This window comes from Enterobacter sp. Ag1 (assembly GCA_000277545.1).
Lineage (GTDB): Bacteria > Pseudomonadota > Gammaproteobacteria > Enterobacterales > Enterobacteriaceae > Cedecea.
On sequence record AKXM01000013.1, the window covers coordinates 55,521 to 112,878 of the forward strand.

Below are 57,358 nucleotides of genomic sequence, written 5' to 3' on the forward strand. Positions count from 1 at the left end.
GCCGCTATCAAGCTGGCGAAGAAACACACTGGCCGCAGCGGCGTAATCAGCTTCTCCGGCGGCTACCACGGGATGACCCACGGCGCGCTGTCCGTGACCGGCAACCTGTCTCCGAAAGCGGCCATCAACGGCCTGATGCCGGAAGTACAGTTCCTGCCATACCCGCACGAATACCGCTGCCCGCTGGGCATTGGCGGCGACGCGGGCGTGAAAGCGCTGACCTATTACTTCGACAACCTGATCAACGACGTTGAAAGCGGCGTGCGCAAACCTGCGGCCGTGATCCTCGAAGCGGTTCAGGGCGAAGGCGGCGTGAACCCGGCTCCTGCAGAGTGGCTGCAGCGCATCCGCAAAGTGACCAAAGAGCACGGCATCGTGCTGATCATCGATGAAGTTCAGGCTGGCTTTGCCCGTACCGGCAAGCTGTTCGCCTACGAACACGCTGGCATTGAGCCAGACATCATCGTGATGTCCAAAGCCGTTGGTGGCGGTCTGCCGCTGGCCGTATTGGGCCTGAGAAAAGAGATCGATGCCTGGGAACCTGGTCACCACACCGGCACCTTCCGCGGCAACCAGCTGGCAATGGCCACCGGCCTGACCACCCTGAAGTACCTGAAAGACAACAAAGTCGCAGACAAAGTTGCCGCTCAGGGCGAATGGCTGAAAGGCAAACTGTACGATCTGCAGAAACGCTACCCGGCTATCGGCCACGTTCGCGGCCTGGGCCTGATGCTCGGCATTGAGATCGTGAAGCCAGAAGAAGCACAGGATCACATGGGTTGCTACCCGGCTGACGGCGCGCTGTCTGCTCTGATTCAGAAAAAATGCTTCGAAGCGGGCCTGATTCTGGAGCGCGGTGGCCGTAACGGCTGCGTGCTGCGCCTGCTGCCGTCCCTGCTGATCAGCGACGACGAGCTGGAAATCTTCCTGAGTAAATTTGAAAAAGCCTTGTTAGCCGCTGGCGCAAAAGCTGTCTGATTGGAGTAATAAATATGTCCCGATCTAACCCGATTCTGGCCTCCTCTGCCCAGAGCATTGAGGAGTACCAGCAGGCGATCGCCCAGACCAGCCAGGCCGTAGTGGAATGGCTGCAGCAGCCCCAGATGTACCAGGGCAAAACCGTCGCCGAGCTGAAAGAACGCATTCAGCTCGACTTCAATCCTCAGGGCCTGGGCAACCAGGTCGCGATTGAACGCGCGATTGAGTATTTCTTAAAAGACAGCCTGCTGGTGCATCACCCGCAGTGCGTGGCGCACCTGCACTGCCCAAGCCTGGTGGTTAGCCAGGCCGCAGAAGTGCTGATCAACGCCACCAACCAGAGCATGGACTCCTGGGACCAAAGCCCGTCGGCGACCATCATTGAGATGAAGCTGATCGAATGGCTGCGCGCTCAGGTCGGTTATCAGCCTGGCGACGCGGGCGTGTTCACCAGCGGCGGAACCCAGAGCAACCTGATGGGCCTGATGCTGGCGCGTGACGCTTACTTTGCGCGCCAGGGCCACTCTGTCCAGCAGGATGGTCTGACCGGTGATATCCGCAAAATCAGAGTACTGTGCTCTGAAAATGCCCACTTCTCCGTGCAGAAAAACATGGCGCTGATGGGCATGGGCTACCAGTCAGTCACGCTGGTGAAAACCGATGAGTTTGCCCGCATGGACGTTACCGACCTGGCGGCTAAAATCGCCCAGGCGCAAGCGAACGGCGAGCAGATCATGGCTATCGTCGCCACTGCCGGTACGACCGATGCAGGCGCTATCGACCCGCTGAGCGACATCGCGAAGCTGGCCGCAGAGCACCAGATTTGGGTACACGTTGATGCAGCCTGGGGCGGCGCACTGCTGCTGTCCGAGAAGTATCGTGATTACCTGAACGGCCTGGAGCTGGTGGATTCCGTTACCCTGGACTTCCACAAGCAGTTCTTCCAGACCATCAGCTGCGGCGCGTTCCTGCTGAAAGATGCTCGCCACTACGAGCTGATGCGCTACCAGGCGGCCTACCTGAACTCCGAGTTCGACGAAGAGCAAGGCGTACCGAACCTGGTGTCCAAGTCGCTGCAGACCACCCGCCGCTTTGACGCTCTGAAGCTGTGGATGGGCCTCGAAGCGCTGGGCCAGAAACAGTACGCTGAAATCATCGATCATGGTGTGACCATGGCGAAGAATGTGGCGACCTATGTGGCTGACCACGCTTCTCTGGAGCTGGTGATGCAGCCTCAGCTGGCGAGCGTGCTGTTCCGCTTCCGTCCGGCAAGCCTGGCTGGCCGCAGCGATGCGGAAATCGCGCTGCTGAACCAGAAAATCGGTGATGCGCTGCTGGAGTCTGGCCGCGCGAACGTTGGCGTGACCGAGCATAACGGCGTGACCTGCCTGAAGCTGACCCTGCTGAACCCAACCGTCACCCTGGAGGATGTCAAAGTCCTGCTGGCGCTGGTGGAGAAAACCGCAGAGCCGCTGCTTAACGCTTAATGTTAGCGTAATGAATAAAAGCCGGTCGCGATCCCTCGCCGCCGGCTTTTTTATTGCTTTGAGTTCTCCAGCCTGAGCTGGCGGCGAATAAATTTCGCCACTTCTTCCACCAGCTCTCTGTCTTCAGGCGTTCCCATAAATCCACCGTGCGGCATCGCCTCAAAGACGTGCAGCTCGGCTTCAACGTTCGCTTTTCTCAACACCCGGTGCAACCTCACCGCATTCGACAGGAATAAATCCCGCGTGCCGCTTTGAATCAATGTTGCCGGGAAACCACGGGTAAAATCGCCAAACAGCGGCGAAAGATAAGGATGCGTTAACTCAGCCCCCGCGGCATAAAGCAGGTTGTTTTCCCTCAACGATCCCGGCAGTACCACATCCACAAGCTGATTCACCTGGAAGCTGTCGCCGGACTCGGTCAGATCTGCCTCCGGGGACAGCAGCACTAAGGCACCTGGCAACGGCAAGCCTTCATCACGCGCCCGCAGCACCATCGCAGCGGCGAGATTCCCACCAGCCGAACGCCCGGCAATCACGATATTTTCCGGGGCATATTGCTCGAGCAGGTAACGGTATATGGCCAGGCAATCATCCAGCGCAGCCGGATAAGGATGCTCGGGCGGCATTCGGTAATCGACGCTGTAGCAACGAAGCCCATACTGCACAGCCTGGGTGCTGGCACTGGCCTTGCAGGCTTCACCCCCGCCAAAGGTAAACGCCCCGCCGTGGAGATCCACCAGAACGTGATGTTCTGAAGCCAGCGCGCCTGGCGTGGCAACATGCACCGTAGCCTGCTCAATCTGCAGTGTTTGTGGGTCCGGCTCATCGCTCGCTGGCCGGGATTTCATGGCTTCGGCATACCAGGCCGCCGAAGTGGCCTGAATCTGCTTCCAGGCTTCACCATCGGTGTGGGATGGCATCGAAAATTGCGCGTTGTGGGGCACACCGTTCTCGTCAACCTGGCGACGCAGAGCGGCCTGTGCCTCCTCACTGATGGAATCAGGGAACGGGATAATGTGCTCGGGGCGCAGAACGCCATCAATTTTGTCTGTCATTACCTGACCTGTGATTAGTGTCTGTCGCCAGCTTTCGCTGGATAGAGAGTAGCGTGCGCCGCCTGACCCAGCCGCTGGCCGGACGAATGAGCATCCAATAGAGAGCGAACAGGGCTTTCACGCGCGGCGTTGGGCAATAGACAAAGGTTTCGGTACGTAATACCGCCGAGCCGTTGTTCTCAGGCGTGACATCAAAGCGCAAGATCAGCTTAGCCGCGCGTGAGTCGGCAAAATGCTTGAAGGCTTCGGCATCTTTCAGAGACTCGACGTCAAGCAACGGTCGCCAGAAACGCCCGGCCAAACCAAAAGAGACTTCCTGGCTGCTTTGATGCAGCACAGTGAAAGAGCCAAACCCGAAGGTATCGGCTGGTTCCGCGCTCTCTGACTTAAACAACGCCCGGCGCAGGCGGCGAGGGAGCTGGCGCAAACGGAGTAGCCGACGGATAACCGGATCGTCTTCCATATTCAGCGCCAGAACGGCCTGAATAATGGCTTCAGGCGAACCTTCAATAGGCGGGGAGAGATGCTTTTCATAAAAGCTAAATGAAGGCAGCCATGGCGTGGCGTCCGCCTGACACCGACACGCTCTCTCACTGACAAAACCTAAAAATGCCACGGTATCTTCCTTATCCGAGGGCCGCCTGCCCGGCAGATTTCATGCCGCCATAATAGAAAAAAACCCTGCGAGGCAGGGTTTTATTTGTTCGTCACATACAGGGTTACACCCTGAGGGGATCAGAACGGGATATCGTCGTCGAAATCCATTGGCGGTTCGTTAGATGGCGCTGGTGCGCTCTGCTGCTGCGGACGAGACTGCGCGCCGCCGCTGAACTGGTTGCCGCCCTGTGGTTGCTGAGGCTGACCCCAACCGCCCTGCTGCTGGCCGCCGTTGCCGCCCGCCGGAGCGCCGCCGCCCTGACGGCCGCCGAGCATCTGCATGGTGCCGCCCACGTTAACCACAACTTCGGTAGTGTATTTTTCTACGCCAGCCTGGTCGGTCCATTTACGGGTTTGCAGTGCGCCTTCGATGTAAACCTGAGAGCCTTTACGCAGGTATTCACCAGCCACTTCGGCCAGTTTGCCGAACAGCACCACGCGGTGCCACTCAGTTTTTTCTTTGGTTTCGCCGGTTTGCTTATCACGCCAGGACTCTGACGTGGCCAGTGTAATGTTGGCGACAGCGCCCCCATTTGGCATGTAGCGTACTTCCGGGTCCTGACCCAGATTCCCAACGAGAATCACCTTGTTTACGCCTCTGCTGGCCATGTTCGTGTCTCCTGAAACGTTTTTAAATAGTCTAAACCGGGGATTCTACACTATGCCACCCACAATGTTTATAGCTGCGAGGGACATTCCAGAATGTCGGCTAAGTATAGCTCGTTTCATTAAAACACTGGATATTCATTCAGGTTTTATTGTGTCATAATTAGCCGTTTCTGGCCGTCGGTTGTACCTCTATACATACCAGGCGCATGCAGTCATTATTCCGGGAAAGGTGAATGGATAAGATCGAAGTTCGGGGCGCCCGCACCCACAATCTCAAAAATATCAACCTCGTCATCCCGCGCGACAAACTGATTGTTGTCACCGGGCTTTCGGGTTCAGGCAAATCCTCGCTGGCATTCGACACCCTGTACGCGGAAGGGCAGCGTCGCTACGTTGAGTCCCTTTCGGCTTACGCGCGTCAGTTCCTGTCGCTAATGGAGAAGCCGGACGTCGACCATATCGAAGGGTTGTCTCCTGCGATTTCTATTGAACAGAAATCCACGTCCCATAACCCGCGTTCCACCGTCGGCACCATCACGGAAATCCATGACTACCTGCGTCTGCTTTACGCCCGCGTAGGCGAACCGCGCTGCCCGGATCACGACATCCCGCTCGCGGCCCAAACCGTCAGCCAGATGGTGGATAACGTGCTTGCGCAGCCGGAAGGCAAGCGCCTGATGCTGCTCGCGCCGATCATTAAAGATCGCAAAGGCGAACACGCCAAAACGCTGGAAAACCTGGCCAGCCAGGGCTATATCCGGGCGCGCATCGACGGCGAAGTCTGCGACCTGTCCGATCCGCCAAAATTAGAGCTACAGAAAAAGCACACCATTGAAGTGGTCGTCGACCGCTTTAAGGTACGTGAAGACATCGCCCAGCGCCTGGCCGAGTCGTTTGAAACCGCGCTGGAGCTGTCCGGCGGGTCTGCCGTTGTCGCCGACATGGACGATGAAAAAGCGGAAGAGCTGCTGTTCTCCGCTAACTTTGCCTGCCCGGTCTGCGGCTACAGCATGCGCGAGCTGGAACCGCGCCTGTTCTCCTTTAACAACCCGGCCGGTGCCTGCCCGACCTGCGACGGCCTGGGCGTACAGCAATATTTCGATCCCGATCGCGTGGTGCAAAACGGCGAGCTGTCGCTGGCCGGTGGCGCTATCCGTGGCTGGGATCGCCGTAACTTCTATTACTTCACCATGCTGCGCTCGCTGGCCGATCACTATAAGTTCGACGTGGAAGCCCCGTGGAACGAGCTGAGCGACGCGGTGAAGAAAGTTGTGCTGCACGGCTCGGGCAAAGAAACAATCGAATTCAAGTACATGAACGACCGCGGGGACACCTCCGTGCGCCGCCATCCGTTCGAAGGCGTGCTGCACAACATGGAGCGTCGCTACAAAGAAACCGAATCTTCCGCCGTGCGCGAAGAGCTGGCGAAATTCATCAGCAACCGCCCCTGCACCAGCTGCGAAGGCACGCGCCTGCGTCGTGAAGCGCGCCATGTATTTGTAGAAAATACCGCGCTGCCAACGATTTCTGATATGAGCATCGGCCATGCGATGGAATTCTTCCAGAACATGAAGCTCAGCGGCCAGCGTGCGCAAATCGCGGAAAAAGTACTGAAAGAGATCGGCGATCGCCTGAAGTTCCTGGTGAACGTCGGCCTGAACTACCTTTCTCTCTCCCGTTCGGCAGAAACGCTGTCCGGTGGTGAAGCCCAACGTATTCGTCTGGCAAGCCAGATTGGCGCCGGGCTGGTTGGCGTGATGTACGTGCTGGATGAGCCGTCCATCGGCCTGCACCAGCGCGATAACGAGCGCCTGCTGGAAACGCTGATTCACCTGCGTAACCTCGGCAACACGGTGATTGTGGTTGAGCATGACGAAGACGCCATTCGCGCCGCCGACCATATTATCGATATTGGTCCAGGCGCGGGCGTGCACGGCGGCCAGGTGGTCGCGGAAGGCACCATGAAGGATATTATTGCGGTGCCGGAATCCCTGACCGGGCAGTTCCTCAGCGGCAAACGCGAGATTGCGGTGCCGAAACAGCGCGTTGCTGCCGATCCGTCAAAAGTGCTCAAGCTCTCCGGCGCGAAGGGGAACAACCTGAAGGACGTCACGCTGACGCTGCCGGTGGGGCTGTTTACCTGTATTACCGGGGTATCCGGCTCCGGCAAGTCGACGCTGATTAACGACACGCTGTTCCCGATTGCCCAACGTCAGCTAAACGGGGCGACAATCGCCGAACCGGCACCGTACCGTGAAGTTCAGGGCCTGGAACACTTCGATAAGGTCATCGACATTGACCAAAGCCCGATTGGCCGCACACCTCGTTCCAACCCGGCGACCTACACCGGCGTGTTCACCCCCGTGCGCGAGCTGTTTGCTGGCGTACCGGAAGCGCGCTCGCGCGGCTATACGCCGGGGCGCTTTAGCTTCAACGTTCGCGGCGGGCGCTGCGAAGCCTGCCAGGGCGACGGCGTAATCAAAGTCGAAATGCACTTTCTGCCGGATATCTACGTGCCGTGCGACCAGTGCAAAGGCAAACGCTATAACCGTGAAACGCTGGAGATTAAGTACAAAGGCAAAAGCATTCACGAAGTGCTGGATATGACCATTGAAGATGCCCGCGAATTCTTCGACGCCGTTCCGGCGCTGGCGCGTAAGCTGCAAACGCTGATCGACGTGGGCCTGTCCTACATTCGGCTTGGCCAGTCGGCGACCACGCTGTCAGGCGGTGAAGCACAGCGCGTTAAGCTGGCGCGTGAGCTGTCTAAGCGCGGCACCGGCCAGACGCTGTATATCCTCGATGAGCCGACCACCGGCCTGCACTTTGCGGATATCCAGCAACTGCTGGAAGTGCTGCATCAGCTCAGGGATCAGGGCAATACCATTGTGGTGATTGAACACAATCTCGACGTGATTAAAACCGCAGACTGGATTGTGGACTTAGGGCCGGAAGGCGGCAGCGGCGGCGGCGAGATTTTGGTCTCCGGCACGCCGGAAACCGTCGCCACCTGCGAAGCTTCTCATACCGCGCGTTTCCTCAAGCCACTGCTGAAGTAGTCAAACCGACAATTGCTGCCTGACCTGCTCAGGCAGCAATGCCACCGCCTGCTGATACGAAGCATCCACCAGATAATAAATTTGCGAACCGGGCAGCGAGCCGTCGAGGTAAAGCGTGCTCCAGTGCGCCTTATTCAAATGGGCGCTGGGGAAAACGTCCTGATGCTGCTGACGCAGAAGCTCTGCCAGATCGGGTGTGGCTTTGAGGGAGACTGCCGGGCGCTGGTTCTCCGCATGCACCATGGCAAACAGCACATCGCCAACTTTGATTTGCGTGGCCTTCCAGTCGCTGTGCACGCTCTGCTCTGCGCCGGGTTTTTTCATGCAGTACTCTAAAAGATCCGAATGGGTCATCTTCATTTCCTCGTCCTGAACGTTTACCGGAAGCATTCGCGGCAGCATTAAGTGTGCGCCAAAAGCGGATAACAGACGAGGGAATTGATTAAAAAAACGGCAGGCAATTTATGTTAGCTGCCGCTTTTCTGGCCGGGATCAGTACTCGGAGTTGACGATAACCTCTTCGCCAAACGAGCCTGCTTTCGGCAACGGCTGGTAGCTGGAGTTGGAGGCTCGCAGGATACGAATGCCGCGCGCGCCGACGTCCTGGGCCGCGGTGATGTCGTTGTCTGAATCTCCGTAGAAGATTTTGATTTTCTTCTCTTTCAGCCACTGCGTTTTGGTGTTCTGGCCTTCTTTATCGCCGGCAAAGATCACCGGATTGACGCTCGGCTCCGGGATCAGGAAGTCGTTTTGCAGGGTTTTGGTGACGGTTTCGGTTTTGGTCTGGCTGCGTCCGGTCACAAAGTACACGCTGTCGCCGCGCTTGAGGTGCATGGTGATCAGGCTTTTTGCCACCTCTTTAGGCATGCTGAAGTCATCCCAGCCGTTGTTCATCTTTTCCCAAAAAGCCGGGTTTTTCAGGTAGTCCTGCTTACCCGGCGAGAACTCTTTTTGCCCGCGATAAAAGCCCGGGCTGGAAAACAGCACGGTATCGTCGATATCAAACCCGACGGCGATAGGCGCGCGGCCAAGCAGGCTATTTTCAATTTGTGCCACGGAAACCCAGTGGATTGGCACCTGTTGCGCCAGCTGCGCCACGGTGACGCCAGGATTCAGCGGAGCGGGGGCGGATTCGGTTGCCAAAGCGGCATGATTGAAGCCTGCCAGCAGGCAGACGGCACTGAGTGCCAGGGCGATCTTACGCATTGTTTTCCCTTTATTTTCTGTTTTTAATCGTTGTTAAAATGAGCAGCCTTGCCATAAAGCCTTCCGACCATACCTGCCGGGGACCGATCGACAAAGATTTTTTTCAGTTTTATGTCAGAGAAAATAGGCAGGGTCACAGAATAGAGCAGGAATTTCCTCTCCCAAACGGGAGAGGAAAAAGAGAACATGCGGTAACCAAATAAAGTTAGCGAGTACTTACATCACTGCAGCGAACGCCTGCGCCACGCGCTGAACGTTGCTGTGATTAAGCCCGGCAACGCAGATACGACCGCTGGTGAGCAGGTAAATGCCAAACTCATCACGCAGGCGGTCGGCCTGAGCCGCGCTTAGCCCGGTGTAGCTAAACATGCCGCGCTGTTTCACCAGGTAGTCAAAGTTGCGCCCCGGCACCGCTTTAGTCAGCACTTCCACCAGCACCTGGCGCATTTCCAGAATACGCACGCGCATGGTTTCCACTTCCGCAATCCAGCTTGCTTTCAGCTTCTCGTCATTCAGAACGGTCGCCACAACCTGCGCCCCAAAGTTCGGCGGGCTGGAGTAGTTGCGGCGCACGGTAGCTTTGAGCTGACCCAGCACTCGCCCTGCGGCATCACTGTCTTCGCAAACTACGGAAAGCCCGCCCACGCGTTCGCCATAGAGAGAGAAGATTTTAGAGAAGGAATTGCTGACCAGCATCGGCTGCCCGGAGGAGGCGATGGCGCGGATGGCATAGGCATCCTGCCCCATGCCCGCGCCAAAGCCCTGATAGGCGATGTCGAGGAACGGGATCAGGTTGCGTGCTTTAAGAATTTCCGTGACGGCATCCCACTGGCTGTCGGTGAGATCCGAGCCGGTTGGGTTGTGGCAGCAAGGGTGCAGCAGCACGATGCTAAGTTCAGGCAGCGTATTCAGTTTTTCCAGCAGCGCCTCAAAGCGCACGCCGTTGGTTGCGCTGTCGAACCACGGGTAAGTATTCACGGTGAAACCCGCGCCTTCAAAGATGGCGACGTGGTTTTCCCAGGTTGGATCGCTGACCCATACCTGTGAATCAGGGAAATAGGTTTTCAGGAAGTCAGCGCCAATTTTTAAGGCACCGGACCCCCCAAGCGTTTGCACAGTGGCAATGCGACCTTCCACCAGCGCCGGGTGGTTAGCACCAAACAGCAGCGGCGCGATGGCGCTGCGATAGCTGTTCAGGCCTTCCATCGGTAAATAGAGAGAGGCGCCGTGAGCCTGCGCATTCAGGCGAGCTTCTGCTTCTGCCACGGCCTGTAACTGCGGGATCACCCCATCTTCATTGTAATAGAGGCCGATGCTGAGGTTGACCTTGTCGCTGCGCGGATCGACTTTAAAGCGTTCCATGAGGGAAAGGATCGGGTCGCCAGCATAGGCGTCAACTTTTTGAAACACGGTGAGGTTCTCCTGGTTTACAGTTCGCGGATTTCCACTGTAAACCAGGCGAGGACACTCAGTCCAGATACTTCATTGTTACCCTTGAAGTCAGGCGAGTGATAAGTTCGTAAGCACTTACATTCGAATATTCGGCGATGCGTTCGACCGGCAAACCTTCACCCCACAGCACTGCACTATCGCCCGGTTTATCGGCGGCATCCGGGCCTAAATCGACGCAAATCATGTCCATGGCAACGCGCCCCACAATGGGCACTTCGCGACCATTGATCAGCACCGGCGTGCCGGACGGCGCGCTGCGCGGGTAGCCGTCACCGTAGCCCATAGCCACCACGCCAAGGCAGGTGTCGCGCTCGGCAGTCCAGGTCCCACCGTAGCCGACCGGCTCCCCGGCTTTATGGCCGCGAACCGCGATCAGGCTTGAGGTTAAAGACATCACCGGCTGGAAACCAAAGTCTTCACCCCACGGCTTTTGTTCCAGCGGCGAAACGCCGTACAGGATGATGCCGGGGCGAACCCAGTCCATATGCGAGTCGGGCCACAGCAGAATGCCGCCCGAGGCGGCGATAGAGCGCTGCCCCGGCTTGCCTGCAGTGAAAGAATTAAAGATATCGAGCTGGCGCGGGGTGGCGTCGGACTCCGGCTCATCGGCACGGGCAAAGTGGCTCACCACGTTTACCGGCTGGCTGACGTTTTTGCAGGCGGCCAGGCGCTGATAGAAAGCTTCGGCCTCTTCCGGGCGCACGCCGAGGCGGTGCATCCCGGTGTCCAGCTTCATCCAGACGGTGATGGGCTGGCTGAGATCGGCCTGCTCTAGCGCTTCCAGCTGTTGAATGCTGTGGATCGCCGTCTGGAAGTTCTGGGCGGCAATCGTCGGCAAGTCTTCAGCATTGAAGAACCCTTCCAGCAGCAGAACGGGTTTAGTGATGCCCCCTTCCCGCAGGCGCAGGGCTTCTTCGAGGCGGGCCACGCCGAAGGCATCGGCGTTTTCTAAGGTGCGGGCGGTCTCCAGCAGACCATGCCCATAGGCGTTTGCTTTCACGACTGCCACCAGGCGACTGTTCGGAGCCAGTTCGCGGAGGCGTTGCAGGTTGTGTCGCAGAGCGCGGCGGTTAATGACGACGGTTGCCGCTTGCATGTTCGTTCCTTGCTCAGTGTTTGGATTAAATGCTACCCATCCTCTAAATCATTCAGGTCACAGCAAGGCGGCGGAATAACTCAGCCCAATGAGCTAACTAAAGTAAGTGGTTCGGGTGAGAGTGCAGCCCACGCCGCTGTGGCTTGAAGGATGACGAGGATTTTTATTCTTCGTCGTACTGCGGCCCGGCATAGTTATCGAAGCGTGACCACTGGCCGTTAAAGGTCAGGCGTACGGTACCGATCGGGCCGTTACGCTGCTTACCGATGATGATTTCCGCGATACCTTTCAGGTCGCTGTTTTCGTGGTAAACCTCGTCGCGATAGATAAACATGATCAAGTCGGCATCCTGCTCGATGGAGCCAGATTCACGCAGGTCGGAGTTGACCGGGCGTTTGTCGGCGCGCTGTTCCAGGGAGCGGTTAAGCTGCGACAGCGCCACCACCGGAACCTGAAGTTCTTTTGCCAGCGCCTTGAGCGAGCGGGAAATCTCGGCGATCTCCAGCGTACGGTTGTCGGACAGCGACGGCACGCGCATCAGCTGCAGGTAGTCAATCATGATCATGCTTAAACCTTCATGCTCACGGTAGATACGGCGGGCACGGGAGCGCACTTCGGTTGGTGTCAGGCCAGAAGAGTCATCGATGTACATGTTGCGCTTCTCGAGCAAAATGCCCATGGTGCTGGAGATACGCGCCCAGTCCTCATCGTCCAGCTGGCCGGTACGGATTCGGGTCTGGTCCACGCGCGACAGCGACGCCAGCATACGCATCATGATCTGCTCGCCGGGCATTTCGAGGCTGAAAATCAGTACCGGTTTGTCCTGCAGCATGGCGGCGTTTTCGCACAGGTTCATCGCAAAAGTGGTTTTACCCATCGACGGACGAGCGGCCACGATAATCAGGTCAGAGCGCTGGAGGCCCGCTGTTTTCTTGTTCAGATCCTGGTAGCCGGTATCCACCCCCGTGACGCCGTCGTGCGGCGTCTGGTAGAGGGACTCAATTCGGGAAACCGTGGCTTCCAGAATCTGGTCGATGCTTTTCGGGCCTTCATCTTTGTTAGCACGGTTTTCGGCAATCTGGAAAACGCGGGATTCTGCCAGATCCAGCAAATCTTCACTGGTACGCCCCTGCGGGTCGTAGCCGGCATCGGCAATTTCATTGGCGACCGCAATCATTTCGCGCACAACCGCACGTTCGCGCACGATATCCGCGTAAGCGCTGATGTTCGCCGCACTTGGCGTGTTTTTAGAGAGTTCCGCGAGATAAGCAAAACCACCGACGCTCTCGAGCTGCCCCTGGAGCTCCAGGGATTCAGAAAGCGTAATCAGGTCGATGGGTTTGCTCATTTCGAGCAGGCGCTGCATTTCGGTAAAGATCATGCGGTGCGGACGGCTGAAGAAGTCGTTAGCGACCACGCGCTCGGCGACGTTGTCCCAGCGTTCGTTATCCAGCATTAAACCGCCCAACACCGACTGCTCCGCCTCAAGCGAGTGCGGCGGCATCTTCAGCCCTTCTACCTGACGGTCGCGGGGTTCTTTCGGTTTGTTGAAGGGTTTATTTCCTGCCATAGTGAGGGAGCTACCAAATTCATAGTGAGAGACCGGGAAGTATAACCATTCTTGTCACTCTTCGACACAAGGAGTTTCCATGGCAACGCGCATCGAATTTAGCCAACACGGCGGGCCTGAAGTATTGAAAGCCGTTGAGTTTACGCCGAAAGATCCGGCGGAGAACGAAGTTCAGGTTGAGAATAAAGCGATAGGTATTAACTACATTGATACCTATATCCGCAGCGGGCTCTATCCGCCACCGGCGCTCCCGAGCGGGCTGGGTACCGAAGCGGCTGGCGTTGTCAGCAAGGTCGGCAGCAAAGTCACTCACCTGAAGGTTGGCGATCGCGTTGTTTACGCGCAGTCTGGCCTGGGCGCATACAGCAGCGTTCACAATGCGCCAGCCGATAAAGTCGCTAAAATCCCGGATGCTATCTCTTTCGAACAGGCAGCAGCTTCTTTCCTGAAAGGCCTGACCGTGTTTTACCTGCTGCGTAAAACCTACGAAATTAAAGCCAATGAAACCTTCCTGTTCCACGCGGCGGCGGGCGGCGTGGGCTTAATTGCCTGCCAGTGGGCGAAAGCGCTGGGCGCCAAACTGATTGGTACCGTCGGTTCAGCACAAAAGGCCGATCGCGCTTTGCAGGCCGGGGCGTGGCAAACCATCAACTATCAGCACGAAAATATCTCTGAGCGCGTCAAAGAGCTGACCGGCGGCAAGAAAGTGGCAGTCGTGTATGACTCCGTCGGGAAAGAGACCTGGGAAGCGTCGCTGGATTGCCTGCAGCGCCGTGGGCTGATGGTGAGCTTTGGTAACTCTTCCGGGCCGGTGACCGGCGTGAACCTGGGCATTCTGAACCAGAAGGGATCGCTGTACGTGACTCGCCCTTCTCTGAACGGCTATCTCACCACCCGCGCCGAGTTCGATGAAGCCTGCCACGAGTTGTTTTCGCTGATCGCCAGCGGCGCGATTAAGGTGGATGTCGCGGAAAACCAGAAATTTGCGCTGAAGGATGCGGTGCTTGCACACCAGACGCTGGAGAGCCGTGCCACGCAGGGTTCAAGCCTGTTAATTCCGTAAACCACTCAAAATTCAGAAAGAATTAGGGCTTCCCGGAGGAAGCCCTTTCTTTTTTGTTCGTGCTGTATGTAGGGTACAGCGCGATGAATTCTTGTTACTGCGAAAGGATAGTCGCAGATTTAATAAGTAAAAGAAATGACGCCACCGGGATTAAGTTCAGGCTTGTGATCGGCTCCGCAATACCTGAATTCTCCCGGTGGCCTTAAGGCTAAAGCTGGCGCTTATCAGCAACCAAAGACAGCGCGTGTTCAACCACTTTAATGCCTGCCCCGGCTTTATGAGCGTTTTCGCTTAAGTAACGGCGCCACTGACGCGCGCCCGGTATTCCCTGGAATAAACCAAGCATATGCCGAGTTACATGGCCCAGGTAGGTGCCGTTTGCCAGTTCGCGTTCAATGTATGGATACATCGCTCGCACCACGGCAACGGGATCGCTGTCCGCAACATCTGCCCCGAAAATTTCGCGGTCAACCGTCGTCAGCAAGCCCGGGTTTTGGTAAGCCTCGCGCCCGACCATCACGCCATCGAGATGCTCGAGGTGGGTTTTCGCTTCTTCCAGCGTCTTAATCCCGCCGTTAATCGCCATGGTGAGCTGCGGGAAATCACGCTTGAGCTGGTACACGCGCGGGTAATCCAGCGGTGGAATTTCACGGTTTTCTTTTGGGCTCAGGCCAGAGAGCCAGGCTTTACGCGCGTGGATGATAAACATCTCGCATTCGCCCTTGCCTGCCACCGTGCCAATGAAATCGCAGAGAAATTCGTAGCTGTCCTGATCATCAATGCCGATGCGGGTTTTTACCGTCACCGGAATAGAAACCACATCGCGCATTGCTTTAATACAATCGGCAACCAGCTGTGCTTCACCCATCAGGCAAGCACCAAAACGCCCGTTCTGCACCCGGTCAGACGGGCAGCCCACGTTCAGGTTAATTTCATCGTAGCCGCGCGCTTCGGCGAGTTTCGCACAGTGTGCCAGCGCCTGAGGATCACTGCCGCCAAGCTGCAGCGCAATCGGATGTTCTTCTTCGCTATAGGCCAGATAGTCCCCTTTACCGTGGATGATCGCCCCGGTGGTCACCATTTCGGTGTACAGCAGCGTGTGGCGGGACAGCTGACGCAGGAAATAGCGGCAGTGGCGATCGGTCCAGTCGAGCATCGGCGCAATGGAGAAACGGTGCGGCTGGAAAGGAGTCTGGTTACTTTGTGAGGACATACGTTTACGCAGGCTACGATTAAAAAAGGGTCGCTACTATAGCATAAAGCAGCGCCGGGGCATCAGGCTGCCCCGGCATTCAGCATCAGAAGGCCACGCTCAACTGCGCCCCCGCGCCCCAGGTTTGGTCTTCGCCGTACAGGCCCATCAAATCGATATTGACGTGTTTGCCTGCCGCGAACCCTACCCCGCCGGTAAAGACGTTGCTGTCATTGCTTTTCACATCCGCACGATAGCCGGCACGCAGCGCCAGCCAGGAAAGCGGCCTCACCTCAGCGCCAATACCCACGTACTGGGAATTGGCTTCGCTTTTAAAGCCTTTGGTTTCGGTCAGATCGCCGTCCGCGCTCAGGGTCACCAGCTCGTTATGCCAGGCTACCCCGGCGGTCACCAGCGGGCTGATTTGCCAGGTATCTTTGTAGTTCCGTACTTCGCCGGTACGCCCGTTAGTGATGCGAATATCTTTCGTGTCGATATCGCGGGACACCAGGTTCTGGCCGCTCAGGCCGACTGTCCAGTTCTCGCCAAAATCGGCCGCCAAGCCTGCGTCAAGGTTGAATCCAGTGTCATCGTTGCGGTACTGACTGTTCTTCCAGTCGCCGCTGCGATAGTCGTAAATGGACGTGGTGTAGTTATACAGCCAGGTCTTCTGCAGCTTAGGCGTGACGCCAACTGACACCGGCACGCCGCCAACGTCAAACTTGTGGGCAAGAGCAATCCCATAATCAGAAACAATGGCCGCGCGACCGGAAGCGGTTGAGTTCAGGTTACGGGTAATCTGACCGGAACCATTTTGCAGCGCATCAAACGCCACCTCTCCCGCTACCGCGCTGGAGTTTTGGATACTTCGCAGGTAATTGATGTCGTTCTGATCGATATCAGAGCTGACTTTCGCTCGGGCGTAAGCTTTAGTGACGAAAGCCACGGAGAGAGTGTCATTTGGGATGCTAACCGCAATCCCCGCGGCGGCTTTGGCCCTTGCCGTATCGCCCCGCAAATCTTCGAGTTCCCCAGCTAAATCCCCTGCTGCGCTGCGAAACTGATTTAACGTTCCGTTCGGATTAAAAAGAATATCCCGCAGCGTTAACGACCCAATAGATTGTTTATAGTTATCAACTTTGTCGCTGATGCCGTCGATGCGATCCTGAAGGTTGTCTTTATCCGTTATTTGCGCCCCGACAGACGGTAAAATAACGGTAATATTGTCGTCTGGTTTGGACCGGGCTAATAGCGCCGGGTTGATTAATACGCCGCTGCCATAATTAGCCGAGGCCACGCCGGTGCCCCCCATCGCATCGTTTCGCGCTTCGGACCAGGTCCCTGCCGCCCCGGCCTGATGGGCAATAAAGAAGGTTGCGGCGAGTGTCGCCACCGAAGATTTTATTTTATTCATTCACAGCACGCCTGTCTGATTGTCAGATGAAGTAATTCGCCCCTGACAGTTATGACTGAACAGAGGCAGACTATTGCTGTGAATAGCGCGATAAAAAGATGGATATTTGAACCATCAGGATCCCAGATATATCCTTAGGGTTAACGTCTTATTGTTTCCATGCTAATTAATTTATAGTTTACCCTTCGGCTTTCGTGAAGGAAGACCGTTGTGCGGGCCAAAGAATTGAGGCGGATGATCTATCCAACGATCCTGCCGCTGCACGGCATAAGACTGATTTAGCGGGTAATAAATTTTATTTTCGGCTTTATTGGCTTCACCTACGACTAATAGCCGCACATCCTGTTCGGTATTATTAATAAAGGTATGGCAAATGCCGGTTCCGGCAGGAAATCCCACGCTATCGCCCGGCTCGAGCGCCCAAAGATGACCGTTGATCCACACTTCGGGGTGCCCTTCGAGCACATACGCAAACTCTTCTTCGCTGCTTTCCGCGTGGGGATAAGAGGTTCTGCGGCCCGGAGGAATACGCTCATGGTGAATTCCAAGGCGGGTTAAACCGAAATTACGGGCCAGAGGAGCGCCAATAGAAAACAGCTCCGCGCTGTCCGGGTAAGTTGCGTCATCCTCGCCTTCCAGCTCGCGCCAGTGACGAATACAATCAGGTTTTTGCATCACTTCCTCCTGGGTAGATAGGGTCAGTATGTACCAGGATTCGGCGTTTTATCCGCATTATGGTAAAGTATTGCGTCAATGACCGGGAGAGGCTGATGGATACCACAACTTCGCAAAACGTGTTAGCTCAGGCTGAAAAGCTCTGCCTGCAACGCAATGTACGCCTGACGCCACAGCGTCTCGAGGTTTTGCGCCTGATGGCCGAGCAAACCGGGGCCATCAGCGCTTATGATCTGCTGGATCTCCTGCGCGTTAGCGAGCCACAGGCTAAGCCTCCAACGGTTTATCGCGCGCTGGATTTTCTGCTGGAGCAGGGTTTTGTGCACCGCGTGGAATCCAACAACAGTTACGTGCTGTGTAATTTTATCGATCATCCAACCCACTCTTCCGCCATGTTTATCTGCGACAGATGTGGGGCCGTGAAAGAGCAGGCCGCTCAGGGTGTGGAAGATATTATGCAGAAACTGGCGTCCAAAATGGGGTTTGCCCTGCGCCATAACGTGATTGAAGCCCACGGATTGTGCGCTGATTGCTCGGAAGTTGAAGCCTGTAGCCACCACGGCGCCTGCGATCACGATCATTCAGTGCAGCCGAAGAAAAAGCGTTAAGAGGGAGTGGTACATCCCTGTACCCGGGCAGGATTGGTCTTACTTACTGATTAGCACATTTGAGGGTCCGCCAGATTACCAGCGGTAATTGCTCCCGGACTCCCAGTCCTTCACTTCTTTCTCTGCCTGGTCTTTGGCGTAGCCATAGCGTTCCTGGATTTTACCCACCAGCTGGTCACGCTTCCCTTCGATGACGGTCATATCGTCATCGGTCAGCTTACCCCATTTCTCTTTGATCGTGCCTTTGAACTGCTTCCAGTTACCGCCGATTTCGTCCTTATTCATCATCATCTCCTCATCGTTCGGTTTAGATTTTCGCATCCGGGCTGCAGGATGCTGACTTTCTGGAAAACATCCACTGTCTGCTGGATGTAAAGGTAATTGTAGACAAGGATTCCGAGTTATATTTAAAACTCAGAATCTTTAACCATTCTTAAAAGCGATGGAACGCTGATTCCTCGTCTTAGAAACGAGAAATCAGCACGACAGGAGCAGGGTTAACGAAGGCCAGGAGGTTCGATCAATGGCCGCCCGATGCAGCGAACCAGGTGTTATTACGCCAGTGGCGCCGCCAGATGACGCCCAGCGACAGGCCACGCAAGGCCAGAAACACCGCCAGAGACAGCCACAGGGCGTGGTTACCCCACAAAGGCAGCGTAAGCATCGTCACGCCAAAGCCCAGCGCCGCAACCGCCATGCTGTTACGCATTTCGGCACCCCGCGTCGCGCCGATAAACATACCGTCCAGCAGGTAACACCAAACGCCCACGACCGGCAAAATAACCTGCCAGGCAAGGTAATGATTTGCCAGAACACGAAGCTCCGGCAGGGAGGTAAGCAGCGCGACAATTTGCTCCCCAGCAAAAGCATAAATAGCGGCAAATGCTATCGCAACCAGCCCCGCCTGCCTGCACGCAGCCCCCCAAACTTCGAGCAACTGCCCACGGTTACGCGCCCCGTAAGCCTGCCCTGAATGGGCTTCTACGGCGTAAGCAAAGCCGTCCAGCGCATAGGCGGTAAAGGTCAACAGCGTCATCAGCACGGCGTTAACGGCAACAATTTCGCTGCCGAGACGCGCACCAAAAATGGTGATTGAAGCAAAGCAAATTTGCAGCAGCAGCGAACGCAGCATGATATCGCGGTTGAGGGCCAGCAGCTTGCGTAAGTCCCCTTGCCAGGCCGTTTTGAGACGAGCCCAACTGATGCCCCGCAGCTTCAGTACCTTCCGCACCATCACCAGGCCGATGATAAACGTCGCATATTCGGACACCGCCGTGGCCAGCGCCGCCCCCTGTACGTTCATGTGCAGCCCCATCACCAGCCAGAGGTCGAGCACGATATTAATCAAATTGCCGACGACCAACAGGATGACCGGCGCCCGCGCATACTGAACGCCCAACAACCAGCCTAACAGCACGAGGTTAGCCAGTGATGCCGGGGCGCTAAGCCAGCGGATCTCCAGGAACCGCCTTGCCTGATATAACACCTCGTCATTGCCGCCAACAACGTGCAGCGCAAGATTGATCAGTGGATAACGTAGGACCACGATAGCCAGCCCGGCTATCATCGCCAGCATCAGGGGTTGAACCAGCGCGCGCGCCAGCCGCTGTGGATCGTTCGCACCAAACGCCTGTGCCGTTAACCCGGTGGTGCTCATGCGCAGAAAAAGCAGCAGCATAAAGAGGAAACTGGTCGCCGTGGCGCCGATAGCCACCCCGCCGAGATAGGTCGGGCTATCAAGATGGCCAATGACCGCCGTATCGACAAGGCCCAGTAACGGAACGGTGATATTGGAAAAAATCATCGGCAGCGCAAGCCGCCACAGCGCACCATCCGTTGACGAAAAGAATCGCATGGGAATGATCCAGAGGAAAAAAAGAGAGGTGTTTAAGGCAGGTGGCACGGCAGAGTTACCGCACCACCGGAAGAGGTGTTACAGCCATTCACCGTTGCGGATCACCCCGACGGCCAGGCCTTCAATGCTAAAATTCTGCTCGCGAAGATCGACCACAATAGGCTGGAATTCGCTGTTTTCCGGCAGCAGGTGCACGGTATTGCCCTGCTTTTTCAGGCGTTTTACGGTCACTTCATCGTCGATACGCGCGACAACGACCTGGCCATTACGCACGTCCTGGGTTTTGTGAACGGCTAATAAATCACCGTCCATGATGCCGATATCTTTCATCGACATGCCGCTGACGCGCAGCAGGAAATCGGCATTCGGCTTGAACAGAGAAGGGTCAACCTGGTAGTGGCCTTCGATGTGCTGTTGCGCCAGCAGCGGCTCACCGGCGGCAACACGGCCCACCAGCGGCAGGCCATTTTCTTCTTCAACCAGCAGACGAATGCCGCGTGATGCACCAGAAACAATCTCGATGGCACCTTTACGTGCCAGCGCTTTAAGATGCTCTTCCGCGGCGTTTGGAGAACGGAACCCCAGACGTTGTGCAATTTCGGCGCGCGTAGGTGGCATGCCGGTCTGGTTGATATGATCCCGAATGAGATCAAACACCTCTTGCTGCCTGGTAGTTAGTGCTTTCATTCCGCCCCCTGGGTGTTTATACAGTTATGCTGTGAGTATATACAGCCCCGGGCGATTTTGAAACCACAAATTAAGCAAAAAACCAGCGACTTAAACTATTCTGGAAGGGCTATCGCAAATGTGACCAAAGCAAGGTGGCCCAGGTTGCAACCGCAAGGATAATCGCTATCAATACGGCGGCGGAACCCATATCTTTGGCTCGCCCTGAAAGCTCGTGGTACTCGGTGCCGACACGGTCAACCAGCGCTTCAATGGCGCTGTTGAGGATTTCGACAATCATCACCAAAACAACCGAGCCAATCAGTAAAATACGCGTGATGGGGTCCACGTCCAGCCAGCAGGCGATGATGATAGCGATGACCGCCGCTACGCCCTCCTGACGAAAGGCGGCTTCGTTGATCCAGGCCGCACGCAACCCCTTCCACGAGTAGCCTGCAGCCTTAATAATGCGGGTGATGCCGGTGGTATTATTCGCCATTCAAGGAAACCTTTTTAAATATTGAGCGTCAATGCTCACTGAGTCTAAATCGCAGCGCCACAGAAATTCCCCAGAGTTTCTGATATCCTTGCGGCGCATTTGCATTATTAACCTGAGGCTTTACATCATTTATGTCAGGCTGGCCAAGAATTTACTACAAATTACTGAATTTACCATTAAGCGTTCTGGTAAAGAGCAAGTCTATCCCGGCGGATCCCCAAACCGAACTCGGTCTGGACCCTTCACGCCCCATCATGTACGTCCTGCCCTACAATTCTAAGGCAGACTTACTGACGCTGCGTGCCCAATGTCTGGATCACGATCTGCCCGACCCGCTGGAACCTCTGGAAATTGACGGCGTACTGCTGCCGCGCTACGTGTTTATCCACGGCGGGCCGCGCGTCTTCACCTATTACACGCCAAAAGAAGAGTCGGTAAAACTGTTCCACGATTATCTGGATCTGCACCGCAGCAATCCCGATCTCGATGTACAGATGGTGCCGGTTTCCGTGATGTTCGGCCGCTCGCCAGGGCGCGAAAAAGGGGAAATCAACCCGCCTTTACGCACGCTGAACGGCGTCCAGAAATTCTTTGCGGTTTCCTGGCTGGGTCGCGATAGCTTCGTGCGTTTCTCACCGCCGGTTTCGCTTCGCCGCATGGCAACCGAACACGGCACGGACAAGATTATTGCCCAAAAATTGGCTCGCGTGGCGCGCACTCACTTTGCCCGCCAGCGCCTGGCCGCCGTTGGCCCGCGCCTGCCGGTCCGCCAGGATCTCTTCAACAAGCTGCTGGCGTCAAAAGCGATTGCCCGCGCGGTAGAAGATGAAGCCCGCAGCAAGAAAATCTCCCACGAAAAAGCGCAGCAAAATGCCGTCGCGCTGATGGAAGAGATTGCCGCGAACTTCTCCTACGAAGCCGTACGTCTGACGGACCGCGTTTTAGGGTTAACCTGGAACCGCCTCTATCAGGGCATTAACGTGCATAACGCCGAACGCGTGCGTCAGCTTGCCCATGATGGCCACGAAATCGTCTATGTGCCCTGCCACCGCAGCCACATGGACTATTTGCTGCTTTCCTACGTGCTTTATCACCAGGGGCTGGTTCCACCGCACATTGCCGCCGGGATCAACCTGAACTTCTGGCCAGCCGGCCCGATTTTCCGCCGCCTGGGCGCGTTCTTTATTCGCCGTACCTTCAAGGGCAACAAGCTTTACTCCACGGTATTCCGCGAATATCTGGGCGAGCTGTTCAGCCGCGGCTATTCCGTTGAATACTTTGTCGAGGGTGGCCGCTCCCGTACCGGCCGTTTGCTGGATCCTAAGACTGGCACGCTGTCGATGACCATTCAGGCCATGCTACGTGGCGGCACCCGCCCGATCACTCTGGTGCCGATTTACATCGGTTACGAGCACGTCATGGAAGTGGGCACTTACGCGAAAGAGCTACGCGGTGCGACCAAAGAAAAAGAGAGCTTCATGCAGATGGTGCGCGGCCTGAGTAAGCTGCGCAACCTCGGCCAGGGTTACGTTAACTTCGGCGAACCGCTGCCGCTGATGACCTACCTGAACCAGCATGTTCCGGAATGGAAAGACTCTATCGATCCGATAGAAGCAATTCGCCCGGCCTGGCTGACGCCAACGGTGAATGATATCGCTGCCGATATCATGGTGCGTATCAACAACGCAGGGGCCGCTAACGCCATGAACCTGTGCTGTACCGCGCTACTTGCTTCACGCCAGCGTTCGCTGACCCGTGAACAGCTTACCGAACAGCTCGACTGCTACCTGAACCTGCTGCGTAACGTGCCGTATTCTCCGGATGCCACCGCACCAACGGTTTCCGCTGACGCGCTGATCGACCACGCGCTGCAGATGAACAAGTTCGAGGTGGAGAAAGACACCATCGGTGACATCATCATTCTGCCGCGCGAGCAGGCCGTGCTGATGACCTATTACCGCAACAACATCATGCACATGCTGGTGCTGCCGTCGCTGATGGCGTCCATCATCACTCAGCATCGCCACATCTCGCGCGCAGAGCTGCTGCGTCAGATAGAAGTTGTTTACCCGATGCTGAAAGCCGAGCTGTTCCTGCGTTGGGAAAAAAGCGAGCTGGGCAGAGAAATTGATGCGCTGATCGCGGAGATGGAGCGTCAGGATCTGGTCATGGTTGTCGGTGACGAAGTGCAGATCAACCCTCACCGTTCACGCACTCTGCAGCTTCTGGCGGCGGGCGTGCGCGAGACAATCCAGCGGTATGCCATCACCTTCTGGCAGTTGAGCGCCAACCCATCGATCAACCGCGGAACGCTGGAACGCGAAAGCCGCACGGTGGCGCAGCGACTGTCCGTTCTGCACGGCATTAACGCCCCGGAATTCTTTGATAAAGCGGTCTTTACCTCGCTGGTGCTTACCCTGCGCGATGAAGGCTATATCAGCGATACCGGTGATGCAGACGCGACCGAAACCATCAAGGTTTACCAGATGCTGGCCGATCTTGTGACCTCGGACGTACGTCTGACGATTGAGAGCTCCGCTTCCCAGGACGCGGTTTCTTAATTCAGCATAAACGAAAAAGGCGGGTGATTAACCCGCCTTTTTTATTGCCTGAAGACTGACTCAGAAATGCAGGTAGCTCAACGCCAGGCCCAGGAACAGCACCAGCCCGACATAGTTATTGTTCATAAACGCTTTAAAGCAGCCTTCGCGCTCGCGTTTGGCGATCAGCTTCTGCTGGTGCACAAACAGCCCGCCCGCCAGCAAAATTGACCAGTAGAACGTGCCACCCAGCCCATTGAGCCAGCCCACAACGCCCATCAACAGCATGGTGGCGATTTGCAGCAGGCCGATGATCAGCTTATCGTTGCGGCCAAACAGGATCGCCGTCGACTTAATGCCAATCTTCAGGTCGTCGTCGCGGTCGACCATCGCATACTGCGTGTCGTACGCCACGGTCCAGCAAATGTTAGCGAGGAACATCAGCCAGCAGCTTAACGGCACCGATTCGCTGGCGGCGGCAAATGCCATAGGAATGGACCAGCCAAAAGCCGCACCCAGCACCACCTGAGGCAAATGGGTGTAGCGCTTCATAAACGGATACACCCATGCCAGCGCAAGGCCGGCCACGGACAGCAAGATCGTCATGGTGTTGAGCGTCAGCACCAGCAGGAAAGCCAGGCCCACCAGCACCGCGAACAGCGCCTTCGCTTCTTTCTCAGAAACTGCGCCACTGGGCAGCGGGCGCTGCGCGGTACGCTTTACGTGACCATCAAATTTACGGTCGGCATAATCGTTCACCACGCAGCCCGCGGCGCGCATCAGCCAGACGCCAGCGATAAAAACAACCAGATTCAGCAGCGAGGGTAAGCCCGGGGTGGCCACCCACAGCGCCCACAGCGTGGGCCATAGCAGCAACAAAGCGCCAATGGGCTTATCGGTACGCATTAACCGGTGATAAGCCAGCAGTTTTCCCTGCTTAAGACTCCACTCCATTATTTTTCCTCTTCGTACAGCGGAGATGCCGGCAGGAACAGTTCGGTTAGCAACAAAGGCTTACCGGAAAGTCTCAGTCGGGAACGACGTCCCCACAGTTCGGCGCTGCGGCCAATCTCAATATAGTCACGCGTCAGGGTTGATGAACTAAAAAGGTAGCGCCCGAGCGGCGTATCGCCAAGCTTTTGCAAAGCCAGCTCAGGGCCATCAAGCGTGCTTTCAGGCACCACGGTGCGCCCCAGCAGCCAGGGTTCGTCATCCCCGCAGAGGATAATTTCCCGCAGCCAGTAACGCGCAGAGGCAGGTAATAAATCGGCTTCGGGCAAATCATTGCCAGCAGGGACAAAACCTTCGCGCACGATGCGGACGGTGACTTTTTGGCAGTGCTGTTCGAAGCGTTTAGTCATCGAATCTTCCAGCAACAGCCAGTCGAGATAAGCGGAGCTAAGCCCTTGCGGGACCTCCGTGTAGAAATTCAGGGCGCGCAACGGCGACAGCGCGTCGGACATGGGAATACTCTCCGATACATAACCTGATGGCATTGTAACGCAGAACATCTCTGTGCGGGCAGACAATGGCAACACACGCGGCAAATACCGCAACAATTGAGCAACAGCAACTTAAAGTTTTTAGGCTACAGAAAAAAAGGTGCGCCTGAGCGCACCAATACTTCAAGCATCAGCAACGTGGGGAAATGGTTACCCCTTGCCTTTTACACTGCTGATAAAAGTTTTACGGGCGGAGGTGGAACCCAGACGCTCGGCTTCATTCAGCAGTTTCAGGGCTTTATCAATGTCGCCTTTATCCACCGCCTGTTTAATGGCGCGGTTAAAATAGCTTTCCGTATCATTGAGCATTGGCTCGCTTTTCGCGGCAGGCGCCGGAGCTGGCGCTGCCACTGGTGCTGGTGTTGGTGCAGCGGCCGGTGCAGAGTAGGCCGTCGGTGGCGCTACGTTACCGACCACAACAGGTTTGGCATCGGATCCACCAAAGATCTTACCGATCATGATGTTGCCGCTGTTTTGTTCGGTTTTCAGCTTCACCGTCAGGGTACCTTGCCCACTGTGGCTAGCAATCGGATCGGCCACATCAGGAATGGCGTTGCTTGCCCCTTCAGCATAAAGCTTCGCCGGGTTGATCATGCGGGTCGTTTCCGTCAGATCGTGTTTCGTGGTGTACACCAGCATGTAGATCTGTTTTTGCCCCATCATCGGAGTCAACTTCATGACGTTTTCCAGACGGTTGCCGGAGGTCATGCCCGGTTTCTGGTACTGGAAGTAACTGCTCGGGAAGAAAGCAGAAGGCTGCATCTGCCCGTCGAGAATAAGTACGTTTGGCGCATAAACGCTCAGGTCTTTTACCAGGCTGGTCAGCGTGATTTCCAGTGAGCCCTGATCGGCTGGCAGCACAAACGCCGCCACGCTCCCGGTGAATTCCCCGACGTTAAGGCTGGCCGAAGAAGTGGTCAGCACCACGTCCTGGCTAACAGGTGGCATCAACGGAATCCACGGCAGACTTTGTAATTTTTCCGTAGGAATAGACGGTGCGGTAGAGACATTCTGTGGGTTAATCGCCGTGTTGGCAGCAAAAGCAGCCGGCACGGACGATAAGCCCAGAACGGGAAGCAGGCAAAGCGCGAGAAGATGTTTTTTCATTGTTTTATCCTCGAAGCGAACCCGTCTCCTTCAGGCAAAAAAGAGACGGGTCAGGCATGTGAAACCGGCGGGCGCTAAGCACCCGCGCGGCGGGTTAACTTACCACCAGACTTCCATCTGAGCACCGAAGGTAACTTCGCTGTCGTTGCCGCGGCTGAAAGTACGGGCGCTGGTATCGCTGAAAGCAATGCCGGATGGCGTGCCAGCTACGTAGTTAGCGTCGTTGGAATCACTGGAGGAATAGCCCCATTTCTCATCCCACTTGGCGTAGGTTGCAAAGACACGGATAGCCGGACGAGACCAGATGCTGTTCCCCGCCTGCCACTGCTGTGCCAGGGTAATTTTGTACTGGTTGTTGGATTTGTCTGTCAGCTGAGACTTCACGTTGTCGTAACCCACTTCCAGCAAGGTGCTCATGATTGGCGTCCATTTGTACATAGGACGAACGCCCACGGTCCACCACTGGGTACCGTTCTTATCATCACGGTTGATATCCTGGTACATACCCACGTACATCAGGCCCCAGGTATCGTTGAAGTCGATCGCCCCGTGGTCAATCACACGCAGCATTTTACCGTCGTTGTTTTGGAAGGTATTTGGGCGTCCGGTACCGTTGGTTTGCGCCATCGCGTTAGTGCCGTACTGCACCACAAATTTGTTCAGGCTGGTGCCGAGGAAGGTCTGGGTATGCTCTACGGTACCCAACCAACCATTTTTGGTCGGATCCACGACGCCGAAATCGTAGTGCTTGCTGGTATTGGCGCGACCGTAATCAAAACCAACTTCCAGAGAACCGCCTGGGTTCACTTCCATTTGGCCTAAACGGATATCAAAGATATCGTTCGCCAGATCTTGTTTTTTGGTCGTGCCGTTGATGAAGGCTTCTGAACCGCCCGCTTCACCGTTACGGGTTGCGGCCAGGGAGAGTTTACCGAAGCCCAGGTTAATATCTTCCAGGCCAGCACCCGGGCCAGAAACGTCCCAGTAGTAGAAGTCGATCATATGGACGTCATGGCGTTTGTAGTAACGCTTACCTGCCCAAATATTCGCGCCTGGCAGCGCGTCAATCAGGTTTTTACCTACCACGTTCATCTGACGTACGCGCGGGCCACCGTTGGTGTCCTCGTCATCGTTCAGTTGGTTAGTGGCATAACCAATCATGGTGTCAACGTAGAAGCTTTTCTCGCCTTCCTGCCAAACTTGCTGACCTAATTCAATTTCAGCATAAGTTTCACATTCGTTACCCAGACGGTATTTAGAACCGGCACCTGTCGCTTTAAAACACTGCTGCTGACCGCCGCTGCCTGTCCAGCCAATACCAGAACGTGCATAGCCCTTGAAATCAACGGCGCCGGCCTGTGCAGACACGATGCCTGCAATCACGGCGACCGCCAGTGGGAGTTTGCGCAGAGTAATCATCATTCTATCTCCTGAGATCATTGCTTTTCTTTTTTATGGGAATGCTTAAACGCCGGGCTCTTGATGCAACCGACGACATGCGGTGCCATCTTCTCTGAACAGATGACAGCGCTCTGGCGGCAGGCCAATAGCGAATGTGGCACCCTCTTTTACCAACACCACGTCGTTCTGGCGGTAAACCAGGTTTTGACGAATGGCGGGGATTTGGATGTGAATCTGAGTCTCATGTCCCAACTGCTCAACGACCTGCACTTCCCCTTCAAGGGTGACATCAGCAATGTCGCTCGGCAGCAGGTGTTCCGGGCGAATGCCAAGTGACATATTGGCCCCCACCTGAACGTTGCGGCTTTCCACCGGCAGCCAGACATGCTGACGGTTAGGCAATTCCACCTGCACCTGATCAATGGCCGTCGCGGTCACTTTTACCGGCAGGAAGTTCATTTTTGGCGACCCGATAAAGCCCGCCACAAAGCGGTCTGCCGGGTAGTGATACAGTTCTAGCGGTTTCCCGACCTGCGCAATCCGACCGGCATCCAGCACGACGATTTTGTCGGCCAGGGTCATCGCCTCAATCTGGTCGTGGGTCACGTAAATCATCGTGCGGCCCAGGCGCTTGTGCAGGCGGGAGATCTCAATGCGCATCTGCACGCGCAGCGCGGCATCCAGGTTGGAAAGCGGCTCATCCAGCAGGAACACTCGCGGCTCCGCCACCAGGGTTCGGCCAATCGCGACGCGCTGACGTTGCCCACCGGACAGCGCCTTAGGGCGGCGCTCCAACAAATGCGCGAGCTGTAAGGTTTCGGAAACCTGATTCACGCGCTGGTTGATCTCGTCTTTTTTTGCCCCGGCAAGCTTCAGGCCAAAGGACATGTTTTCGGCGACGGAGAGATGGGGATAGAGGGCGTATGACTGAAAGACCATGCCCACGCCACGCTCGGCGGGAGGGGTGTCATTCATCCGTTTTTCACCAATCAGCAGCTCGCCGCTGGTGATGGTTTCAAGGCCTGCGATCATTCGCAGCAGCGTTGATTTACCGCAGCCAGATGGCCCGACAAAAACCACAAACTCTCCCTCATTGATGTCGAGGTTGATGTCTTTCGACACCACCACGTCACCCCAGGCTTTTGTTACGTTCCGTAGCTGCACGCTCGCCATTACCACTCCCTCATTACTGCCGCCTGCCGTCGGACAGGTGATTCAAGATGTGTCCGACTATGAGGGATAGCTACATTTGGTAAATCCTCCGCCCTATGGCTTTTTTATGGGGGAGGAGGCGGGAGGATGAGAGCGTGGTATCTGCAACCGGTTGCAGGCGGCACAAGGGATTTTCGTGATCGCGGCTTCAGTTTTCGCTGCGTTTTTATGTGCGCCAGGACACATAACGCTGAGTTATGCAAAGCAGATCACAGATAACTGCCCAGGGGCGTAGAGCAAAGGAGGATGAGAAGCGCTTGCCATCTCCGCAGACTTAGCACCGTGAATCTGCACTCCCCTATGAAGCGCACACCACCACTCAAAAGGATGGGAACATGAAAATGAAAACCGGCGCCCGCGTTCTCGCTTTGTCAGCCCTGGCAACGATGATGCTTTCCGCCTCTGCACTGGCAAAAATCGAAGAAGGCAAACTGGTCATCTGGATTAACGGCGATAAGGGCTACAACGGCCTGGCCGAAGTCGGTAAGAAGTTTGAGAAAGATACCGGTATTAAAGTCACCATTGAACATCCTGATAAGCTTGAAGAAAAATTCCCACAGGTGGCGGCAACCGGCGATGGCCCGGACATTATCTTCTGGGCTCACGACCGCTTCGGTGGCTATGCGCAGTCCGGCCTTTTGGCCGAAATCACCCCAGACAAAGCCTTCCAGGACAAACTCTATCCGTTTACCTGGGACGCCGTACGTTACAACGGCAAATTCATCGCTTACCCGATTGCGGTAGAGGCGCTGTCGCTGATTTATAACAAAGACCTGGTTCCAAACCCGCCGAAAACCTGGGAGGAGATCCCCGCCCTGGATAAAGAGCTGAAGGCCAAAGGTAAGAGCGCGCTGATGTTCAACCTGCAGGAACCGTACTTCACCTGGCCGCTAATTGCGGCAGACGGCGGGTATGCCTTCAAGTTCGAAAACGGCAAATATGATGTGAAAGATGTGGGCGTAGACAGCGCGGGGGCGAAAGCCGGCCTGAGCTTCCTGGTCGATATGATCAAGAACAAGCAGATGAACGCCGACACCGACTACTCCATTGCCGAAGCCGCGTTTAACAAAGGCGACACGGCGATGACGATCAACGGCCCGTGGGCCTGGTCTAACATCGACAAGAGCAAAATCAACTACGGCGTGACGCTGCTGCCTACCTTTAAAGGCAAGCCGTCTAAACCGTTTGTCGGCGTCCTGAGCGCCGGTATCAACGCCGCCAGCCCGAATAAAGAACTGGCGAAAGAGTTCCTTGAGAACTACCTGTTGACCGACCAGGGTCTGGCGGATGTGAACAAGGACAAACCGCTCGGTGCCGTGGCGCTGAAATCGTTCCAGGAGCAGTTGGCGAAAGATCCACGTATTGCCGCCACCATGAATAACGCCCAGAAGGGCGAGATTATGCCTAATATTCCTCAGATGTCTGCCTTCTGGTATGCCGTACGCACCGCGGTTATCAACGCCGTTAGCGGCCGCCAGACCGTTGATGCGGCGCTGAAGGATGCTCAGGGACGTATCACTAAGTAAATCTTGCCCCTCACCCCGGCCCTCTCCCCATAGGGGAGAGGGGGGAATTCGGACGGAGCCCGGTTCTCTCCCACTGGGGAGACGGAATTCGGATTGAGCCCGCTCCCCCGCTGGAGTGAGAAAACAGGCCCTTTCTGTCCCCTCTCCCCCTTGGGGAGAGGGTTAGGGTGAGGGGAAATAACACGCTGTAGAGGAACACCCCATGGATGCAGTTAAAAAGAGCCGCTGGTGGCAAAGCGAGGGACTGAAATGGTCACTCATCGGGGCATTAGGCCTGCTGGTTGGCTATCTTGTGGTTTTAATGTACGCCCAGGGGGAGTACCTGTTTGCCATAATGACGCTGATTTTAAGCTCACTTGGCCTCTATATTTTTGCTAACCGTAAGGCATACGCCTGGCGCTACGTTTATCCCGGCATGGCCGGCATGGGGCTGTTCGTCCTCTTCCCGCTGATCTGCACTATCGCTATCGCTTTTACCAACTACAGCAGCACCAACCAGCTGACGTTTGAACGCGCGCAGCAGGTGCTGATGGACCGCCAGTACCAGGCAGGCAAAACGTTCAACTTTGGCCTTTACCCAGACGGCAATGAATGGACGTTAGCGCTCACCGACGGGGAAAGCGGGAAAAACTATGTCTCGGACAAGTTTACCTTTGGTGGTGAACAAAAAATCCGGCTGAAAGAAGCCGATGCGTTGCCAACCGGCGAGCGCGGCAACCTGCGCGTGATCACCCAAAACCGCCAGGCGCTGAGCCAGATAACCGCTGTGTTGCCGGATGAAAGTAAGGTGGTGATGAGCTCGCTTCGCCAGTTTTCCGGCACACGCCCGCTCTACACTTTGGCGGAAAACGGCGAGCTGACCAATAACCAGACCAGCGTAAAATACGCCCCGAACGACCATATTGGTTTTTACGAGTCGGTAAACGCCGACGGCAGCTGGGCCGGAGAACAGCTAAGCCCGGGCTATACGGTCACTATCGGCTGGAAAAACTTCCTGCGCGTTTTTCACGATGACGGGATCCAAAAACCGTTCCTGGCTATCTTCGTCTGGACGGTGATTTTCTCGGTGCTGACGGTGATTCTTACCGTCGCGGTGGGGATGGTGATGGCCTGCGTAGTGCAGTGGGAAGCGCTCAAAGGCAAGGCGGCTTATCGCCTGTTGTTAATTCTGCCCTACGCCGTGCCTTCGTTTATTTCCATTTTGATTTTCAAAGGCTTATTCAACCAAAGCTTTGGCGAAATCAATATGATGCTGAGCGCACTGTTCGGCATTAAGCCCGCCTGGTTCAGCGACCCAACCACCGCTCGCTCAATGATCATCATCGTCAATACCTGGCTGGGTTATCCCTACATGATGATTCTGTGCATGGGGCTGCTGAAAGCGATTCCTGACGATCTTTATGAGGCGTCGGCAATGGACGGCGCGGGCCCGTTCCAGAACTTCTTTAAAATCACGCTCCCGCTGCTGATTAAGCCGCTCACGCCGCTGATGATTGCCAGCTTCGCCTTTAACTTTAACAACTTCGTTCTGATTCAGCTGCTGACCAACGGCGGCCCGGACAGACTCGGGACGACCACGCCAGCGGGTTATACCGACCTGCTGGTGAGCTACACCTACCGCATCGCCTTTGAAGGCGGCGGCGGTCAGGACTTTGGCCTGGCTGCAGCTATCGCAACGCTTATCTTCCTGCTGGTGGGCGGCCTTGCGATTGTGAACCTGAAAGCCACCCGCATGAAGTTTGATTAAGGAGACCGACGATGGCCATGGTGCAACCCAAATCTCAAAAGCTGCGTCTGTTTCTCACGCACTTTCTGCTGCTGCTGTTTATCGCGGCAATCATGTTCCCGCTGCTGATGGTCATCGCCATCTCGCTGCGTCCGGGTAACTTTGCCACCGGGAGCCTGATCCCGGACCAGGTATCATGGGAACACTGGAAGCTGGCGCTTGGTTTTAGCGTTGAGCACGCGGACGGTCGCGTCACGCCGCCACCGTTCCCGGTGCTGCTCTGGCTGTGGAACTCGATAAAAATTGCCGGGATCACGGCGATAGGTATCGTTACCCTTTCTACAACCTGCGCCTACGCTTTTGCCCGTATGCGTTTCCCCGGCAAAGCCACGCTGCTGAAAGGGATGCTGATTTTCCAGATGTTCCCGGCGGTGCTGTCTCTGGTGGCGCTGTATGCCCTGTTTGATCGTTTGGGTCAGTACATTCCGTTTATTGGTCTGAACACGCACGGTGGGGTGATCTTTGCGTATTTAGGCGGGATAGCGCTTCACGTCTGGACGATTAAGGGCTATTTCGAAACGATTGATGGCTCGCTGGAAGAGGCTGCCGCGCTGGATGGCGCGACGCCGTGGCAGGCATTCCGTCTGGTGCTGCTGCCGCTGTCGGTACCGATTCTGGCCGTGGTCTTTATTCTGTCGTTTATTGCCGCGATTACCGAGGTGCCGGTGGCTTCTCTGCTGCTGCGCGACGTGGACAGCTACACGCTGGCCGTGGGGATGCAGCAATACCTTAACCCGCAGAACTACCTGTGGGGCGATTTTGCCGCCGCGGCGGTGCTCTCCGCGATACCGATTACCGTTGTGTTCCTGCTGGCCCAGCGCTGGCTGGTGAGCGGCCTGACCGCTGGCGGGGTGAAAGGTTAACGTTTATCCCTGAAAGTCATTAGCTTCATCTTTATGCCTTACCACTGCAACCCTCACTTTGACCTTAGCACTTTATTCAGGCGGCCCCAGGGCCGCCCTTTTTTATTCCCGCTTCAGGCGCTGGCTGTTACACAACCAAAGCGTAATCACCAACACCAGAATCGCGGCCGAGTAGATCAGCACGTCCAGCGGCGAACTGTGGTCAATGATAATCAGGCGCACAACTGCGGTAATGCCGATGTAGATAAAGTAGCGCAGCGGGAAGTGATAGCCCGACTGAAAATACTTCACAATCAGCGCGATAAACTCGAAATAGAGGAAGTAAACCACCAGCCCCTCGATAAACAGATACGAGCTGGCGTCATCTCCCGGCGCAAACAATACGGTGGCCAGGTGAATGGTCTCTTTGCCGAGGAAGATAATCAAAATCAGCCCAAGGGCTAACAGCCCCAGATTAAGCACCGTCTGCATGACGGTAGAAATCCAGGAAAAACGCGGTGTCGCAGGCATAACGGCCTCTCATTTTTATTGTGGTCTTGAGAGGCTGTTATACGTCTAAAATGTGATCTTGATCTAGTTTATTTACTTACCTTCGTTAGCGGAAATTTTCGCTGCGGTCGCTGGTCACCCCATACAGGTCAAACTTACGGCCCAGCATCTGCCCGCCGTCACGCGTTAGCGGTGTCCAGGTCACCTGCGCCCGGCTGCGGGTTGGGTAAGCCGAGAAGATATCCAGCGGCACATTGATGTAGAAACCTTTGGTGAAGTCCCCCTCGCCGTACTCTTTCTTCGACACGTTGGTGATGGTGGCGTAGGTGCCCACCACGATCCCGCTGTCAAAGTGTTTGGAAATCTCCAGCGTGCCGCCTTTATCCTGCGCCAGATACTGGCCGATACTGAGCTTAACCAGCACATCCTGAGCAAACGGCGGCGTCCAGTAGCCGGTGATATGCCCGGTCTTCGCGCTGTAGTCGGTAAATTTCATCATGTCCTGCGAACTGCGCCAGTCACGCTGTTTGACGTAGTTGCCGTTGACGCCGATCGCCCAGTTGCTGTCCACCGGACGGTAAAGCAGCTCGGCCCCCGCCCCGCCGTACATGGTTTCCAGATAGCCCGCATAAACCTGGCCGTAAATTCCATGCCCAAAGTACTGGAAGTAGTTGGCCTGCAGGTTGTTGATGTAAACATCGTTTTCTACATATTCGCGAACGTGGGTACGCACGCGCGGCAGCGTAGAATCCATTGGCGGATTGGTGTAGTTAAATTTGTCGTAGTTATTGGCGACGTTGGCAAACAGGCTGCCGCTGGTTAACAGGTGATCCGTCAGCCAGTAATCAACGTTCCCCATCACCCCGACCTGGTACATATAGAAGCTTTCCGGGCCACCGATAGACTGGTTGAGAATCGGATCAATTGAATAATTAAAGCGCGACTTCTCGATGTAGTATCCCTGTTCGGTGCTTTCTGGCACCACCGGCTCAACGCGTTTTTGTACCAGCGTTGTTTCCTGCCCCAGCGGTTCCCCCTCAAGGTGCCGACGCAGGCTGGCCACGTCCGTTTCAGTGGTAACCTGCGGCATATTAATCCGGCTTTCGGTAATGCGGATGGTGCGAATATTATCCGGCAGGTCATTCATCACGATGCGGTTGGCGCGTTCGATGCCTTCGCGGGAATTGCGATATTTCACCTGCTCGCCCGTGACGTAGAGCGTATCCCCTTTGACCTGAATGTTCGGGTTGATCAGCCCGGCGTTGTATTTCAGGTCGGTCAGCTGATTGGCCACCACGTTGTGCTGCAGAATTTCGTCCTGCGGGTGCGGCTGGTACTCAGGACGACGGGAATCGTTGTACCCCGGCTTGAGGTCATTGAAGTTGGTGCGGAGCGTCACGCCAAACATAAAGGTGTTGCCGCGCTCGTAGCTCATGTTCACGTCGGCCCAGTCGGTCACCCGGTAGATAGCGCCGACGTTAACGCTGCTGCGCTGGTCTATTTTCCCCGCAAACTCATGGCTGTAGTTGTTGCCCTCATATTCAACCTTCAGCCTGAGTGGCTGCCACGGCGTCTGGTACTCTACGCCGCCAAACAGCGACGTCGGGCCGTGGAACATGCCGCTAAAGTTGAAGGAGCCCGCCATTTGGTAGCTGTTATCCCGGTGGCAGTATTTGTCGCTGTATTCACAGAGCGGGTTTTTGATGTTGCCGCTGGTGCCTAAATACCCCCAGCCCATGCCAAGGCTGAAGTCGAACGGCCCCCAGGCTTTGCTCGCCACCACATATTCACCGTCAAACAGCCCGGTGCCGCCCAGGTCACGAATACCGGCAGAGACCTGAGGCAGCCAGTAGCCCTCTTCCCACAGGCGGAATTTCACGTCAAACGCTTTGTCTTTATAGGTCTGGTCACCCGAGAAAGCCTTCACGCTACTGTAGTGACGTGTGCGCACGTCGGTGTAGCGCAGCGTGGCCTCCATCCAGGGGAAAAGCTGCATGGAGGCGGAGTAGAAGCGGTACTGATCGTTGTCGCGGTAGTTGAGATTAAATTCGCCCTCAGGCGCCATGCGCGCCGTCGGCGTTTGCAGCAGACCCGCGCCGCCAAAGTCTGCCTGCGAAGGGCCAACGGGAGCCGGATACGTTTCGGCGCGGCAGGCGGAAGTCACCGCCAGCGCAATCAGGCTATACAGGTAACGTTTTTTCATTAATCCGGTATCCGATGGGTCAGGGTATTAAGAATCTGCTGGTTCAGCTCATCAAAGGTGGCGCTGAAAAGGCGGTCAGAGAATCCCACAAAGATAAGGCTACCTGGCGACGGTTCTCTATGGCGTTTATTCCAGTAAGCAACTGGCGCTTTTTCGATTTTGCCGTCCGGGTAAATCACCCAGGCATAACTTCTTTCGGCCCCGCTCAACAGGCTGACGTCGTCCAGATAGTCATCCACGCTGCGTCCGGGAGTAAAAGGTTTCACGCCGGGCGAAGTGACTAATCCCACCAGGGTGATGGTTGTGGGCTGCGGGCCGGCCCAAAGGCTGTATTCCCCCTGAAGCGGCACGTTTGATTGTGGGCGAAGGCGAACCCAGTCGGGGTCCAGATTGACAAACTGCCGCCCGGTCACATGCATAGCGCTGAGCTGCTGGCGCAGTCCGTTGATTGCCGCCCCGTCGTCTCCGCCTTCGTTCGCCGCCACTTCAGCCAGGCGCGCCAGAAGCTGCTGGTGTTTTTGCTCTTCTGCGGCGCTTGCCTGCCGGGCGCTAATCACCGCCGCAGGCCACCAGGTGCGGCTTAACGCAGGGTTAGTCACCAAATCCGCCAGCCTGGCGGCATCTTTAATCACCCGCGGCTGCGTTTGCGGTTGGGTATAAACCGTCACGGTACTTTCTGCGTGGGTAAAGGCGCTGGCAAAAAGCAGAGCCATAAACGTAAAGGGGTGTTTTTTCATTGTTTTGCCGCCTTCACAAGAAGCGTGGTAATGGGCCAGTAGCCGGGGCCAAGGTACTGTTTTGATTTACGGATTTGGCCTTCATCGTCCACCCAATAGCGGTTCGTCCAGCTTTTCCCGAGCGCGGTTACCTCTTCTTCCAGGACGCGTACTTTGGTCACGCTACTGCCAAGCTTCACCGTGTCGGTGCCGTCAAATTCAAAGGTGGACGTTGCGGTGGCGTAGCGAATCTGCTGGCGTTCAGTCCAGGCCATCTGCCGGGTCCAGCTCGCGCCGACCTTAATCTGTTTCACGTTCGCCAGCGGGTCACGGGCCAGGTTGGTCACTTCCGTCAGGTTGTCGCCCAGCCCGGAGGTTTTCACAATGCGGCCGTTCTGCGTGACGATGACCGATCTGTCCTGCGTCACCCACTTCTGCTGGCCGTCTTCGTTATAGGCCAGCACCACAAACAGCTGCGGGCCGTTGTTGATGCTCATGTACTGGCTCGCGTAGCGCATCTCGGCAATTTCATCGTCGGTAAGCTGCACGCCCCCACCTCCGGCAATACTGTTCCAAAGCGAGGTGCCAAGCCCTCTGGTGGTCGCTGAGCACGCCTGGAGTAACAGACAGACAAAGAGTATTGCGAGTCGCTGCACGGTGATTCCCCGATTTAAAATAACCACACCGAAGTGTGGTTATGGTTAAAAACACCCAAACGTTAACGGGTGGTGGTGCTGGTCGTCGTGGTTGTGGTGGTTCCGGTGTTTGAACCGTCGCCGCCACCGGTTGCGGCTAATGCCACACCAACCGCAGACCCAACAGTGCTGGCGCTGGTTGCAGCAGAACTGCCTGCAGACACAGACGTCGCCTGCGCGCCGGCCGCATCACCCACAGCTACAGGGTCAGCATTCGCCGCGCCGGCGGCAGCCAGCGTAAATATGGCTAAAGCGCCATAAAGGGTTTTTCTCATTACAATTTCCCTTCATTGAATGAATGGAGATTTACCTGAAAAGGTTTCAGGCGCGATCGAGTATACACAACACAATGTGATGAATTAGCCTGCAGAAAATAAGGAATGAACTTTAAGAAAAAGAGTAAAAATCAAGACTTGAGTTATATTTAAATGAAAATTATTCAAATAAAAACAATTATTTACCAAGAGGAATTGGAAATATCAATTCAATATAATCTTAAATTAAAGCCCTGACAAAGCGGCGGGAAAATCATTTTTAGGATTAACCTCAGGGTGGCAATATCGAGAATTATGACGACAAGGGGATAACTCTTATAAAAAATATGCCAGCACGAGGCTGGCATATTTTCATCACGCGGTTTAATTAATCACGCCATGCTTTATAGCGGTTAATCAGGCCGTTGGTTGAGCTGTCGTGGCTGGCGATTTGTTTGTCGTCACCCAGCTCTGGCAGGATGCGGTTAGCCAGCTGTTTGCCCAGCTCCACGCCCCACTGGTCGAAGGTGAAGATGTTCAGGATCGCGCCCTGGGTGAAGATTTTGTGTTCGTAAAGTGCAATCAGCGCGCCCAGGCTGAACGGGGTAATTTCGCGCAGCAGGATGGAGTTGGTTGGGCGGTTGCCTTCGAACACTTTGAACGGCACAACGTGGTCCAGCGTGGCCGGATCTTTACCCTGGTCACGGTATTCCTGCTCAACCACTTCACGGGATTTCCCGAACGCCAGCGCTTCGGTCTGTGCGAAGAAGTTAGACAGCAGTTTTGGATGGTGATCCGACAGCGCGTTATGGCTGATAGCCGGTGCGATGAAGTCGCAAGGCACCATTTTGGTCCCCTGGTGGATCAGCTGGTAGAACGCGTGCTGCCCGTTGGTACCCGGCTCACCCCAGATAATTGGGCCAGTCTGGTAGTCCACGGCGTTGCCGTTGCGGTCAACGTACTTACCGTTGGACTCCATGTTGCCCTGCTGGAAGTAGGCGGCAAAGCGATGCATGTACTGGTCGTATGGCAGAATCGCTTCAGTTTCAGCACCGAAGAAATTGTTGTACCAGATGCCGATCAGCGCCAGCAGAACCGGCAGGTTTTGCTCGGCAGGCGTGGTGGAGAAGTGTTTGTCCATCGCGTGCGCGCCGGACAGCAGCTCAACAAAGTTGTCGAAGCCCACGGACAGAATGATGGACAGGCCAATCGCGGACCACAGAGAGTAGCGGCCGCCAACCCAGTCCCAGAATTCGAACATGTTTGCGGTGTCGATACCAAACTCACCGACGGCTTTCCCGTTGGTGGACAGCGCAGCGAAGTGTTTTGCCACGTGCTTTTCATCGCCAGCGGCACGCAGGAACCAGTCACGCGCGCTGTGGGCGTTAGTCATCGTTTCCTGAGTGGTGAAGGTTTTAGAGGCCACCAGGAACAGCGTGGTTTCCGGGTTAACTTTCTTCAGCACTTCGGCAATGTGGGTACCGTCAACGTTGGACACAAAGTGCATGTTGAGGTGATTTTTGTATGGACGCAGCGCTTCGGTAACCATGAATGGGCCGAGGTCAGAGCCGCCGATACCGATGTTAACCACGTCGGTGATGGCTTTGCCGGTGTAGCCTTTCCAGTTCCCGCTGATGATACTTTCAGAGAAGGCTTTCATCTTCTCAAGCACCGCGTTCACTTCCGGCATTACGTCTTTGCCATCGACCACGATAGGCGTGTTGCTGCGGTTACGCAGCGCAACGTGCAGCACGGCGCGGTCTTCGGTGCGGTTGATTTTCTCGCCGGCGAACATGGATTTGATCGCGCTCTGCAGATCGGTTTCTTTCGCCAGCGCCTGCAGTTTTTCGAGGGTTTCGGTGGTGATGCGGTTTTTGGAGAAGTCCACCAGCATCAGGTCATCGAAAGTTGCGGAGAACTTGCTGAAGCGGTCGTTATCTTTCGCGAACAGGTCGGAAAGCGTAACGTCTTTCATCTCATCGTAATGTTTCTGGAGTGCCTGCCAGGCAGAGGTCTGCTTCGGGTTGATGTTTTTCATAGCAATACTCTTCTGATTTGAGAATTGTGACTTCGGTCGATTGTAGCGCCTGCAGGCAAAAATTGTGATTGATTTTATGCCATTAACCGAGGGTTTCCCGTAACCCCCTAAAAAGCGGCAAAAATACCCTCTTATAAGTTAAATTCCTGATTACCGATTTAACATGAAAAATCCGCATAACCCCGCAGTTGACATGCCTTCGCCGAAGCTTTATTTATTAGGCGCTACCTGCGCGTGCGCAGGCCAGAAGAGGCGCGTTGCCCAGAAAATCGTATCCGAGAAACCAGTAACAAGGACGATACGTGAGGGGGAGCAACGCCGAGATGATGAAGCGGCTGGTCACGCTTATTGTCGGCTGCAGGGGCTGAATCCTCTGGGTTGTCACCAGAAACGTTCGCAGTCGAGCGTTTCATATCCGGCTCCAAAGCTGGATAGACAAGGTGGAGCACTTCTGGGTGATATCGTAGTTCTCCTGCTCTGCGCCCACCCGTTTACCGCTCTTCCCTTGTGCCAAGGCTGAATACTTTTTTGCCAGTTAATGGCCCCTGACACGAGGTAGTTATGTCTCAAACCGTAGTCGCCAAATTTGGTGGGACCAGCGTCGCCGATTTCGACGCGATGAACCGCAGCGCCGATGTGGTGCTGGCCGATAGCCACGTCCGCGTGGTGGTGCTTTCCGCCTCCGCTGGCGTGACTAACCTGCTGGTTGCTCTGGCTGAAGGCCTCGAAGCGACCGAGCGCTTCGTCAAGCTCGATGCCATCCGCAAAATCCAGTACAACATCGTTGAGCGTCTGGCGAATCCGGACGTTATTCGCGAAGAAATCGACCGCCTGCTTGAAAACATCACGACCCTTGCGGAAGCCGCCTCTCTGGCGACCTCCACCGCGCTGACCGATGAACTGGTCAGCCACGGCGAACTAATGTCCACCCTGCTATTTGTGGAAATCCTGCGTGAACGTCAGGTGGAAGCGCAGTGGTTCGACATTCGTAAAGTCATGCGCACCAACGACCGCTTCGGCCGTGCCGAACCGGATATCGCTGCGCTGGCGGAACTGGCAAGCCAGCAGATGCTGCCGCGCCTCGCGGAATCACTGGTGATCACTCAGGGCTTTATCGGCAGCGAAGAAAAAGGCCGAACGACCACGCTTGGCCGCGGCGGCAGCGACTATACCGCCGCGCTGCTTGGTGAAGCGTTAAATGCCGCGCGCGTAGATATCTGGACCGACGTGCCGGGCATCTACACCACCGATCCGCGTATGGTACCTGCGGCAAAACGCATTGACCGCATCGCCTTTGAAGAAGCCGCTGAAATGGCGACCTTTGGCGCGAAAGTCCTGCACCCGGCCACGCTGCTGCCCGCCGTGCGCTGCGACATTCCGGTTTTCGTTGGCTCCAGCAAAGATCCTGCTGCTGGCGGAACTTTGGTATGCAAAAAAACGGAAAATCCACCGCTCTTCCGCGCCCTTGCGGTACGTCGCAAGCAAACGCTGCTGACGCTGCACAGCCTGCATATGCTCCATTCCCGTGGTTTCCTGGCGGAAGTGTTCAGCATTCTGGCTCGCCATAATATTTCCGTGGATCTGATCACCACCTCCGAAGTGAGCGTGGCGTTGACCATGGACACCACCGGCTCTACCTCCACTGGCGACAGCCTGCTGACCACCGCGCTGCTCACCGAGCTTTCATCGCTGTGCCGCGTGGAAGTCGAAGAGAACCTGGCGCTGGTGGCTATCATCGGCAATAAACTGTCCCAGGCCTGTGGCGTAGGCAAAGAAGTGTTCGGCGTGCTCGACCCGTTCAACATCCGCATGATTTGCTACGGCGCTTCCAGCTACAACCTGTGCTTCCTGGTGCCTGGCGACGATGCAGAGCAGGTCGTGCAGAAACTGCACCGCAACCTGTTTGAATAACCGTCCAATCCATGCCATGAATACAGAAAGCCGGGCTCGCACCCGGCTTTTTTTATAACCATAAAACAACACAAACTCTGCAAGGACACCGCTATGATCGCCACCCTAACCCGGCTGTTCCCGCTTTGGGCGCTGCTGCTCTCCGTCGCTGCGTATTATACCCCCTCAACCTTTATCCCGATTGGCCCGTGGGTCAGCACGCTGCTGATGCTCATTATGTTTGGCATGGGCGTCCACCTGCGGCTTGAAGACTTTAAACGCGTGCTGTCGCGCCCGGCCCCGGTAGCTGCAGGCATTTTTCTGCATTACCTGGTGATGCCGCTGGCGGCGTGGCTGCTGGCAATGTTGTTCCATATGCCGCCCGACCTGTCAGCCGGGATGGTGCTGGTCGGCAGCGTAGCCAGCGGCACGGCGTCCAACGTCATGATTTACTTGGCCAAAGGTGATGTTGCGCTCTCCGTAACAATATCTTCTGTTTCTACGCTGGTCGGCGTATTTGCCACGCCGCTGCTCACCCGTCTCTATGTCGACGCCGACATTAAAGTCGATGTGATGGGCATGCTGGTCAGTATTCTGCAAATCGTCATCATCCCGATTGGCCTTGGCCTGATTGTGCATCATCTGTTCCCACGCCTGGTGAAGCGCGTGGAGCCCTGGCTGCCTGCGTTTTCTATGCTTTGTATTCTCGCCATCATTAGCGCAGTTGTGGCAGGTTCTGCGTCACACATAGCTTCCGTTGGCCTGGTGGTGATTGTCGCGGTGATTCTGCATAACACCATTGGCCTGCTCGGCGGTTACTGGGGCGGACGTCTGTTTGGGTTTGACGAGTCGACCTGTCGGACGCTGGCCATCGAAGTGGGAATGCAGAACTCCGGTCTTGCGGCCACGTTGGGTAAAATTTACTTCTCGCCGCTCGCAGCGCTGCCTGGCGCGCTGTTCTCCGTCTGGCACAATCTGTCCGGCTCTCTGCTGGCCGGGTATTGGTCCGGCAAAGCGATAACGCCGAAGCCAGACGGTAAAAAATAATCGCTAAAAGCCTGCTGATGCAGGCTTTTTTGTCTCGTCGGCGCGGTGGGTTTGTTTTACACTGAGAGTCCTTTCCTGGGAGATTGCAACGATGGCTACAGCCAGACTGACACAGCAAGACATGACGGAAAGCGAACAGCGTGAGCTAAAAACGCTGCTGGATCGCGCCCGCATTGCCCACGGTCGTACGTTGACCAACTCAGAGACTAATCAGGTAAAAAAAGAGTACATCGACAAGCTGATGGCGGAACGAGCGCTGGCGGCTAAGAAAGCTCGCCAGCTGAAGAAACAAAATGCCTTAAAGCCGGATACGACGACGACTTATTCATGGTCAGCCAACAACCATACGCGAGGCAAACGCTAGTTTAACGGCCCTTTTTCTTCCGGCCTGGAGAAGCAAAGCGTTTACGCGAGGCAAGCTCAGCGGGCGTTTTGGCTGAGCTTTTCGGGCCACTTACCAACGGTTTTTTCGCCGCCGGGCTGGCCGCTTTTGGCTTCGCTTTTTTAGCCGGCTTCGCCTCAGAGGACGAATCCTCAATCAGCTTAAACAGCTCAATCAGTTCATCATCCGTCAGGTCGCGCCATTCCCCAAGCGGGATCCCAGTGAGATTAACGTTCATGATGCGCGTACGCTCCAGCTTCGTCACTTCATAGCCAAAGTGTTCACACATGCGGCGAATCTGGCGGTTCAGCCCCTGAACCAGGGTGATGCGAAACGCAAACGGCGCTTCTTTTTTAACTTTGCATTTCTTGGTGACGGTGCCCAGAATCGGCACGCCTGCCCCCATACCACGAATAAACTCGTCGGTAACCGGCTTGTTCACCGTGACCACGTACTCTTTCTCATGGTCGTTCCCGGCACGCAGAATTTTGTTCACCAGGTCGCCGTGGTTGGTGAGGAAAATCAGCCCCTGAGAATCTTTGTCCAGGCGGCCAATGGGGAAAACGCGCTTGCTGTGGTTCACATAGTCCACGATGTTGTCTTTCTCGCCGTCTTCCGTGGTGCTTACAATTCCCACCGGCTTATTCAGCGCAATGAGCACCAGGTCTTCTTCGTTGCGGGGTTCGATGAGCTGACCATTCACCTTCACGCTGTCGCCGGCAAAAACCTGATCGCCAATTTTGGCGCGTTTGCCGTTAATAAAAACGTTGCCCTGTTCGATGTAGCGATCGGCGTCACGGCGTGAGCAGATCCCGCTCTCGCTGATGTATTTGTTAAGACGAATAGATGAATTAGTCAGCATGGCTCCTCCGAAAACCCAGGACTATACCTTACCCGCAGGGCGTTGCGAACCGCAAAATGGGCTTGTTAGTAACCCTGAATCATAAAATCAACGGCGCCACACAGCTCATCTCTGTAATGCGTCAAATCCGCGACTGAAGCACCGAGTTCTTTAAGCGGAATACCTGCCATCATGTGAGTCATCGCCACGCAAGGCTGCCCCTCAATCGTCACGATGGGGCAGATTTTTTCTGGAGGCATGGCACCCAGTAATTCGCGTTCAATAACGGGAATGACCAGGACATGCTTTAAGGCATCAGCAATGGGGTGCTGCATATTGATGAGATAAGGATACGTTTTCTTCCCTGCGCCAGTATTTTCGTAGGCGTGAAACTGTTCCATCAGAAGCTCCTCTGAAAATCACTGAACGAGCCGTGCTCCTCAACAAACTCATTAAGCGCGGCAATCTTTTCCTGATTATCCTTGAGCCACTCAGCCCGAGCGTTTTCGCGAAATTTCTCGATTAATGCCTCGGTCAGTACCGCCGAGATATTTAGTTTCAGCCTACGGGCCTCATCCAGAATCTCCGGCGCTAGCGTGACATTCACCGATTTTTTAGCGGCTGCACTTTCAACACGCATATTAACCCCCATTGTAATGCGCATACATTATTCAATTATAGACCGATGCCGGGTTGACGATCAATATTCATCCCGCTCGTCGTCATCGTCCGGTTGGTCCAGCACGCTGTAGGCAACGGAACAGAACAACGAGTTCAGGCGCTTCATGTCCCCCAGCAGCCCGAGGTGCAGCGAGCTGGTCTCGATGCTCTGCACGTTCTGCTGGTGCAGGCGATCAACGTGGGCATGGGAGTAGCGGCGGTTCATGATGCGGAAGCGGTGTTTGTTCCGGCGCAGCCGGCGGGCACTGCCCAGGTCGCTCGAGAAGAACACCGACAGGCTCAGCTGCAGGTTGCTGATCAACTGCTGGAGCAGGTTATCCAGCTCGGTCAGGCCGTCCGGCGAGAAGGCCCGGCGAGCGGCGAGAGATTTATCCGCCACCTCGCTGCCCATACGTTCGATGATGTCCGCCGCCTGCTCCAGGTTCAGCGACATTTCGATGATTTCCGCCCAGCGGCGCGACTCCATTTCCGCCAGATCTTCCTTCGGCATCTGCGCAAGATAAAGTTTGATGGCGGTATACAGCACGTCCACGTCGTCGGCCAGCTTGCGCAGCTCTTTTTCCTGGCGCGGCTCGCCGTGCATCACCTTGCTCCAGGTTTCCAGCATCTGCTCCAGCACGTCGCCCATTCTCAGGGTTTCCCTCGCGGCGTTAGATAACCCCAGCGCGGGAGTATCCAGCGCCGTAGGATCGAGGTGCTTCGGCTTCATTCGGGCGTCGACTTCCGGCGCTTCGCTGATCACCCGGCGGCAGAAGCGTGCCATTGGCTCGGCAAACGGCACCATCACCAGGCAACGAATCAGGTTGTAGAACACGTGGAAGTAGATAACCAGTTCAGACTCCGGCAACGGCAGGTGGTGCATCAGCCGGGCCAGGACATGCACAAACGGCAGCACCAGCAGGCTGCCCACCAGCTTGAACAGCAGGCTGCCCAACGCCACACGACGGGCGGCAGCATTCGCAGCGCTGTTATTGATCATTGCCAGCAGGCCGGAGCCGAGGTTAGCCCCGATGACCAGACACAGCGCCACATCAAACGAGATCACGCCGGTTGAGGTCAGCGTGGCCGTCAACAGGACGGCAGCCAGGCTCGAATAGCTGATAATGGCAAACATCGCGCCAATCAGCGCGTCGAGCATGATATCGCCGGTCAGGGAAGCGAAGATCACCTGGACGCCGTTCGCCTGGGTAATCGGCGTAACGGCTCCCACAATCAGCTCGAGCGCCAGCAGAATAAGACCCAGGCCGATCCCCACGCGGCCAAGCTGCCCGGCGCGAGTCTGCTTGCGGCTGAGGAAGAAGATTACGCCGATGAAAATCAGCAGCGGCGAAAGCCACGAAAGATCGAAGGTCAGGATACGCGCCATTAGCGCTGTACCGACATCAGCTCCCAGCACAATCACCAGCGCAGGGGCGAGCGCCACCAAATCCTGGGCAACGAACGAGGTCACCAGCATGGTGGTGGCATTACTGCTCTGCACCAGCGCGGTCACGCCTATCCCGGCGCAGAAGGCGAGCGGTTTCTTTTCTACGCTGTGGCTAAGCACACTGCGCAGGTTGGCACCGTAAACGCGCATGATACCGGTGCGCACAATGTGCGTACCCCAGACCAGCAGCGAAACGGCGGACAGCAGGTGTAACAACGTCAGCACGGATTCTTGTTCTCCTTATCGTTTTTAGGGTTCCCGAAGCAAAAATAGCCACCATCCTTCAGTATAAGGGTTTAACTTCAATAAAGAGACAAGGCGCCCCCAGAGCGCCTTGTAAGTTGTAAGGAAAGATAACAGGTTTGTGAGTCAGTCGGCGTCGTACCCGAGGTTCGGCGCAAGCCAGCGTTCGACCTCGCTGACCGGCATGCCTTTGCGTCGGGCGTAATCTTCGACCTGGTCGCGCTGAATTTGCGCGACGGCGAAGTACTTGCTGTCCGGGTGGCTGAAGTACCAGCCGGAAACAGACGCACCGGGCCACATGGCGTAAGACTCGGTGAGCTTCATGCCAATCACGTTTTCGACGTCCAGCAGCGCCCAGATGGCCGCTTTTTCCGTGTGCTCCGGGCAGGCCGGGTAGCCCGGTGCCGGGCGAATGCCTTGGTAATTCTCGCGAATCAGTTCCTCGTTGCTGAGGTTTTCCGTGGCCGCGTAGCCCCAGTAAACTTTACGCACGCGCTCGTGCAGATATTCAGCAAAAGCTTCGGCCAGGCGGTCGGCAACCGCTTTCACCATGATTTTGTTGTAATCATCGTGCTGCGCATCGTAGGCACCCGCCAGCGCGTCTTCTTCAATACCACCGGTGACCGCAAAAGCACCGATGTAGTCGGCTTTACCGCTGTGTTTAGGCGCCACAAAATCGGCAATGCAGTAGTTCGGGAAGCCGTTCTTTTCCGTTTGCTGGCGCAGATGGCGGCTGAAGCCTTTCACCTGAGAGCGTGTTTCATCGGCATAAATCTCCACGTCGTCCCCCACGCGATTCGCCGGGAACAGGCCGACCACGCCGCGCGGCGTCATTGTTTTCGTCCGGTGGAGCATGTCCAGCATGTCGTTAGCGTCTTTAAACAGCCGTTTTGCCTCCTCGCCAACAACCTCATCTTCCAGAATGCGCGGATATTTTCCGGCCAGCGACCAGGTCATGAAGAACGGCGTCCAGTCGATGTAGTTCCTCAGCGTTTCAATGCTGGCGGTCACTTCCTGCACGCCCAGCCGGTGCGGAACCGGAGGCGTGTAGTTTTCCCAGTCGAAAGGCAGATCGTTATCCCGCGCGACTTCCAGCGTAACCGGCGGCGTGCGCGGTTTTTTACGCGCGTGCTGCGTACGAACAACTTCGTATTCTTTGCGGGTGCGGGCGACAAATTCATCGCGCTGGGTTTCTGAAAGCAGAGCAGAAACCACGCCGACGGTGCGCGAGGCGTTCTGCACGTAGACGGTTGGCCCGCTGTAGTTCTGCTCTATTTTCACCGCCGTGTGGGCTTTTGACGTAGTTGCCCCGCCGATCAGCAGCGGCAGCGTAAAGCCCTGCCGCTCCATCTCTTTGGCCACGTTGACCATTTCGTCCAGCGACGGGGTGATAAGCCCGGACAGGCCAATGATATCGGCCCCCACTTCACGGGCGGTTTTCAAAATTTTCTCGCCGGGCACCATCACGCCAAGATCGATAATCTCGTAGTTGTTACATTGCAGCACTACGCCGACGATGTTCTTGCCGATGTCATGGACGTCGCCTTTGACGGTCGCCAGCACGATTTTACCGTTGCTGCTGCCCTGCTCTTTGCTGGCTTCGATGTACGGCTCAAGGTAAGCCACCGCCTGCTTCATCACGCGAGCCGATTTCACCACCTGCGGCAGGAACATTTTCCCTTCGCCGAACAAATCCCCCACCACGTTCATTCCCGCCATCAGCGGGCCTTCAATCACTTCTATTGGGCGAGTCGACTGCTGGCGGGCCTCTTCGGTATCCGCTTCGATAAACTCGGTGATGCCTTTCACCAGCGAATACTCGAGACGTTTCACTACGTCCCAGCTACGCCACTCCGCCAGTTGAGCATTGGCGCCGTCATCGCTTTTGCTGCCGCGATATTTTTCGGCCAGCTCCAGCAGACGTTCGGTGCTGTCGTCGCGGCGGTTGAGAATGACGTCTTCGACGGCATCCCGCAGTTCAGCCGGAAGATCGTCGTATATCGCCAGTTGCCCGGCGTTGACGATCCCCATGTCCATGCCGTTGCGAATTGCGTAGTAAAGGAATACCGCGTGGATGGCCTCGCGCACCGGCTCGTTGCCGCGGAAAGAGAAGGAGACGTTAGACACGCCGCCGGAGATCATCGCATGGGGCAGCTCGCGCTTAATATCTTCGCAGGCGCCGATAAAATCCTGGGCGTAGTTGTTGTGTTCTTCGATGCCGGTCGCCACCGCGAAGATGTTCGGGTCAAAGATGATGTCTTCCGGCGGGAAGCCCACCTCTTCGGTAAGAATTTTATAGGCCCGGCGGCAAATCTCGATTTTACGCTCTCGCGTATCGGCCTGGCCCATTTCATCGAACGCCATCACCACCATCGCCGCGCCGTAGCGGCGTACCAGCTTCGCATGATGGATAAACGGCTCAGTGCCTTCTTTCATGGAAATAGAGTTAACGATGCCTTTGCCCTGAATGCACTTCAGCCCTTTCTCGATCACCTCCCATTTCGAGGAGTCGATCATGATGGGCACCCGGGCGATATCCGGCTCACCGGCAATCAGGTTCAGGAAACGCACCATCGCCGCTTCGGCGTCGAGCATTCCCTCGTCCATGTTGATGTCGATGATCTGCGCGCCGCTGGCCACCTGCTGCAGCGCCACGTCCAGCGCTTCGCTGTATTTCTCTTCTTTGATCAGACGCTTAAACTTTGCCGAGCCGGTAACGTTGGTGCGTTCCCCGACGTTAACGAACAGGCTATCCGCGCCGATATTCAGCGGCTCAAGCCCGGCGAGGCGACAGGCAACCGGCAGATCGGGGAGTTTACGCGGCGCAACGCCTGCTACCGCCGCGCTCATTGCGGCGATATGCGCAGGCGTCGTCCCGCAACAGCCGCCGACAATGTTCAGGAATCCGGCCTGCGCCCATTCCCCAATCTGCTGCGCCATCACGTCCGCATCAAGGTCGTATTCACCAAAAGCGTTTGGCAGACCAGCATTAGGGTGAGCCGTCACGTAGCACTCGGCAATGCGTGACAGTTCAGCCACGTACTGTCGCAGTTCGTCCGGCCCCAGCGCGCAGTTAAGTCCGAAAGAGAGCGCGTCGGCGTGGCGCAGGGAGTTATAGAAAGCTTCCGTCGTCTGACCGGAAAGCGTACGGCCTGACGCATCGGTAATGGTGCCGGAAATCATGATCGGCAGATCAACGCCAAGCGCTTCAAACTCCGCCTTTACGGCGAAGATGGCGGCTTTGGCATTCAGGGTGTCGAAGACCGTCTCGATCATGATCAGATCGGCCCCGCCCTCCACCAGCGCTTTGGTCGATTCACGGTAAGCGGCGACCAGCTGATCAAAGGTGATGTTGCGGAAGGCCGGGTCGTTCACGTCTGGAGAAATTGATGCCGTGCGGTTGGTCGGGCCAAGCACACCGGCGACGTAACGCGGTTTTTCCGGCGTACGGGCCGTCCATTCGTCGGCACAGGAACGCGCCAGCTTAGCGGCTTCGTAGTTAATTTCCGCCGACAGCGACTCCATTTGGTAGTCCGCCATTGCAATGGTGGTGGAGTTAAAGGTGTTGGTTTCAACGATGTCGGCGCCAGCTTCAAAGTAGGCATAGTGAATCGCGGCGATAATTTCCGGTTTGCTGAGCACCAGCAGGTCATTGTTGCCTTTAAGATCACACGGCCAGTCGGCAAAACGCTCGCCGCGGAAATCACTCTCATCAAGGCGGTAGCTTTGGATCATGGTCCCCATGCCGCCGTCCAGCACCAGAATGCGCTCACTCAGTTGTTGCTTCAGCTTCTCTACGTTGTTGCTCACGCCTCACTCCCACCTGTTTTCCCTGCCTGACGGATATGCCATCCCATACTTGCACAATCTATAGGGTCGTAAAAGCCGCATATCGGGAACATGAGATTTTCAGCATCACTCCTCCGATCAGTCTGAGTAGCGGTTGCAAATTCGCCAAATAAAACGAAAATGATTTCCACGATACGAAAAAGGAGTCCGGTATGGTTGCTACAGTCCCCGCTAAACGAGGTAAGAAACCCCGCACCGCCGCCGCTGCGGCTCCGGCTGCCACCGGGCAAGTGCAGTCCCTGACCCGCGGCCTTAAGCTGCTGGAGTGGATTGCCGAATCTGACGGCAGCGTGGCGCTCACCGAGCTTGCCCAGCAGGCTGGTTTGCCCAATTCCACCACCCATCGCCTGCTCACCACGATGCAGCAGTTAGGCTTTGTGCATCAGGTGGGCGATCTTGGCCACTGGACGATTGGCGCGCACGCATTTGTCGTCGGCAGCAGCTTCCTGCAAAGCCGCAATCTGCTGGCCATTGTGCACCCTATTCTGCGCAAACTAATGGAAGCCTCCGGCGAAACCGTCAACCTCGCGGTACTCGACAAGAGCGATCACCAGGCAATTATTATCGACCAGGTTCAGTGCACGCAGCTGATGCGTATGTCAGCACCTATTGGCGGCAAGCTGCCGATGCACGCATCCGGCGCGGGCAAGGCGTTTCTGGCTCAGCTAAACGACGACGAACTGACGGGCCTGCTGCACCGCAAAGGTCTGCACAGCTACACGCCAGCCACGCTGACTTCGCCGCTGCATTTAAAAGAAGATTTAGCGCAAACCCGCAAGCGCGGTTATTCATTTGACGATGAAGAGCATGCCCTGGGGCTGCGCTGTGTGGCTTCGTGCATCTACGATGAACACCATGAGGCATTCGCGGCGATCTCTATTTCTGGCCCGATTTCACGCATCACCGATGACCGCGTGACCGAGCTGGGTGCGCTGGTGATCAAAGCCGCGAAGGACATTACTCTGGCTTACGGCGGCGGGCGCTAGCCCGCTCGCTTCACTTCCCCAAACCGCTGGCTGAAGCGCTGGCGGCGGCGATAAGCATAAACATCTTCGACATAGCCACCGCGGATGCGAGTTTGCAAAGCGCGCCAAAATTCAGCGCGGAACAGGTCGGCGTGCATTTCATCGAATAGCGGGCGAATGCGTTTGTCTGCACAAAGATAGTGCCGGAACTCTTCCGGGAAAACATCTCCGGGCGAGATGCTGTACCACGGCTCCGAAGAGAGTTCATCTTCCGGGTAACGCGGCGGCGGAATATCCCGGAAATTCACCTCGGTCATGTAGCAAATTTCATCGTAATCGTAGAACACCACCCGCCCGTGACGCGTCACGCCAAAGTTTTTAAATAGCATGTCGCCAGGGAAGATATTGGCTGCCGCCAGTTGACGAATGGCATTGCCGTACTCTTCCACCGCATCCCTTAACTGCTGGCCTTCTACCTGCTCCAGCCACAGGTTAAGCGGCACCATTCGCCGCTCAATGTAGAGATGGCTGATGGCAATGCGGTCGCCAAGATCGGTCAGTTTTTCAGGCACTTCTTCAAGCAGCAGCGACATGAGGTCGGCACTTATCTGCCGCTTATCCAGCACGAAGTTTTCAAACTCCTGCGTATCCGCCATGCGCCCCACGCGGTCGTGCTCTTTTACCAGTTGGTAGCAGGCACGGACCCTTTCGGCGGTGACTTCTTTTTGTGGCGCGAATTTGTCTTTTATCACTTTAAACACGCGATCGAAGCCCGGCAGCGTGAACACCAACATCACCATGCCGCGTATGCCGGGTGCCTCAATAAACTGCTCGGCCGTGCTGTGAATGTAGGTCAGATATTCGCGATAGCTTTCGGTTTTGCCGTGCTTCTGGCAGCCAATCGCCATGTACAGTTCGGCGGTAGTTTTTCCCGGTAGAATCTCGCGTAGCCACTCCACGAGCGCGGCGGGGAAAGGGGCATAAACCATGAAATAGGAACGCGCAAAGCCGAAAACGATACTGGCTTCGGGGGAGCTGGTCAGGCAGGTGTCTACCATTAACCGGCCATCATCGGTGCGATGGATCGGCAATAAAAAGGGAATTTTTCCTCCCGGCAGAACCAGTTTGCCAACCAGCCAGGCGGCTTTATTGCGGTAAAACAGTTCATTAGCCACTTCCAGCGTGGCCGTCCGCAATGTTTCTGCGCCGAAGGTTTCATGCAGATGGGCGAGGATAAACCCTACATCCCGCGCAATATCCTGCCAGGGCAGGCGCAGCGGGAGATCGGAGAGCAAGGTCGTGAGCAACGTCGTCCAGCCTTGCTCCGGGAAAAAAGTTTTTGCCAGTGGGCGAGGCAGCGGCCGAAGCTGTTTGCCTGCCTGGGAGCTGAAGATAAAAAGCCGCTCGGGAGTAAGCGAGCGGTGGTCGAAGAGCCGACAATAGACAGAATTAAAAAAGCTTTCGGCAATTTCAAAACGCGGGTAATCCGGCAGTAGCCGGGTGTATTGCTCTTTCACGCGCAGTAAAAAGGCCGCGTCGGTATTCTGCCCGCCGGTAATGCAGCGAAGCTGTTCTACGACGAGACCTACGTGGTGATCGTACAGGTTGATGCGGCTTTTCATCGCCTGTTGAACGGCGTGCCAGTCGGCCTGTTCAAAGCGCTGCTGGGCACCCGCGGTGACCTCCAGAAATCGACCGTATTGCGCGTCAAACCCCTGCAGGATGGTATGGGCAATTAACAGCTCCAGCCTGTGTGACATTTATTTCTCCCCTCACCCCGGCCCTCTCCCAAAGGAGAGGGGGAAAATAAAGTTTGTTCAGAACTGCTCTTCTTCCGTCGAACCTGTCAGCGCCGTGACGGAAGAAGCGCCGCCCTGGATGACGGTGGTTACGCGGTCAAAATAGCCGGTGCCCACTTCCTGCTGGTGAGAAACGAAGGTGTAGCCTTCAGAAGCGGCGGCAAATTCAGGCTGCTGTACCTTCTCAACATAGTGGCGCATGCCCTCCCCCTGCGCATAAGAGTGCGCCAGATCGAACATGTTGAACCACATGCTGTGGATCCCCGCCAGGGTGATGAACTGGTATTTGTAACCCATGTCCGACAGTTCTTGCTGGAAGGACGCGATGGTTTTGTCATCGAGGTTTTTCTTCCAGTTAAACGACGGCGAACAGTTATAGGCCAGCAGTTTGCCTGGGAAGCGCGCATGGATGGCTTCCGCGAAACGGCGGGCCTGGTCCAGGTCGGGTTTAGAGGTTTCACACCAGACCAGGTCGGCATAAGGCGCGTAGGCGAGGCCGCGGCTGATAGCCTGCTCAATGCCAGCGCGTGTACGGTAGAAACCTTCCTGCGTGCGCTCACCGGTGATGAATTCGCGGTCGTATTCGTCGCAGTCGGAGGTGATCAGATCTGCCGCATCAGCATCGGTACGGGCGATCAGCAGCGTTGGAACCCCCATCACGTCAGCCGCCAGACGAGCAGCGGTCAGCTTCTGGATAGCTTCCTGAGTTGGGACCAGGACTTTGCCGCCCATGTGGCCGCATTTCTTCACGGAAGCCAGCTGGTCTTCAAAGTGCACCGCAGCGGCACCCGCCTGAATCATCGACTTCATCAGTTCGAAGGCGTTCAGCACGCCGCCAAAACCGGCTTCTGCATCGGCAACGATAGGCAGGAAGTAGTCAATGTGGCGTGGATCGCCCGGTTCAATATTGGATGCCCACTGGATCTGATCCGCACGCTGGAAGCTGTTGTTGATCCGATCGACAACCGCAGGGACAGAGTTCGCCGGGTAGAGCGACTGATCCGGGTACATGCTGGACGCCAGGTTAGCGTCCGCCGCAACCTGCCAGCCGGAGAGGTAGATGGCTTCGATACCCGCTTTCGCCTGCTGTAAAGCCTGGCCGCCGGTTAACGCCCCCAGACTGTTTACGTAGCCTTTTTTCGACTCGCCGTGCAGCAGGCGCCAGAGTTTAGCCGCCCCGTGCTGCGCCAGAGTACACTCCGGGGTCAGCGAACCGCGCAGTTTCACGACGTCTTCTGCGCTATAGGTACGCTTAATGCCTTCCCAACGCGGCTGTGTCCAGTCTTGTTGTACTTGTTGAATCTGTTGGCTACGAGAGGTTTTCATTTCAGATGCTCCATTTTTATAGGGTTAGGTTCAGGCAAGCAGGCGGTAGCCCGGCAGCGTCAGGAAGTCGATTAACTCTTCTGAGGTGGTAATTTGTTCCATCAGCCGCGCAGCTTCATCGAAGCGTCCCTGGCTAAAACGCTGGTCGCCCAGCTCGTCCTGAATCACCAACATCTCTTCGGCAAGCATCTGGCGGAACAGCGCTTTCGTTACGGTCTGGCCGTTGCTTAGCGTCTTTTGGTGATGGATCCATTGCCAGATGGAAGTACGGGAAATTTCAGCGGTCGCAGCATCCTCCATCAGCCCGTAAATCGGTACGCAGCCGTTGCCGGAGGTCCACGCCTCGATGTACTGCACCGCAACGCGGATGTTGGCGCGCATACCTTCTTCGGTGCGCTCGCCAGGGCAAGGCTCAAGCAACTGCGCCGCGGTGATGGGTGCATCTTCGCTGCGGCTGATGTCCAGCTGGTTCTGGCGTTCGCCCAGCGCTTTGCCAAACACCTCAACAACCGTGTCCGCAAGGCCCGGATGCGCAATCCAGGTACCATCATGGCCGTTATTGGCCTCCATCTCTTTGTCCGCTTTGACTTTGTTCAGTACCCATTCATTGCGAGCGCTGTCTTTGCTCGGGATAAAGGCCGCCATGCCGCCCATTGCAAATGCACCGCGACGATGACAGGTCTTGATCAGCAGCCGCGAGTAAGCGTTCAGGAAAGGTTTATCCATCGTCACGGACTGCCTGTCCGGCAGGACGCGATCCGGGTGGTTTTTTAGGGTTTTGATGTAGCTGAAGATGTAGTCCCAGCGACCACAGTTCAGGCCCACGATGTGATCTTTCAGGGCGTGCAGGATCTCATCCATCTGGAATACCGCTGGCAGCGTTTCTATCAATAAAGTCGCTTTAATGGTGCCGCGTGGCAGATCGAAGCGATCTTCCGTGAAGCTGAATACTTCGCTCCACCAGGCCGCTTCCTGCCATGACTGGGTTTTGGGCAGATAGAAATAAGGGCCGCTGCCTTTAGCCAGAAGGGCATCCACGTTGTGGAAGAAATAGAGCCCGAAGTCGAACAGGCTGCCAGGGATCGCTTCCCCGCGCCAGGTCACGTGTTTTTCAGGCAGATGCAGGCCGCGCACGCGGCAAACCAGTACCGCCGGGTCTGGCTTCAGCTGATAGATTTTTCCCGCTTCGTTTGTCCAGCTGATGGTGCCGTTTATCGCGTCGCGCAGGTTGATCTGCCCGTCAATGACTTTGCTCCAGCTCGGCGCCAGGGAATCTTCGAAGTCGGCCATAAAGACTTTTACGTTAGCATTCAGCGCGTTGATCACCATTTTTCGCTCAACCGGCCCGGTAATTTCTATCTTGCGGTCGAGCAGATCCTGCGGAATACCACGAATCTGCCAATCACTTTTACGAATGGAATCTGTTTCCGAATTGAAATCAGGAAGCTTTCCACCGTCGATGGCCTGCTGTTCAGCAATGCGAGATGCCAGCAGCTTATTGCGCTGTGGAGTAAAGCGGCTCACCAGCTCGCCGAGGAATTCTACGGCTTCCGGGGTGAGGATCTGCTTCTCTTGCTCACCAAACGGCTGGCTAAAGGCCAGCTCTTCGCTAACTGTCTGTTGTGTCATTCGGTTACTCCTTCGTCTTATCCCGTCGAGACGGCCAAAAGTGAATCACGCACGGCTGTGCAGTTTTCATGCAACAGAATTAAGACTACTTGATGATTTTTTAAAATCAAAAACAATTTCCATTTTTGATTTTAAATTGATTTATCATATTGATATTTATGAGATTAAAGTTTAATCAAGGCGGGAAGTGATTTTCAGAATAGAAAAAAGGCGCCGAAGGCGCCTGGAATGGGAAGCTGAAACGCTTAATCGAGCGTCGGGTTCATGTGGCGAAGGTCGAATGGCGTAATCTGGTAGACGTAGTAGTTCAGCCAGTTGGTGAACAGCAGATTACCATGGCTGCGCCAGGTCGCGTGAGGTTTCTTCGCCGGATCGTCTCCTGGGAAGTAGTTATACGGCACCTCTGGCTGAAGCCCCGCATCGACATCGCGGAAGTATTCGCCGGACAGCGTCAGCGCATCATATTCCGGGTGACCGGTTACGAACGCGATGCGCTTATCCCTGCTGCCAAACAGGTAGGCATCGCCCTGTTCTGTTTCGGCAAAGATCTCCAGATCGGTGTAGTCCCGGATCAGCTGCGCAGGGAAGTCGGCATAACGAGAATGAGGCGCCAGGAATGAATCATCAAAGCCGCGCGTCAGTAAAGCATGAGGCTGAGTAACATTGTGCTCGTAGACGCCAGAAAGTTTTTCATCTCGAGTTTGCTTTGGAATACCGTATAAAATATTCAGCGCGGCCTGGACGGCCCAGCAGACAAACAGCGTCGAGGTAACATGATCTTTGGCCCATTCCAGCACCTGCTGGATCTGCGGCCAGTAAGCCACATCATTAAATTCAACCAGCCCAAGCGGAGCGCCGGTGACGATCAATCCGTCATAGTTGTCGTGTTTAATGTCATCAAAATTACAGTAAAAGTTATTGAGGTGCTCGCCAGGCGTATGGCGAGATTCACGGCTGTCGATGCGCAGCAGCTGGATATCCACCTGCAGTGGAGAGTTGGAGAGCAGCCGCAGGAACTGGTTTTCCGTCTCAATTTTCTTCGGCATCAGATTCAGGATCAGCACCTTTAACGGACGTATTTCCTGATTGCTGGCGCGCGATGTCGTCATCACAAAGACGTTTTCTTCACGCAGGAAATTGACGGCTGGTAGCTCGTCCTGCACCCGAATCGGCATAACCTTATATCCTCAAAGCATACGTTTAAACGTTTAGACATCCAGACACCTGACGATACCGAGTTTATGATTCAATGTCGAGTCAGAAGCGAAAAGGTGAAAATGTTTCATTTAAGAGTGATAGCCAAGAGCAGATGCTTACGCTGGATTGAAGACAGGAACTCAGTGAATAACTCTGTCGTAGAAAGCTAAAAATATGAAGGGTACAAAAAGCAAAAAACCCCGGCCTTTCGGTCGGGGTTAATGCTGATTTGATGCCTGGCCGTTCCCTACAATACGCGCATCATCCTGATACTCGCCCCTCCGGGGCCGCCGCACGCGGCGTTCAAAATCATTACTAATGATTTTGTTCTCCTCTGGAGAGTGCTCACCAACAAAAAACAGACAAAACAAAAGGCCCAGTCTTTCGACTGAGCCTTTCGCTTTTATTTGATGCCTGGCAGTTCCCTACAATACGCGTATCATCCTGATACTCGCCCCTCCGGGGCCGCCGCACGCGGCGTTCAAACGTGTTCCCCACACGTTTGTCGCATGCCCATCCTCGTGCAGGGAATGGCCTGATACCACATAAACAAAAAACCCCAGCCATCAGGCTGAGGTTTTCTGTTTTATTTGATGCCTGGCAGTTCCCT

Annotated in this window: 48 protein-coding genes and 1 riboswitch (1 of these 49 running past the window's edge); of the genes, 13 read left to right on the forward strand and 35 right to left on the reverse strand. The window is 55.8% G+C overall.

What is annotated here, in order from left to right:
- Together A936_RS06410 and A936_RS06415 are read left to right on the forward strand one after the other, a co-directional pair.
- On the forward strand, positions 1 to 978 hold the 3' portion of the coding sequence (locus A936_RS06410; RefSeq protein WP_008455804.1) for a diaminobutyrate--2-oxoglutarate transaminase. 408 nt of this gene lie to the left of the window's left edge; 978 of the gene's 1,386 nt are visible here — the last part of the coding sequence; its start codon lies beyond the left edge, outside the window; its stop codon occupies positions 976 to 978.
- A gap of 14 nt (positions 979 to 992) precedes the next feature.
- Positions 993 to 2,465: a pyridoxal phosphate-dependent decarboxylase family protein gene (locus tag A936_RS06415; RefSeq protein ID WP_008455807.1), complete on the forward strand. Its 1,473-nt coding sequence runs from the start codon at positions 993 to 995 to the stop codon at positions 2,463 to 2,465.
- Positions 2,466 to 2,515: 50 nt separating this feature from the next.
- On the opposite strand, the gene A936_RS06420 is transcribed toward A936_RS06415, so the two are convergent.
- The 3 genes from A936_RS06420 to ssb1 all read right to left on the reverse strand — a co-directional run bounded on the left by A936_RS06420 (position 2,516) and on the right by ssb1 (position 4,786).
- Positions 2,516 to 3,520, reverse strand: coding sequence for an alpha/beta hydrolase (locus tag A936_RS06420; RefSeq protein ID WP_008455809.1), 1,005 nt, complete (start codon positions 3,518 to 3,520; stop codon positions 2,516 to 2,518).
- A complete protein-coding gene (locus A936_RS06425) occupies positions 3,504 to 4,136 on the reverse strand; it encodes a hypothetical protein (RefSeq protein WP_008455811.1) in 633 nt (210 codons plus the stop codon). Before A936_RS06425 ends, A936_RS06420 begins: the two co-directional genes overlap by 17 nt.
- Positions 4,137 to 4,255: 119 nt before the next feature.
- Complete coding sequence (ssb1, locus tag A936_RS06430) at positions 4,256 to 4,786, reverse strand: single-stranded DNA-binding protein SSB1 (RefSeq protein WP_008455813.1); 531 nt, start codon at positions 4,784 to 4,786, stop codon at positions 4,256 to 4,258.
- A 233-nt stretch (positions 4,787 to 5,019) separates the two neighbouring features.
- On the opposite strand from ssb1, the gene uvrA reads away from it, so the two are divergent.
- A complete protein-coding gene (gene uvrA / locus A936_RS06435; protein ID WP_008455814.1) occupies positions 5,020 to 7,845 on the forward strand; it encodes an excinuclease ABC subunit UvrA in 2,826 nt (941 codons plus the stop codon).
- Here the strand turns inward: uvrA and A936_RS06440 are convergent, their stop codons facing one another.
- The 5 genes from A936_RS06440 to dnaB all read right to left on the reverse strand — a co-directional run bounded on the left by A936_RS06440 (position 7,846) and on the right by dnaB (position 13,169).
- Entirely contained in the window at positions 7,846 to 8,199 is a 354-nt protein-coding gene (locus tag A936_RS06440; RefSeq protein WP_008455815.1) for an MmcQ/YjbR family DNA-binding protein, read from the reverse strand. It abuts the gene before it with no gap.
- Between the two features lie 138 nt (positions 8,200 to 8,337).
- On the reverse strand, positions 8,338 to 9,051 hold the full coding sequence (gene aphA / locus A936_RS06445; protein ID WP_008455816.1) for an acid phosphatase AphA: 714 nt from the start codon (positions 9,049 to 9,051) through the stop codon (positions 8,338 to 8,340).
- A 216-nt stretch (positions 9,052 to 9,267) separates the two neighbouring features.
- Complete coding sequence (locus tag A936_RS06450; protein ID WP_008455818.1) at positions 9,268 to 10,461, reverse strand: amino acid aminotransferase; 1,194 nt, start codon at positions 10,459 to 10,461, stop codon at positions 9,268 to 9,270.
- 58 nt (positions 10,462 to 10,519) lie between these two features.
- Complete coding sequence (alr, locus tag A936_RS06455) at positions 10,520 to 11,599, reverse strand: alanine racemase (RefSeq protein WP_008455820.1); 1,080 nt, start codon at positions 11,597 to 11,599, stop codon at positions 10,520 to 10,522.
- A gap of 163 nt (positions 11,600 to 11,762) precedes the next feature.
- Entirely contained in the window at positions 11,763 to 13,169 is a 1,407-nt protein-coding gene (gene dnaB / locus A936_RS06460; RefSeq protein ID WP_008455821.1) for a replicative DNA helicase, read from the reverse strand.
- Positions 13,170 to 13,248: 79 nt separating this feature from the next.
- Here dnaB and A936_RS06465 point away from each other — a divergent pair, with 79 nt between their 5' ends.
- The gene (locus A936_RS06465) at positions 13,249 to 14,232 is read left to right on the forward strand and encodes a quinone oxidoreductase (RefSeq protein ID WP_008455823.1); all 984 of its coding nucleotides are present in this window, start codon (positions 13,249 to 13,251) and stop codon (positions 14,230 to 14,232) included.
- 208 nt (positions 14,233 to 14,440) lie between these two features.
- Here A936_RS06465 and dusA read toward each other — a convergent pair whose 3' ends face one another.
- From dusA to A936_RS06480, 3 genes are all read right to left on the reverse strand, one after another.
- Positions 14,441 to 15,445, reverse strand: a complete 1,005-nt coding sequence (gene dusA / locus A936_RS06470) for a tRNA dihydrouridine(20/20a) synthase DusA (RefSeq protein WP_008455825.1) — start codon at positions 15,443 to 15,445, stop codon at positions 14,441 to 14,443.
- A gap of 85 nt (positions 15,446 to 15,530) precedes the next feature.
- Positions 15,531 to 16,838: a conjugal transfer protein TraF gene (locus A936_RS06475; RefSeq protein ID WP_008455828.1), complete on the reverse strand. Its 1,308-nt coding sequence runs from the start codon at positions 16,836 to 16,838 to the stop codon at positions 15,531 to 15,533.
- Between the two features lie 171 nt (positions 16,839 to 17,009).
- Positions 17,010 to 17,513 (reverse strand): cupin domain-containing protein, encoded by a 504-nt coding sequence (locus A936_RS06480; RefSeq protein ID WP_008455830.1) that lies wholly within the window; start codon positions 17,511 to 17,513, stop codon positions 17,010 to 17,012.
- Positions 17,514 to 17,608: 95 nt separating this feature from the next.
- Here A936_RS06480 and zur point away from each other — a divergent pair, with 95 nt between their 5' ends.
- Complete coding sequence (zur, locus tag A936_RS06485; RefSeq protein WP_008455832.1) at positions 17,609 to 18,121, forward strand: zinc uptake transcriptional repressor Zur; 513 nt, start codon at positions 17,609 to 17,611, stop codon at positions 18,119 to 18,121.
- 75 nt (positions 18,122 to 18,196) lie between these two features.
- Here zur and A936_RS06490 read toward each other — a convergent pair whose 3' ends face one another.
- From A936_RS06490 to A936_RS06505, 4 genes are all read right to left on the reverse strand, one after another.
- Positions 18,197 to 18,406: a CsbD family protein gene (locus tag A936_RS06490; RefSeq protein WP_008455833.1), complete on the reverse strand. Its 210-nt coding sequence runs from the start codon at positions 18,404 to 18,406 to the stop codon at positions 18,197 to 18,199.
- A gap of 235 nt (positions 18,407 to 18,641) precedes the next feature.
- Positions 18,642 to 19,976 (reverse strand): MATE family efflux transporter DinF, encoded by a 1,335-nt coding sequence (gene dinF / locus A936_RS06495; protein WP_008455835.1) that lies wholly within the window; start codon positions 19,974 to 19,976, stop codon positions 18,642 to 18,644.
- 78 nt (positions 19,977 to 20,054) lie between these two features.
- The gene (gene lexA / locus A936_RS06500) at positions 20,055 to 20,663 is read right to left on the reverse strand and encodes a transcriptional repressor LexA (protein ID WP_008455837.1); all 609 of its coding nucleotides are present in this window, start codon (positions 20,661 to 20,663) and stop codon (positions 20,055 to 20,057) included.
- Positions 20,664 to 20,772: 109 nt separating this feature from the next.
- A complete protein-coding gene (locus tag A936_RS06505) occupies positions 20,773 to 21,141 on the reverse strand; it encodes a diacylglycerol kinase (protein ID WP_008455840.1) in 369 nt (122 codons plus the stop codon).
- A gap of 131 nt (positions 21,142 to 21,272) precedes the next feature.
- Between A936_RS06505 and plsB the strand changes: the two genes are divergently transcribed.
- Positions 21,273 to 23,702, forward strand: a complete 2,430-nt coding sequence (gene plsB / locus A936_RS06510; RefSeq protein WP_008455842.1) for a glycerol-3-phosphate 1-O-acyltransferase PlsB — start codon at positions 21,273 to 21,275, stop codon at positions 23,700 to 23,702.
- A 60-nt stretch (positions 23,703 to 23,762) separates the two neighbouring features.
- Here plsB and ubiA read toward each other — a convergent pair whose 3' ends face one another.
- From ubiA to malK, 5 genes are all read right to left on the reverse strand, one after another.
- Positions 23,763 to 24,635 (reverse strand): 4-hydroxybenzoate octaprenyltransferase, encoded by an 873-nt coding sequence (gene ubiA, locus A936_RS06515; protein WP_008455843.1) that lies wholly within the window; start codon positions 24,633 to 24,635, stop codon positions 23,763 to 23,765.
- Positions 24,635 to 25,144 carry a chorismate lyase gene (gene ubiC, locus A936_RS06520; protein WP_008455844.1) on the reverse strand — a complete coding sequence of 170 codons (510 nt, stop codon included), beginning with the start codon at positions 25,142 to 25,144 and terminating at the stop codon, positions 24,635 to 24,637. Before ubiC ends, ubiA begins: the two co-directional genes overlap by 1 nt.
- A 189-nt stretch (positions 25,145 to 25,333) precedes the next feature.
- Positions 25,334 to 26,290, reverse strand: a complete 957-nt coding sequence (gene malM / locus A936_RS06525) for a maltose operon protein MalM (RefSeq protein ID WP_008455845.1) — start codon at positions 26,288 to 26,290, stop codon at positions 25,334 to 25,336.
- A 99-nt stretch (positions 26,291 to 26,389) separates the two neighbouring features.
- Positions 26,390 to 27,712, reverse strand: a complete 1,323-nt coding sequence (locus A936_RS06530; RefSeq protein ID WP_008455847.1) for a maltoporin — start codon at positions 27,710 to 27,712, stop codon at positions 26,390 to 26,392.
- 42 nt (positions 27,713 to 27,754) lie between these two features.
- Positions 27,755 to 28,864, reverse strand: a complete 1,110-nt coding sequence (gene malK, locus A936_RS06535) for a maltose/maltodextrin ABC transporter ATP-binding protein MalK (protein WP_008455848.1) — start codon at positions 28,862 to 28,864, stop codon at positions 27,755 to 27,757.
- Positions 28,865 to 29,238: 374 nt separating this feature from the next.
- On the opposite strand from malK, the gene malE reads away from it, so the two are divergent.
- From malE to malG, 3 genes are all read left to right on the forward strand, one after another.
- Complete coding sequence (gene malE, locus A936_RS06540; RefSeq protein WP_008455851.1) at positions 29,239 to 30,429, forward strand: maltose/maltodextrin ABC transporter substrate-binding protein MalE; 1,191 nt, start codon at positions 29,239 to 29,241, stop codon at positions 30,427 to 30,429.
- Between the two features lie 202 nt (positions 30,430 to 30,631).
- The gene (gene malF / locus A936_RS06545) at positions 30,632 to 32,176 is read left to right on the forward strand and encodes a maltose ABC transporter permease MalF (RefSeq protein WP_008455853.1); all 1,545 of its coding nucleotides are present in this window, start codon (positions 30,632 to 30,634) and stop codon (positions 32,174 to 32,176) included.
- A gap of 11 nt (positions 32,177 to 32,187) precedes the next feature.
- Complete coding sequence (malG, locus tag A936_RS06550; protein ID WP_008455854.1) at positions 32,188 to 33,078, forward strand: maltose ABC transporter permease MalG; 891 nt, start codon at positions 32,188 to 32,190, stop codon at positions 33,076 to 33,078.
- A 102-nt stretch (positions 33,079 to 33,180) separates the two neighbouring features.
- Here the strand turns inward: malG and psiE are convergent, their stop codons facing one another.
- The 6 genes from psiE to pgi all read right to left on the reverse strand — a co-directional run bounded on the left by psiE (position 33,181) and on the right by pgi (position 39,473).
- On the reverse strand, positions 33,181 to 33,588 hold the full coding sequence (gene psiE, locus A936_RS06555; protein WP_008455857.1) for a phosphate-starvation-inducible protein PsiE: 408 nt from the start codon (positions 33,586 to 33,588) through the stop codon (positions 33,181 to 33,183).
- An 85-nt stretch (positions 33,589 to 33,673) separates the two neighbouring features.
- Complete coding sequence (locus A936_RS06560) at positions 33,674 to 35,770, reverse strand: YjbH domain-containing protein (protein ID WP_008455859.1); 2,097 nt, start codon at positions 35,768 to 35,770, stop codon at positions 33,674 to 33,676.
- Complete coding sequence (locus A936_RS06565) at positions 35,770 to 36,507, reverse strand: capsule biosynthesis GfcC family protein (protein ID WP_008455860.1); 738 nt, start codon at positions 36,505 to 36,507, stop codon at positions 35,770 to 35,772. Before A936_RS06565 ends, A936_RS06560 begins: the two co-directional genes overlap by 1 nt.
- Positions 36,504 to 37,142 carry a YjbF family lipoprotein gene (locus tag A936_RS06570; protein WP_008455861.1) on the reverse strand — a complete coding sequence of 213 codons (639 nt, stop codon included), beginning with the start codon at positions 37,140 to 37,142 and terminating at the stop codon, positions 36,504 to 36,506. The genes A936_RS06565 and A936_RS06570 overlap by 4 nt, the downstream gene beginning before the upstream one ends.
- Before the next feature lie 62 nt (positions 37,143 to 37,204).
- On the reverse strand, positions 37,205 to 37,456 hold the full coding sequence (gene yjbE / locus A936_RS06575; protein ID WP_008455862.1) for an exopolysaccharide production protein YjbE: 252 nt from the start codon (positions 37,454 to 37,456) through the stop codon (positions 37,205 to 37,207).
- Between the two features lie 367 nt (positions 37,457 to 37,823).
- Positions 37,824 to 39,473 carry a glucose-6-phosphate isomerase gene (gene pgi, locus A936_RS06580; RefSeq protein ID WP_008455864.1) on the reverse strand — a complete coding sequence of 550 codons (1,650 nt, stop codon included), beginning with the start codon at positions 39,471 to 39,473 and terminating at the stop codon, positions 37,824 to 37,826.
- A 239-nt stretch (positions 39,474 to 39,712) separates the two neighbouring features.
- A riboswitch (Lysine riboswitch) is annotated at positions 39,713 to 39,932 on the forward strand.
- 102 nt (positions 39,933 to 40,034) lie between these two features.
- Between pgi and lysC the strand changes: the two genes are divergently transcribed.
- The 3 genes from lysC to A936_RS06595 all read left to right on the forward strand — a co-directional run bounded on the left by lysC (position 40,035) and on the right by A936_RS06595 (position 42,774).
- Positions 40,035 to 41,384, forward strand: a complete 1,350-nt coding sequence (lysC, locus tag A936_RS06585; protein ID WP_008455866.1) for a lysine-sensitive aspartokinase 3 — start codon at positions 40,035 to 40,037, stop codon at positions 41,382 to 41,384.
- A gap of 93 nt (positions 41,385 to 41,477) precedes the next feature.
- A complete protein-coding gene (panS, locus tag A936_RS06590; protein WP_008455869.1) occupies positions 41,478 to 42,410 on the forward strand; it encodes a ketopantoate/pantoate/pantothenate transporter PanS in 933 nt (310 codons plus the stop codon).
- A gap of 91 nt (positions 42,411 to 42,501) precedes the next feature.
- Entirely contained in the window at positions 42,502 to 42,774 is a 273-nt protein-coding gene (locus tag A936_RS06595) for a YjbD family protein (protein ID WP_008455871.1), read from the forward strand.
- 1 nt (position 42,775) lies between these two features.
- Here A936_RS06595 and rluF read toward each other — a convergent pair whose 3' ends face one another.
- The 5 genes from rluF to metH form a co-directional block, all read right to left on the reverse strand.
- Positions 42,776 to 43,654: a 23S rRNA pseudouridine(2604) synthase RluF gene (rluF, locus tag A936_RS06600; RefSeq protein WP_008455873.1), complete on the reverse strand. Its 879-nt coding sequence runs from the start codon at positions 43,652 to 43,654 to the stop codon at positions 42,776 to 42,778.
- Between the two features lie 65 nt (positions 43,655 to 43,719).
- Positions 43,720 to 44,034 (reverse strand): CcdB family protein, encoded by a 315-nt coding sequence (locus tag A936_RS06605; RefSeq protein ID WP_008455875.1) that lies wholly within the window; start codon positions 44,032 to 44,034, stop codon positions 43,720 to 43,722.
- On the reverse strand, positions 44,034 to 44,297 hold the full coding sequence (locus A936_RS06610; protein ID WP_008455878.1) for a type II toxin-antitoxin system CcdA family antitoxin: 264 nt from the start codon (positions 44,295 to 44,297) through the stop codon (positions 44,034 to 44,036). Before A936_RS06610 ends, A936_RS06605 begins: the two co-directional genes overlap by 1 nt.
- A 36-nt stretch (positions 44,298 to 44,333) precedes the next feature.
- Positions 44,334 to 45,965, reverse strand: coding sequence for a Na/Pi cotransporter family protein (locus A936_RS06615; protein ID WP_008455880.1), 1,632 nt, complete (start codon positions 45,963 to 45,965; stop codon positions 44,334 to 44,336).
- Positions 45,966 to 46,109: 144 nt separating this feature from the next.
- Positions 46,110 to 49,793 (reverse strand): methionine synthase, encoded by a 3,684-nt coding sequence (metH, locus tag A936_RS06620; protein ID WP_008455882.1) that lies wholly within the window; start codon positions 49,791 to 49,793, stop codon positions 46,110 to 46,112.
- A 191-nt stretch (positions 49,794 to 49,984) separates the two neighbouring features.
- Between metH and iclR the strand changes: the two genes are divergently transcribed.
- Positions 49,985 to 50,818, forward strand: a complete 834-nt coding sequence (gene iclR, locus A936_RS06625) for a glyoxylate bypass operon transcriptional repressor IclR (RefSeq protein ID WP_008455884.1) — start codon at positions 49,985 to 49,987, stop codon at positions 50,816 to 50,818.
- Here the strand turns inward: iclR and aceK are convergent.
- The 4 genes from aceK to metA all read right to left on the reverse strand — a co-directional run bounded on the left by aceK (position 50,815) and on the right by metA (position 56,726).
- Complete coding sequence (gene aceK, locus A936_RS06630; RefSeq protein WP_008455886.1) at positions 50,815 to 52,557, reverse strand: bifunctional isocitrate dehydrogenase kinase/phosphatase; 1,743 nt, start codon at positions 52,555 to 52,557, stop codon at positions 50,815 to 50,817. The genes iclR and aceK overlap by 4 nt on opposite strands.
- A gap of 57 nt (positions 52,558 to 52,614) precedes the next feature.
- The gene (aceA, locus tag A936_RS06635; RefSeq protein WP_008455888.1) at positions 52,615 to 53,922 is read right to left on the reverse strand and encodes an isocitrate lyase; all 1,308 of its coding nucleotides are present in this window, start codon (positions 53,920 to 53,922) and stop codon (positions 52,615 to 52,617) included.
- Positions 53,923 to 53,952: 30 nt separating this feature from the next.
- The gene (gene aceB, locus A936_RS06640; RefSeq protein WP_008455891.1) at positions 53,953 to 55,551 is read right to left on the reverse strand and encodes a malate synthase A; all 1,599 of its coding nucleotides are present in this window, start codon (positions 55,549 to 55,551) and stop codon (positions 53,953 to 53,955) included.
- A 245-nt stretch (positions 55,552 to 55,796) separates the two neighbouring features.
- Positions 55,797 to 56,726 (reverse strand): homoserine O-acetyltransferase MetA, encoded by a 930-nt coding sequence (gene metA / locus A936_RS06645; RefSeq protein ID WP_008455894.1) that lies wholly within the window; start codon positions 56,724 to 56,726, stop codon positions 55,797 to 55,799.
- Between the last annotated feature and the right edge of the window lie 632 nt (positions 56,727 to 57,358).

Bases quoted from the DNA above. Each gene is read 5' to 3' on its own strand.
- A936_RS06415 (WP_008455807.1), top strand. From the start codon at position 993: ATGTCCCGATCTAACCCGATTCTGGCCTCCTCTGCCCAGAGCATTGAG.
- A936_RS06420 (WP_008455809.1), bottom strand. From the start codon at position 3,520: ATGACAGACAAAATTGATGGCGTTCTGCGCCCCGAGCACATTATCCCG.
- ssb1 (WP_008455813.1), bottom strand. From the start codon at position 4,786: ATGGCCAGCAGAGGCGTAAACAAGGTGATTCTCGTTGGGAATCTGGGT.
- uvrA (WP_008455814.1), top strand. From the start codon at position 5,020: ATGGATAAGATCGAAGTTCGGGGCGCCCGCACCCACAATCTCAAAAAT.
- A936_RS06440 (WP_008455815.1), bottom strand. From the start codon at position 8,199: ATGACCCATTCGGATCTTTTAGAGTACTGCATGAAAAAACCCGGCGCA.
- aphA (WP_008455816.1), bottom strand. From the start codon at position 9,051: ATGCGTAAGATCGCCCTGGCACTCAGTGCCGTCTGCCTGCTGGCAGGC.
- alr (WP_008455820.1), bottom strand. From the start codon at position 11,599: ATGCAAGCGGCAACCGTCGTCATTAACCGCCGCGCTCTGCGACACAAC.
- dnaB (WP_008455821.1), bottom strand. From the start codon at position 13,169: ATGGCAGGAAATAAACCCTTCAACAAACCGAAAGAACCCCGCGACCGT.
- A936_RS06465 (WP_008455823.1), top strand. From the start codon at position 13,249: ATGGCAACGCGCATCGAATTTAGCCAACACGGCGGGCCTGAAGTATTG.
- dusA (WP_008455825.1), bottom strand. From the start codon at position 15,445: ATGTCCTCACAAAGTAACCAGACTCCTTTCCAGCCGCACCGTTTCTCC.
- A936_RS06475 (WP_008455828.1), bottom strand. From the start codon at position 16,838: ATGAATAAAATAAAATCTTCGGTGGCGACACTCGCCGCAACCTTCTTT.
- A936_RS06480 (WP_008455830.1), bottom strand. From the start codon at position 17,513: ATGCAAAAACCTGATTGTATTCGTCACTGGCGCGAGCTGGAAGGCGAG.
- zur (WP_008455832.1), top strand. From the start codon at position 17,609: ATGGATACCACAACTTCGCAAAACGTGTTAGCTCAGGCTGAAAAGCTC.
- A936_RS06490 (WP_008455833.1), bottom strand. From the start codon at position 18,406: ATGAATAAGGACGAAATCGGCGGTAACTGGAAGCAGTTCAAAGGCACG.
- dinF (WP_008455835.1), bottom strand. From the start codon at position 19,976: ATGCGATTCTTTTCGTCAACGGATGGTGCGCTGTGGCGGCTTGCGCTG.
- lexA (WP_008455837.1), bottom strand. From the start codon at position 20,663: ATGAAAGCACTAACTACCAGGCAGCAAGAGGTGTTTGATCTCATTCGG.
- A936_RS06505 (WP_008455840.1), bottom strand. From the start codon at position 21,141: ATGGCGAATAATACCACCGGCATCACCCGCATTATTAAGGCTGCAGGC.
- plsB (WP_008455842.1), top strand. From the start codon at position 21,273: ATGTCAGGCTGGCCAAGAATTTACTACAAATTACTGAATTTACCATTA.
- ubiA (WP_008455843.1), bottom strand. From the start codon at position 24,635: ATGGAGTGGAGTCTTAAGCAGGGAAAACTGCTGGCTTATCACCGGTTA.
- ubiC (WP_008455844.1), bottom strand. From the start codon at position 25,144: ATGTCCGACGCGCTGTCGCCGTTGCGCGCCCTGAATTTCTACACGGAG.
- malM (WP_008455845.1), bottom strand. From the start codon at position 26,290: ATGAAAAAACATCTTCTCGCGCTTTGCCTGCTTCCCGTTCTGGGCTTA.
- A936_RS06530 (WP_008455847.1), bottom strand. From the start codon at position 27,712: ATGATGATTACTCTGCGCAAACTCCCACTGGCGGTCGCCGTGATTGCA.
- malK (WP_008455848.1), bottom strand. From the start codon at position 28,864: ATGGCGAGCGTGCAGCTACGGAACGTAACAAAAGCCTGGGGTGACGTG.
- malE (WP_008455851.1), top strand. From the start codon at position 29,239: ATGAAAATGAAAACCGGCGCCCGCGTTCTCGCTTTGTCAGCCCTGGCA.
- malF (WP_008455853.1), top strand. From the start codon at position 30,632: ATGGATGCAGTTAAAAAGAGCCGCTGGTGGCAAAGCGAGGGACTGAAA.
- malG (WP_008455854.1), top strand. From the start codon at position 32,188: ATGGCCATGGTGCAACCCAAATCTCAAAAGCTGCGTCTGTTTCTCACG.
- psiE (WP_008455857.1), bottom strand. From the start codon at position 33,588: ATGCCTGCGACACCGCGTTTTTCCTGGATTTCTACCGTCATGCAGACG.
- A936_RS06560 (WP_008455859.1), bottom strand. From the start codon at position 35,770: ATGAAAAAACGTTACCTGTATAGCCTGATTGCGCTGGCGGTGACTTCC.
- A936_RS06565 (WP_008455860.1), bottom strand. From the start codon at position 36,507: ATGAAAAAACACCCCTTTACGTTTATGGCTCTGCTTTTTGCCAGCGCC.
- yjbE (WP_008455862.1), bottom strand. From the start codon at position 37,456: ATGAGAAAAACCCTTTATGGCGCTTTAGCCATATTTACGCTGGCTGCC.
- pgi (WP_008455864.1), bottom strand. From the start codon at position 39,473: ATGAAAAACATCAACCCGAAGCAGACCTCTGCCTGGCAGGCACTCCAG.
- lysC (WP_008455866.1), top strand. From the start codon at position 40,035: ATGTCTCAAACCGTAGTCGCCAAATTTGGTGGGACCAGCGTCGCCGAT.
- panS (WP_008455869.1), top strand. From the start codon at position 41,478: ATGATCGCCACCCTAACCCGGCTGTTCCCGCTTTGGGCGCTGCTGCTC.
- A936_RS06595 (WP_008455871.1), top strand. From the start codon at position 42,502: ATGGCTACAGCCAGACTGACACAGCAAGACATGACGGAAAGCGAACAG.
- rluF (WP_008455873.1), bottom strand. From the start codon at position 43,654: ATGCTGACTAATTCATCTATTCGTCTTAACAAATACATCAGCGAGAGC.
- A936_RS06605 (WP_008455875.1), bottom strand. From the start codon at position 44,034: ATGGAACAGTTTCACGCCTACGAAAATACTGGCGCAGGGAAGAAAACG.
- A936_RS06610 (WP_008455878.1), bottom strand. From the start codon at position 44,297: ATGCGCATTACAATGGGGGTTAATATGCGTGTTGAAAGTGCAGCCGCT.
- iclR (WP_008455884.1), top strand. From the start codon at position 49,985: ATGGTTGCTACAGTCCCCGCTAAACGAGGTAAGAAACCCCGCACCGCC.
- aceK (WP_008455886.1), bottom strand. From the start codon at position 52,557: ATGTCACACAGGCTGGAGCTGTTAATTGCCCATACCATCCTGCAGGGG.
- aceA (WP_008455888.1), bottom strand. From the start codon at position 53,922: ATGAAAACCTCTCGTAGCCAACAGATTCAACAAGTACAACAAGACTGG.
- aceB (WP_008455891.1), bottom strand. From the start codon at position 55,551: ATGACACAACAGACAGTTAGCGAAGAGCTGGCCTTTAGCCAGCCGTTT.
- metA (WP_008455894.1), bottom strand. From the start codon at position 56,726: ATGCCGATTCGGGTGCAGGACGAGCTACCAGCCGTCAATTTCCTGCGT.